Source organism: Streptomyces bungoensis (assembly GCF_001514215.1).
In the GTDB taxonomy this organism is placed as follows: domain Bacteria; phylum Actinomycetota; class Actinomycetes; order Streptomycetales; family Streptomycetaceae; genus Streptomyces; species Streptomyces bungoensis.
Window position 1 is genome coordinate 829,279 of the sequence record NZ_KQ948851.1, and the last position, 56,329, is coordinate 885,607.

At 73.1% G+C, this 56,329-nt stretch carries 50 protein-coding genes and 2 pseudogenes (1 of these 52 cut by a window edge); 26 read left to right on the top strand and 26 right to left on the bottom strand.

Translation table 11 applies throughout. The features are described 5' to 3' along the window. From AQJ66_RS03405 to AQJ66_RS03440, 8 genes and pseudogenes are all read left to right on the top strand, one after another. Positions 1 to 996 (top strand): annotated as a pseudogene (locus AQJ66_RS03405) (hypothetical protein); the annotation flags it as partial. A 159-nt stretch (positions 997 to 1,155) separates the two neighbouring features. Next, on the top strand, positions 1,156 to 1,998 hold the full coding sequence (locus AQJ66_RS03410; protein ID WP_061916068.1) for a nitrilase-related carbon-nitrogen hydrolase: 843 nt from the start codon (positions 1,156 to 1,158) through the stop codon (positions 1,996 to 1,998). After that, on the top strand, positions 1,995 to 3,278 hold the full coding sequence (locus AQJ66_RS03415; RefSeq protein WP_061916070.1) for an aspartate aminotransferase family protein: 1,284 nt from the start codon (positions 1,995 to 1,997) through the stop codon (positions 3,276 to 3,278). The genes AQJ66_RS03410 and AQJ66_RS03415 overlap by 4 nt, the downstream gene beginning before the upstream one ends. Before the next feature lie 17 nt (positions 3,279 to 3,295). Next, positions 3,296 to 4,909, top strand: coding sequence for a PucR family transcriptional regulator (locus tag AQJ66_RS03420; protein ID WP_061916073.1), 1,614 nt, complete (start codon positions 3,296 to 3,298; stop codon positions 4,907 to 4,909). 155 nt (positions 4,910 to 5,064) lie between these two features. Next, positions 5,065 to 5,907, top strand: coding sequence for a nitrilase-related carbon-nitrogen hydrolase (locus AQJ66_RS03425; RefSeq protein ID WP_061916077.1), 843 nt, complete (start codon positions 5,065 to 5,067; stop codon positions 5,905 to 5,907). A gap of 43 nt (positions 5,908 to 5,950) precedes the next feature. After that, positions 5,951 to 7,354 carry a dihydropyrimidinase gene (gene hydA / locus AQJ66_RS03430; RefSeq protein ID WP_061916080.1) on the top strand — a complete coding sequence of 468 codons (1,404 nt, stop codon included), beginning with the start codon at positions 5,951 to 5,953 and terminating at the stop codon, positions 7,352 to 7,354. A 12-nt stretch (positions 7,355 to 7,366) separates the two neighbouring features. Continuing rightward, entirely contained in the window at positions 7,367 to 8,386 is a 1,020-nt protein-coding gene (locus AQJ66_RS03435) for a TIGR03842 family LLM class F420-dependent oxidoreductase (protein ID WP_061916082.1), read from the top strand. Between the two features lie 125 nt (positions 8,387 to 8,511). Further along, positions 8,512 to 10,041: an NCS1 family nucleobase:cation symporter-1 gene (locus AQJ66_RS03440; protein WP_061916086.1), complete on the top strand. Its 1,530-nt coding sequence runs from the start codon at positions 8,512 to 8,514 to the stop codon at positions 10,039 to 10,041. 25 nt (positions 10,042 to 10,066) lie between these two features. Here the strand turns inward: AQJ66_RS03440 and AQJ66_RS03445 are convergent, their stop codons facing one another. The 6 genes from AQJ66_RS03445 to lplAB form a co-directional block, all read right to left on the bottom strand. Next, positions 10,067 to 10,729 carry a hypothetical protein gene (locus AQJ66_RS03445; protein WP_061916089.1) on the bottom strand — a complete coding sequence of 221 codons (663 nt, stop codon included), beginning with the start codon at positions 10,727 to 10,729 and terminating at the stop codon, positions 10,067 to 10,069. A gap of 129 nt (positions 10,730 to 10,858) precedes the next feature. Then, positions 10,859 to 11,404, bottom strand: a complete 546-nt coding sequence (locus tag AQJ66_RS03450) for a hypothetical protein (protein ID WP_061916092.1) — start codon at positions 11,402 to 11,404, stop codon at positions 10,859 to 10,861. Continuing rightward, positions 11,382 to 12,680 carry a WXG100 family type VII secretion target gene (locus AQJ66_RS03455; RefSeq protein ID WP_061916095.1) on the bottom strand — a complete coding sequence of 433 codons (1,299 nt, stop codon included), beginning with the start codon at positions 12,678 to 12,680 and terminating at the stop codon, positions 11,382 to 11,384. The genes AQJ66_RS03450 and AQJ66_RS03455 overlap by 23 nt, the downstream gene beginning before the upstream one ends. Next, entirely contained in the window at positions 12,680 to 12,979 is a 300-nt protein-coding gene (locus AQJ66_RS03460; protein ID WP_244162729.1) for a DUF6317 family protein, read from the bottom strand. Before AQJ66_RS03460 ends, AQJ66_RS03455 begins: the two co-directional genes overlap by 1 nt. After that, on the bottom strand, positions 12,976 to 13,497 hold the full coding sequence (locus AQJ66_RS39905; protein WP_244162730.1) for an SAV_915 family protein: 522 nt from the start codon (positions 13,495 to 13,497) through the stop codon (positions 12,976 to 12,978). The genes AQJ66_RS03460 and AQJ66_RS39905 overlap by 4 nt, the downstream gene beginning before the upstream one ends. Positions 13,498 to 13,686: 189 nt before the next feature. Next, the gene (gene lplAB, locus AQJ66_RS03470; protein ID WP_061916097.1) at positions 13,687 to 14,751 is read right to left on the bottom strand and encodes a lipoate-protein ligase LplAB; all 1,065 of its coding nucleotides are present in this window, start codon (positions 14,749 to 14,751) and stop codon (positions 13,687 to 13,689) included. A gap of 158 nt (positions 14,752 to 14,909) precedes the next feature. Between lplAB and AQJ66_RS03475 the strand changes: the two genes are divergently transcribed. The 6 genes from AQJ66_RS03475 to AQJ66_RS03505 all read left to right on the top strand — a co-directional run bounded on the left by AQJ66_RS03475 (position 14,910) and on the right by AQJ66_RS03505 (position 21,314). After that, entirely contained in the window at positions 14,910 to 15,776 is an 867-nt protein-coding gene (locus AQJ66_RS03475; RefSeq protein WP_061916100.1) for a hypothetical protein, read from the top strand. A 101-nt stretch (positions 15,777 to 15,877) separates the two neighbouring features. Beyond that, entirely contained in the window at positions 15,878 to 17,713 is a 1,836-nt protein-coding gene (locus AQJ66_RS03480; protein ID WP_061916102.1) for a gamma-glutamyltransferase family protein, read from the top strand. A 115-nt stretch (positions 17,714 to 17,828) separates the two neighbouring features. Continuing rightward, on the top strand, positions 17,829 to 18,674 hold the full coding sequence (locus AQJ66_RS03485) for an inositol monophosphatase family protein (protein ID WP_061916105.1): 846 nt from the start codon (positions 17,829 to 17,831) through the stop codon (positions 18,672 to 18,674). Positions 18,675 to 18,755: 81 nt separating this feature from the next. Continuing rightward, the gene (locus AQJ66_RS03490) at positions 18,756 to 20,174 is read left to right on the top strand and encodes a phytoene desaturase family protein (protein ID WP_208611266.1); all 1,419 of its coding nucleotides are present in this window, start codon (positions 18,756 to 18,758) and stop codon (positions 20,172 to 20,174) included. After that, complete coding sequence (locus tag AQJ66_RS03495; RefSeq protein WP_061916110.1) at positions 20,171 to 20,680, top strand: O-acetyl-ADP-ribose deacetylase; 510 nt, start codon at positions 20,171 to 20,173, stop codon at positions 20,678 to 20,680. Before AQJ66_RS03490 ends, AQJ66_RS03495 begins: the two co-directional genes overlap by 4 nt. A gap of 103 nt (positions 20,681 to 20,783) precedes the next feature. Then, complete coding sequence (locus tag AQJ66_RS03505) at positions 20,784 to 21,314, top strand: DUF4232 domain-containing protein (RefSeq protein WP_159052528.1); 531 nt, start codon at positions 20,784 to 20,786, stop codon at positions 21,312 to 21,314. Between the two features lie 28 nt (positions 21,315 to 21,342). Here AQJ66_RS03505 and narI read toward each other — a convergent pair whose 3' ends face one another. The 3 genes and pseudogenes from narI to AQJ66_RS03515 all read right to left on the bottom strand — a co-directional run bounded on the left by narI (position 21,343) and on the right by AQJ66_RS03515 (position 22,907). Continuing rightward, a complete protein-coding gene (narI, locus tag AQJ66_RS03510; RefSeq protein WP_079060069.1) occupies positions 21,343 to 22,008 on the bottom strand; it encodes a respiratory nitrate reductase subunit gamma in 666 nt (221 codons plus the stop codon). Then, positions 21,945 to 22,448 (bottom strand): annotated as a pseudogene (locus AQJ66_RS36910) (nitrate reductase subunit alpha); the annotation flags it as partial. The gene narI and the pseudogene AQJ66_RS36910, both read right to left, overlap by 64 nt. A 129-nt stretch (positions 22,449 to 22,577) precedes the next feature. Beyond that, positions 22,578 to 22,907: a CBS domain-containing protein gene (locus AQJ66_RS03515; protein ID WP_061916117.1), complete on the bottom strand. Its 330-nt coding sequence runs from the start codon at positions 22,905 to 22,907 to the stop codon at positions 22,578 to 22,580. A 104-nt stretch (positions 22,908 to 23,011) separates the two neighbouring features. Here AQJ66_RS03515 and AQJ66_RS03520 point away from each other — a divergent pair, with 104 nt between their 5' ends. From AQJ66_RS03520 to AQJ66_RS03535, 4 genes are all read left to right on the top strand, one after another. Next, entirely contained in the window at positions 23,012 to 23,581 is a 570-nt protein-coding gene (locus AQJ66_RS03520) for a MarR family winged helix-turn-helix transcriptional regulator (RefSeq protein WP_061916120.1), read from the top strand. An 81-nt stretch (positions 23,582 to 23,662) separates the two neighbouring features. After that, entirely contained in the window at positions 23,663 to 25,144 is a 1,482-nt protein-coding gene (locus AQJ66_RS03525; protein ID WP_061916122.1) for an AlkA N-terminal domain-containing protein, read from the top strand. 19 nt (positions 25,145 to 25,163) lie between these two features. Continuing rightward, a complete protein-coding gene (locus AQJ66_RS03530; protein ID WP_061916124.1) occupies positions 25,164 to 25,655 on the top strand; it encodes a methylated-DNA--[protein]-cysteine S-methyltransferase in 492 nt (163 codons plus the stop codon). A gap of 63 nt (positions 25,656 to 25,718) precedes the next feature. Further along, positions 25,719 to 26,573, top strand: coding sequence for a DMT family transporter (locus AQJ66_RS03535; RefSeq protein WP_061916127.1), 855 nt, complete (start codon positions 25,719 to 25,721; stop codon positions 26,571 to 26,573). A 335-nt stretch (positions 26,574 to 26,908) separates the two neighbouring features. Here the strand turns inward: AQJ66_RS03535 and AQJ66_RS03540 are convergent, their stop codons facing one another. The 3 genes from AQJ66_RS03540 to AQJ66_RS03550 form a co-directional block, all read right to left on the bottom strand. Beyond that, entirely contained in the window at positions 26,909 to 27,631 is a 723-nt protein-coding gene (locus AQJ66_RS03540) for an SIR2 family NAD-dependent protein deacylase (RefSeq protein WP_061916129.1), read from the bottom strand. 95 nt (positions 27,632 to 27,726) lie between these two features. Then, positions 27,727 to 28,221: an NUDIX domain-containing protein gene (locus AQJ66_RS03545; protein WP_061916132.1), complete on the bottom strand. Its 495-nt coding sequence runs from the start codon at positions 28,219 to 28,221 to the stop codon at positions 27,727 to 27,729. Positions 28,222 to 28,249: 28 nt separating this feature from the next. Beyond that, positions 28,250 to 29,338 (bottom strand): ADP-ribosylglycohydrolase family protein, encoded by a 1,089-nt coding sequence (locus AQJ66_RS03550; RefSeq protein ID WP_061916135.1) that lies wholly within the window; start codon positions 29,336 to 29,338, stop codon positions 28,250 to 28,252. A 161-nt stretch (positions 29,339 to 29,499) separates the two neighbouring features. On the opposite strand from AQJ66_RS03550, the gene AQJ66_RS03555 reads away from it, so the two are divergent. Next, entirely contained in the window at positions 29,500 to 30,618 is a 1,119-nt protein-coding gene (locus AQJ66_RS03555; protein WP_061916139.1) for a glycerate kinase, read from the top strand. 84 nt (positions 30,619 to 30,702) lie between these two features. Here AQJ66_RS03555 and pssA read toward each other — a convergent pair whose 3' ends face one another. From pssA to AQJ66_RS03600, 9 genes are all read right to left on the bottom strand, one after another. After that, entirely contained in the window at positions 30,703 to 31,521 is an 819-nt protein-coding gene (pssA, locus tag AQJ66_RS03560) for a CDP-diacylglycerol--serine O-phosphatidyltransferase (protein WP_061916143.1), read from the bottom strand. A 22-nt stretch (positions 31,522 to 31,543) separates the two neighbouring features. Beyond that, positions 31,544 to 32,200, bottom strand: coding sequence for a phosphatidylserine decarboxylase (locus tag AQJ66_RS03565; RefSeq protein ID WP_061916146.1), 657 nt, complete (start codon positions 32,198 to 32,200; stop codon positions 31,544 to 31,546). Positions 32,201 to 32,370: 170 nt separating this feature from the next. Further along, positions 32,371 to 33,576: an acyl-CoA dehydrogenase family protein gene (locus AQJ66_RS03570; protein WP_061916149.1), complete on the bottom strand. Its 1,206-nt coding sequence runs from the start codon at positions 33,574 to 33,576 to the stop codon at positions 32,371 to 32,373. Positions 33,577 to 33,579: 3 nt separating this feature from the next. Beyond that, positions 33,580 to 34,092 (bottom strand): MaoC family dehydratase, encoded by a 513-nt coding sequence (locus tag AQJ66_RS03575; protein ID WP_061916152.1) that lies wholly within the window; start codon positions 34,090 to 34,092, stop codon positions 33,580 to 33,582. 5 nt (positions 34,093 to 34,097) lie between these two features. Beyond that, positions 34,098 to 35,063: an HpcH/HpaI aldolase/citrate lyase family protein gene (locus tag AQJ66_RS03580; RefSeq protein ID WP_061916155.1), complete on the bottom strand. Its 966-nt coding sequence runs from the start codon at positions 35,061 to 35,063 to the stop codon at positions 34,098 to 34,100. After that, positions 35,060 to 37,087, bottom strand: coding sequence for a protein meaA (locus AQJ66_RS03585; protein ID WP_061916158.1), 2,028 nt, complete (start codon positions 37,085 to 37,087; stop codon positions 35,060 to 35,062). The genes AQJ66_RS03580 and AQJ66_RS03585 overlap by 4 nt, the downstream gene beginning before the upstream one ends. A 9-nt stretch (positions 37,088 to 37,096) precedes the next feature. Further along, positions 37,097 to 38,434, bottom strand: coding sequence for a crotonyl-CoA carboxylase/reductase (gene ccrA, locus AQJ66_RS03590; RefSeq protein WP_061916741.1), 1,338 nt, complete (start codon positions 38,432 to 38,434; stop codon positions 37,097 to 37,099). Positions 38,435 to 38,849: 415 nt separating this feature from the next. Further along, positions 38,850 to 39,683, bottom strand: a complete 834-nt coding sequence (locus AQJ66_RS03595; protein WP_208611267.1) for a TetR family transcriptional regulator — start codon at positions 39,681 to 39,683, stop codon at positions 38,850 to 38,852. A 157-nt stretch (positions 39,684 to 39,840) separates the two neighbouring features. After that, entirely contained in the window at positions 39,841 to 41,646 is a 1,806-nt protein-coding gene (locus tag AQJ66_RS03600) for a 3-hydroxyacyl-CoA dehydrogenase family protein (RefSeq protein ID WP_061916164.1), read from the bottom strand. Between the two features lie 367 nt (positions 41,647 to 42,013). On the opposite strand from AQJ66_RS03600, the gene AQJ66_RS03605 reads away from it, so the two are divergent. Next, entirely contained in the window at positions 42,014 to 42,592 is a 579-nt protein-coding gene (locus tag AQJ66_RS03605) for an adenylosuccinate lyase (RefSeq protein ID WP_061916168.1), read from the top strand. A gap of 7 nt (positions 42,593 to 42,599) precedes the next feature. On the opposite strand, the gene AQJ66_RS03610 is transcribed toward AQJ66_RS03605, so the two are convergent. The 4 genes from AQJ66_RS03610 to AQJ66_RS03625 form a co-directional block, all read right to left on the bottom strand. Further along, the gene (locus tag AQJ66_RS03610; RefSeq protein WP_061916171.1) at positions 42,600 to 43,118 is read right to left on the bottom strand and encodes a GNAT family N-acetyltransferase; all 519 of its coding nucleotides are present in this window, start codon (positions 43,116 to 43,118) and stop codon (positions 42,600 to 42,602) included. A 39-nt stretch (positions 43,119 to 43,157) separates the two neighbouring features. After that, positions 43,158 to 43,556 (bottom strand): RidA family protein, encoded by a 399-nt coding sequence (locus AQJ66_RS03615; protein WP_061916174.1) that lies wholly within the window; start codon positions 43,554 to 43,556, stop codon positions 43,158 to 43,160. Positions 43,557 to 43,613: 57 nt separating this feature from the next. After that, on the bottom strand, positions 43,614 to 45,182 hold the full coding sequence (locus AQJ66_RS03620; protein WP_061916178.1) for an alpha/beta hydrolase: 1,569 nt from the start codon (positions 45,180 to 45,182) through the stop codon (positions 43,614 to 43,616). A gap of 207 nt (positions 45,183 to 45,389) precedes the next feature. Continuing rightward, complete coding sequence (locus AQJ66_RS03625; RefSeq protein WP_061916180.1) at positions 45,390 to 46,100, bottom strand: alpha/beta fold hydrolase; 711 nt, start codon at positions 46,098 to 46,100, stop codon at positions 45,390 to 45,392. Positions 46,101 to 46,327: 227 nt separating this feature from the next. Here AQJ66_RS03625 and AQJ66_RS03630 point away from each other — a divergent pair, with 227 nt between their 5' ends. Then, the gene (locus tag AQJ66_RS03630; RefSeq protein ID WP_425264262.1) at positions 46,328 to 46,999 is read left to right on the top strand and encodes a helix-turn-helix transcriptional regulator; all 672 of its coding nucleotides are present in this window, start codon (positions 46,328 to 46,330) and stop codon (positions 46,997 to 46,999) included. Between the two features lie 39 nt (positions 47,000 to 47,038). On the opposite strand, the gene AQJ66_RS03635 is transcribed toward AQJ66_RS03630, so the two are convergent. Then, positions 47,039 to 48,076, bottom strand: a complete 1,038-nt coding sequence (locus AQJ66_RS03635; protein ID WP_061916183.1) for an Rv2578c family radical SAM protein — start codon at positions 48,074 to 48,076, stop codon at positions 47,039 to 47,041. A 135-nt stretch (positions 48,077 to 48,211) separates the two neighbouring features. Between AQJ66_RS03635 and AQJ66_RS03640 the strand changes: the two genes are divergently transcribed. The 5 genes from AQJ66_RS03640 to AQJ66_RS03660 form a co-directional block, all read left to right on the top strand. Continuing rightward, positions 48,212 to 48,655 carry an SRPBCC family protein gene (locus AQJ66_RS03640; RefSeq protein WP_061916186.1) on the top strand — a complete coding sequence of 148 codons (444 nt, stop codon included), beginning with the start codon at positions 48,212 to 48,214 and terminating at the stop codon, positions 48,653 to 48,655. Positions 48,656 to 48,809: 154 nt separating this feature from the next. Continuing rightward, positions 48,810 to 51,233: an MFS transporter gene (locus tag AQJ66_RS03645; protein ID WP_061916189.1), complete on the top strand. Its 2,424-nt coding sequence runs from the start codon at positions 48,810 to 48,812 to the stop codon at positions 51,231 to 51,233. Between the two features lie 155 nt (positions 51,234 to 51,388). Then, a complete protein-coding gene (locus AQJ66_RS03650) occupies positions 51,389 to 53,854 on the top strand; it encodes an ATP-binding SpoIIE family protein phosphatase (protein ID WP_061916192.1) in 2,466 nt (821 codons plus the stop codon). 138 nt (positions 53,855 to 53,992) lie between these two features. After that, a complete protein-coding gene (locus AQJ66_RS03655) occupies positions 53,993 to 54,712 on the top strand; it encodes a class I SAM-dependent methyltransferase (protein WP_061916195.1) in 720 nt (239 codons plus the stop codon). A gap of 188 nt (positions 54,713 to 54,900) precedes the next feature. Next, positions 54,901 to 56,329, top strand: partial view of a glycosyltransferase family 2 protein gene (locus AQJ66_RS03660; RefSeq protein ID WP_208611268.1) — the 5' portion only. It continues 197 nt past the right edge of the window; the window shows 1,429 of its 1,626 coding nt (coding positions 1–1,429); its start codon is at positions 54,901 to 54,903; its stop codon lies off the right edge, out of view.

A 56,329-nucleotide genomic window follows, 5' to 3' on the forward strand; every position in this document is an offset into this window, starting at 1 on the left:
GCGGCCGGGACGGGCCCGGACGGGGTTCCTCCTGCCGCCGGTTCGGACACGGGTGCGGTGCGGCGCCCGGTCGGGGGACCGGTCGGCTTTCCCCGGCAATCCGCCGCGCCCCACGTCGGCCCTGCGCCCCACGCGGCCGCACAGCCCCCCGAGCCGGACATCGTCCCCACCCGAACCGTCACCCGTCCCGGCTCGTCCCCGAACCCCGACGCCGTCCCCGTCCCCGAGCCGGACACCGACTCCACCCCCACCCCCGAGCCGCCCCCCGGCAAAGTGCGCAGGCGCCGCCGCGGCAGTGCGCGGTTCGCCGGGATGGTCGAGGACGCGGAGGCACCCGTCGTCCTGCCGCAGGCGCCTGCCGCGGCGCCGGACGGCGGGGCGCGGCGGCGGGTTCCGCGGGGGGCGCGGTTCGCCGGGGCCGGGGAGGGGACCGGGGCCGCCGAGCAGCCCGTCGAGGTGGTGGACGCCGGGGCCGAGGCGGCCGTCGCCGGGGCCGTGGAGCGGCTGGCGCGGCTCCGGGCGGAGGGGCGCAGCGGTGAGGCCCATGTACTGCTGGCCGAGATCACTTGGTGGCCCGCCGCCCGGTTCCCGCCGCTCGCGGACGCGCTGCTGCGCGCCGGGCTCGGTGCCGACTGGGCCACGCTGCTGTGGGAGGCCGCCGCGCTGCCCGCCGAGCGGCTGGTGGCCGCCGCGGGGGCGCTGGAGGCCGCCGGGATGGTCGTGGAGGGGCAGCGGATGCTGCGGCAGGGCGTGGCCCGGCCGCCCGGCGAGATCGGTGCGGCCGTCCTGGCGCTGGACGCCGCGGGGCGGGACCATGAGGTGCGGGCCCTGTTGGACGCCTACGTCGGCGTGCGCACCCCGGAGGAGGCCGCCCGCGGCGCGGCCGCCGATCCGGGGCGCCTGGTCCCGCTGCTGCTGGAGGCCGCCCTGCGGGTCTCCGACGAACGGCACTGGGACCTGGTGCACGCCCTGCGGGTCGCCGGGTTCACCGCGTGAGCCGCCCGCACGGCTCACCCACAGGAGTGTGAAACGTGATCGACTCCGCGGGTTGACGACGATGGTCTTGGCAAGCCCGTCCGAGAGGCTTACTTTCGTCCCTCTACGGGCCGTTTCTACGGGCGTAGAGGCTCGGACGTCGCGTCGAAGGAGCAGCTCATGGCCAACGTCGTACGTGCCGCACTGGTCCAGGCCACCTGGACCGGCGACACCGAGTCCATGGTGGCGAAGCACGAGGAGCACGCGCGCGAGGCCGCCCGCCAGGGCGCGCGGATCATCGGCTTCCAGGAGGTCTTCAACGCCCCGTACTTCTGCCAGGTCCAGGAGCCGGAGCACTACCGCTGGGCCGAGCCGGTGCCCGACGGCCCGACCGTCCGCCGGATGCGGGACCTCGCCCGCGAGACCGGCATGGTGATCGTCGTACCGGTCTTCGAGATCGAGCAGTCCGGCTTCTACTACAACACCGCCGCCGTGATCGACGCCGACGGCACCTATCTCGGCAAGTACCGCAAGCACCACATCCCGCAGGTCAAGGGCTTCTGGGAGAAGTACTACTTCAAACCCGGCAACCTGGGCTGGCCCGTCTTCGACACGGCCGCCGGCAAGGTCGGCGTCTACATCTGCTACGACCGGCACTTCCCCGAGGGCTGGCGCCAACTGGGACTCAACGGCGCCCAGTTGGTCTACAACCCCTCCGCCACCCACCGCGGCCTGTCCGCCCACCTGTGGCAGCTGGAGCAGCCCGCCGCGGCCGTCGCCAACGAGTACTTCGTCGCCGCCATCAACCGCGTCGGCCAGGAGGAGTACGGCGACAACGACTTCTACGGCACGAGCTACTTCGTCGACCCGCGCGGCCGGTTCGTCGGCGAGCCGGCCGGCGACAAGGCCGAGGAACTCCTCGTCCGCGACCTCGACCTCGGCCTCATCGAACAGGTCCGGCAGCAGTGGGCCTTCTACCGCGACCGCCGCCCCGACGCCTACGAAGGACTGGTGCAGCCGTGAACGACCTCTACGCCCGCCACCGCGGCGTCCTGCCCGACTGGCTCGCCCTCTACTACGACGACCCGCTGGAGATCACCCACGGCGAGGGCCGCCACGTCTGGGACGCGGCCGGCAACAAGTACCTCGACTTCTTCGGCGGCATCCTCACCACGATGACCGCGCACGCCCTGCCCGAGGTGACCAAGGCGGTCACCGAGCAGGCCGGCCGGATCATCCACTCCTCCACCCTCTACCTCAACCGGCCGATGGTGGAACTCGCCGAGCGCATCGCCCAGGTGAGCGGCATCCCGGACGCCCGGGTGTTCTTCACCACCTCCGGCACCGAGGCCAACGACACCGCGCTGCTGCTCGCCACCACCTACCGGCGCAGCAACACCGTCCTGGCCATGCGCAACAGCTACCACGGCCGCTCCTTCAGCACGGTCGGCATCACCGGCAACCGCGGCTGGTCCCCGACCTCCCTGTCCCCGCTGCAGACCCTGTACGTGCACGGCGGGGTGCGCACCCGCGGCCCGTTCGCCGAACTGGACGACCGCGCGTTCGTCGACGCCTGCGTGGCGGACCTGAAGGACGTCCTCGGCCACACCCGGCCGCCCGCCGCGCTGATCGCCGAACCCGTCCAGGGCGTCGGCGGCTTCACCTCCCCGCCGGACGGCCTGTACGCGGCCTTCCGCGAAGTGCTCGACCAGCACGGGATCCTGTGGATCGCCGACGAGGTGCAGACCGGCTGGGGCCGCACCGGCGACCACTTCTGGGGCTGGCAGGCGCATGCCCAGAGCGGCCCGCCGGACATCGTCACCTTCGCCAAGGGCATCGGCAACGGCACCTCCATCGGCGGGGTGATCGCCCGTGCCGAGGTCATGAACTGCCTCGACGCCAACAGCATCTCCACCTTCGGCGGCACCCAGCTCACCATGGCCGCCGGCCTCGCCAACCTCACCTACCTCATCGAGCACGATCTCCAGGGCAACGCCCGGCGCGTCGGCGGGCTGCTCATCGAGCGGCTGCGGTCGGCCGCCGCCCGGCTGCCCGGGGTGCGGGAGGTGCGCGGGCGCGGCCTGATGATCGGCGTCGAGCTGGTCAGGCCCGGCACCGACGAGGCCGATCCGCAGGCGGCCGCGGCCGTCCTGGAGGCGGCCCGCGAGGGCGGACTGCTCATCGGCAAGGGCGGTGGCCACAACACCAGCGCCCTGCGCATCGCGCCGCCGCTGTCGCTGACCGTCGCCGAGGCCGAGGAGGGCGCGGAGATCCTCGAACGCGCGCTGCGGAGCACGTACTAGAGAGCGGGTGTACGGCCATGACCACCACCTCAGAGCCCCGGTCCAGCGCCCCGCCGCACCCGCCGCAGCCCGCCCTGTCCGTGCGGCAGGTGCTGGCCCTGGAGCGCGTGCTCGCCGGGGAACCCGAGGTGGTGGCCGGTGCCGCGCAGCTCGACCGGCCGGTGCGCTGGGTGCACGTCGCCGAGGCGCCCGACGTCGGCGTGATGCTCACCGGCGGCGAGATGGTGCTCACCACCGGGGTGCTGCTCGCAGGCGACGAGGCCAAGCAGACCGAGTACGTCCGGTCCCTGCACCGCGCCGAGGCCGCGGCCGTCGTCCTGGGGCTCGGCCGGGCCTTCCCCACGCCGCCCGAGGTGATGCGCCGGGCCGCCGAGCGGTGCGGGCTGCCGCTGGTCGTCCTGCACCGGCCGTTCCCCTTCGCCGAGCTGACGGAGGAGGTGCAGTCCCGGCTGGTGCGGCGCAAGTTCGCCGCCGTGAGCCTGTCGGAGACCGTGCGGACCGCGCTCACCCGGCTGATCACCACCGGCGCCCCGCTGGGCCGGCTGCTCGACGAGGTCGCCCGGCACAGCGGCTGCCCGGTCGTCGTCACCAACCTCGCCCACCGCGTCCTCGCCACCGCGGGGGAGCGGCCGGCCGTCGACGACGTCCTGCGCGACTGGGAGCGCATCGCCCGGCAGGCATGGGGGCACCACCCAGGCCGTTCAGGCACTGGGGGAGGCAGCGAGGGCGACGGCTGGATCCGCGCCGACCTCGACGGCCGCGGGGAGCGCTGGGGCCGGCTGCTGCTGTGCGGCTACCGGGGCGACGCGGCCACCGGCCGGCTGCTCGCCGACCGAGCCGCCGAGGCCCTCGTCCTGCACCGCATGCTCGGCGGCGGCTCCGCGCACACCTGGGAGGAGCAGTCCGCGCAGAGCCTGCTGACCGACCTGGTCTCCGGCGTCGTCCCGGCCGGCCGGCTGCTGCCGCGGGCCCGCGCGGCCGGACTGCCGGTCAACCGGCGCACCTTCGTGCCGCTCGTCGTGCTCGACCGCACGCCCGGCCAGCTCGACCGGTTGCTGCGCCTGCTGGGGATGTCCGGGATCGCCGCCGAACTCGCCGAGGGCGCCGCCGCCGTGCTGCTCAGCCTCGCCCGCGACCAGGACGCCGAGACCCTCACCGCCCACTTCGCGGCCCGGCTGCGCGCCGGGTCCCCGGCCGTCGTGGCGGCCGCCGACGCCCGCACCGCCTGGGAGGACGTACCCGCCGGGCTGCGCGAGGCCCAGCACGTCGCGGACGCGGTCGCCGGCTCCTCGGCCGCCCTCGACCTGCCGGCCGTGGTCCGGCTCCGGGACGTCCACCTGCGCGGCCTCGTCCGGCTGCTGCGCGACGACCCGCAGGTGCAGTCCTTCGCCGAGCGGGAACTGGACGGGCTGCTGCGCGGCGCGGACCAGGAGCTGCTGGGCGTCCTGCGCACCTACCTGGCCACCGGCCGCAACAAGTCCCGCACCGCCCAGCTCCACCACGTCTCGCGACCCGCCCTCTACCGGCGCCTGGAGGCGATACAGACCCGGCTGGGCGTCGACCTCGACGACTTCGAGCAGGCGGCCTCGGTGCACATCGCGCTCCTCGCGCACGACGCGCAACAACGCTGAAACATGCCATGACCTGGGAAAACGGCGGTGAAACATGGGTCTGCGAACACGTGACACGGTGGCACGCCGACCGCCCGCGGACGTGACACGCTGCACCTCAAACCGGCCGTCCGGGCTTCCTAGTCTCGCCGTACACCGAGCGACCGGAGGTCCCGATGAGCCGAGTGATCCGTGCCGCCCTCTTCCAGACCGCCTGGACCGGCGACAAGGAGTCCATGATCCAGGTCCACGAGCAGGCGGCCCGCGACGCGGCCGCGCAGGGCGCCCAAGTCCTCTGCTTCCAGGAGCTGTTCTACGGCCCCTACTTCTGCCAGGTCCAGGACAAGGCGTTCTACGAGTACGCCGAGCGGATCCCGGACGGCCCGACCGTCCGGCGCTTCCAGTCCCTCGCCCGCGAACTGGGCATCGTGCTCGTCCTGCCGATGTACGAGGAGGAGCAGCCGGGCGTCCTCTACAACACCGCCGCGGTGATCGACGCGGACGGCTCCTACCTCGGCAAGTACCGCAAGACCCACATCCCCCAAGTCCAGGGGTTCTGGGAGAAGTTCTACTTCCGCCCGGGCAACAGCGGCTGGCCCGTCTTCGACACCGCCGCCGGGCGGATCGGCGTCTACATCTGCTACGACCGCCACTTCCCGGAGGGCTGGCGGGCCCTGGGCCTGGCCGGCGCCGAGATCGTCTTCAACCCGTCGGCCACCTCGCGCGGCCTGTCCCGCTACCTGTGGCAGCTGGAGCAGCCGGCGGCGGCCGTCGCCAACGAGTACTTCGTCGGGGCGATCAACCGGGTCGGCGTGGAGGACCTGGGCGACAACGACTTCTACGGCACCACCTACTTCGTGGACCCGGAGGCCCGGTTCGTCGGCGAGGTGGCGAGCGACAAGGAGACCGAACTCGTCGTCCGCGACCTCGACCTGGCGAAACTCCGCGAGGTCCGCGACCGCTGGCAGTTCTACCGCGACCGGGCGCCGGGGGCCTACGAGCCGCTGACCGCGCCCTGACCGCCGCACCGTTCACCCTGGCCACCCTGGGAGGAGAGGGACCATGAGCAGCCGTACCGTCGTCCGCGGGGGGCTCGTCATCACCGCGTCCGACGAGCTCCACGCCGACGTCCTGATCGAGGACGGCCGCATCGCCGCCCTCGCCGCCTCCGGCACCCCGGCCGCGGGGGCGTTCACCGCCGACCGGGTGATCGACGCGACCGGGAAGTACGTCATCCCCGGCGGCGTCGACGGCCACACCCACATGGAGATGCCCTTCGGCGGCACCACGGCCGCCGACACCTTCGAGACCGGCACCCGCGCCGCCGCCTGGGGCGGTACGACGACGATCGTCGACTTCGCCATCCAGAACGTCGGCGGCTCCCTGCGCGACGGCCTGGACGCCTGGCACGCCAAGGCCGAGGGCAACTGCGCGATCGACTACGCCTTCCACATGATCGTCTCCGACGTGAACCCGGAGACGCTCAAGGAGATGGACCTGCTGGTCGAGGAGGGCGTGACGTCCTTCAAGCAGTTCATGGCGTACCCGGGGGTGTTCTACTCCGACGACGGCCAGATCCTGCGGGCCATGCAGCGCGCCGCCGAGAACGGCGGCCTGATCATGATGCACGCCGAGAACGGCATCGCCATCGACGTCCTGGTCGAGCAGGCGCTGGCCCGCGGCGAGACCGATCCCCGCTACCACGGCGAGGTCCGCAAGGCCCTGCTGGAGGCCGAGGCCACCCACCGCGCCATCCGGCTCGCCCAGGTCGCGGGCGCGCCCCTGTACGTGGTGCACGTCTCCGCCATGGAGGCCGTGGCCGAACTGGCGCGGGCGCGCGACGAGGGGCTGAACGTCTTCGGCGAGACCTGCCCGCAGTACCTGTTCCTGTCCACCGACAACCTCGCCGAGCCGGACTTCGAGGGCGCGAAGTACGTGTGCAGCACGCCGCTTCGGCCGCGCGAACACCAGGCCAAGCTGTGGCAGGGCCTCCGGACGAACGACCTGCAGGTCGTCTCCACCGACCACTGCCCGTTCTGCTTCACCGGGCAGAAGGAACTGGGCCGCGGCGACTTCTCGAAGATCCCCAACGGCCTGCCGGGGGTGGAGAACCGCATGGACCTGCTCCACCAGGCCGTCGTCGACGGGCGCATCTCCCGGCGCCGCTGGATCGAGATCGCCTGCGCCACCCCGGCCCGCATGTTCGGCCTGTACCCGAAGAAGGGCACCATCGCCCCGGGCGCCGACGCCGACGTCGTCGTCTACGACCCGCACGCCGAGCAGGTGATGTCCGCCGAGACCCACCACATGAACGTCGACTACTCGGCGTACGAGGGCCGGCGCACCACCGGCCGGGTCGAGACCGTCCTCTCGCGCGGCGAACTCGTCATCGACCGGCGGGAGTACACCGGACACGCCGGCCACGGCGTCTTCACCCCGCGCTCCACCTGCCAGTACCTCAGCTAGGAGTGGCGCCCCATGGACTTCGGACTCGTCCTGCAGACCGACCCCCCGGCCTCCCGCGTCGTCAGCCTGATGAAACGCGCCGAGCGCAACGGCTTCCGCTACGGCTGGACCTTCGACTCCGCCGTGCTGTGGCAGGAGCCGTTCGTGATCTACAGCCAGATCCTGGCCAACACCACGAAGCTCAAGGTCGGCCCGATGGTCACCAACCCGGGCACCCGCACCTGGGAGGTGACCGCCTCCACCTTCGCCACCCTCAACGACATGTTCGGCAACCGCACGGTGTGCGGCATCGGCCGCGGTGACTCCGCGATGCGGGTGGCGGGCCGCAAACCCAACACCCTCGCCCGGATCAGCGAGGCCATGAAGGTCATCCGCGCCCTCGGCCGGGGCGACGAGGCCGACCTCGGCGGCACGAAGATCCGGTTCCCCTGGGTCCGGCCCGGTGCCGAACTTCCCGTCTGGATGGCCGCGTACGGGCCGAAGGCGCTGAAGATGGCCGGTGAGGAGGCCGACGGCTTCATCCTCCAGCTCGCCGACCTCTACCTGACCGAGTACATGGTGAAGGCCGTCAAGGACGCGGCCGCGGCCGCCGGACGCGACCCGTCCGAGGTCACGGTCTGCGTGGCGGCCCCCGCCTACGTCACCGAGGACGACTCGCCCGAGGCGCTCGCCCACGCCCGCGAGCAGTGCCGCTGGTTCGGCGGCATGGTCGGCAACCACGTCGCCGACCTCGTCGCCAAGTACGGCGAGCACTCCGCCCAGGTCCCCGACGAACTCACCGACTACATCAAGTCCCGCCAGGGCTACGACTACGCCCACCACGGCCGCAGCGGCAACCCCGACACCCGGTTCGTGCCCGACGAGATCGTGGACCGGTTCTGCCTGATCGGCCCGGCCGAGAAACACGTCGAGAAGCTGACCGCGCTGCGCGAGCTGGGCGTGGACCAGTTCGCGGTGTACGACATGCACGACGCGCAGGAGGCCACCATCGACGCCTACGGCACGAAGGTGATCCCCGCCCTCGAGGCCTGACCCCGCAGCACCTTTCTCGCCCCTCCCACCCCCCACACACCCTGGTCACCCCTCCCCGCTCCCCCGGGGAGGGGCGTGTGCCCGCACGGCCTCTCCCCGCCCGCCTCACCCGATTGGCCTGCCCCATGACCGACACCGCCCCCACCGCCATACCACCGACCTCCCAAGTCACCCTCGCCGACGGCCGGGTGGAGATCGCCCCCGGTGCGCCGCAGCCCAGCGGCCCCTACGCCAACGCCGACCTGCTCCCGGTCCCCGTGGCGGGGCGCACCTGGACGACGTACAACTTCTCCGCGCTGTGGGTCGGCATGGCCCACAACACGGCCTCCTGGACGCTGGCCTCCGGCCTCATCGCCGTCGGGATGGACTGGAAGCAGGCGGTGTTCACCATTGCCCTCGCCAACCTCGTCGTGCTGGTCCCGATGCTGCTCACCGGGCACGCGGGACCGAAGTACGGCATCCCGTTCCCGGTCTTCGCCCGCGCCTCCTTCGGGGTGCGCGGCGCCAACCTGCCCGCCGTCGTAAGGGCGCTGGTGGCGTGCGGCTGGTTCGGCATCCAGACCTGGATCGGCGGCGAGGCCATCTACTTCCTCGCCGGGAAGCTGATCGGGAGCGGCTGGTCGAACGCCTCGCCCGTCGGCGGCCACGCCTGGACCATGTGGCTGTCGTTCGCCATCTTCTGGGTCATCCAGGTCGCCATCATCCACCGGGGCATGGAGACCATCCGCCGCTTCGAGAACTGGGCGGCGCCGTTCGTGCTCGTCGGCGCGTTCGTGATGCTGTGGTGGATGAGCAGCAAGGCGGGCGGGGTCGGCCCGCTGTTCGACCAGCCGTCCCGGCTGGGCTGGGGCGGCGACTTCTGGAAGCTGTTCTGGCCCTCCCTCATGGGTATGATCGGCTTCTGGTCCACGCTGTCGCTGAACATCCCCGACTTCACCCGCTACGGCAGGAGCCAGCGGGCGCAGACCTGGGGCCAGGCACTCGGCCTGCCGACCACCATGACCCTGTTCGCGTTCCTGTCGGTGCTGGTCACCTCCGGCTCCCAGGCGGTGTACGGCAAGCCGGTCTGGGACCCGGTGCAACTGGCGGCGAAGACGGACAACGTGGTCGGCCTGCTCTACGCGCTCGTCACCGTACTGGTCGCGACCCTGTCCGTGAACATCGCGGCCAACCTGGTCTCCCCGGCCTTCGACTTCTCCAACGTCGCGCCGCGCAAGGTGAGTTTCCGCACCGGCGCCCTGATCACCGCCGTGCTCGCCGTGCTGATCTTCCCGTGGAAGCTGTACTCCGACCCGCAGGGCTACATCTTCACCTGGCTCGGCCTGGTCGGCGGCCTGCTCGGCACGGTCGCGGGCATCCTCGTCGCCGACTACTGGGTGGTGCGCCGCACCCGCCTGCACCTGGCCGACCTGTACCGCACGGGCGGCCGCTACTGGTACACGGGCGGCTGGAACTGGCGGGCGGTGGCCGCGTTCCTGGTGGGCGGCATCCTCGCGATCGGCGGCGCGGACTTCCACCCCCTGATCGACGGCCGCCCCGTCCCGGCCCTCGAGCCCCTCGCCGACTACGGCTGGGCCGTGGGCCTCGGGACCTCGCTGGCGCTGTACCTGGCGCTGACGCTGCTGACCGGGCGGAGGGAGCCGGAGCCGGCCTGAGCGAGCCGCGCGCCGTCGCCGCCTCTCACCCGGCGGAAGCCAGGGCGGCGACGGCGCCCTTGGCCGCCTTGATGGCGCCCTTGTTGATCTCGTCCGTGCTCGGGGCCTTCTTCGTCTCGAAGTCGCTGCCGTTGTAGGTGACGACGACGAGCGCGTTGGAGACCCGGGCCAGCACCACGCCCTCGCGGGTCTGCTGCTTGTCCTCCGTGGTCAGGTTCACCACCGAGTAGCCGGCGTCCCCGAGCCCGGGCACGGTCCCGCCGCCGCTCTTCTCGGTGACGCGCTGGTCGTACTCCTTCTTCGCCTCCTGGTCCGACGCCGCGACCTCGAAGGACACGTCGAGCCAGCGGTAGTCGTAGCCCTGCAGGGCGTTCCAGGAGCAGGTGCGGCGCAGCTTGGCGTCGGTCGACGGGATCTCCTTGCCCGCCGTCTTCGCCCCGGGCACCAGCGACTTGACGGTGGCCACGGGCACGCTGGTGCACGGGGCGGGCGCGGCGGTGTACGACTTCGGCGCCGCGGTGGAGGACGGGGCGGAGGGCGCCTGGGTCGGCGTCTGCTGCCGGTCCGGCCGGTGGTCGGCGGCGGATGGTGCGGCGGGTCCCGAAGACAGCGCCCAGCCCGCGCAGGCGAGCACGGCGACCGGCGTCAGGCGCGCGGTGAGGGCGAGCGGCAGAGGAAGAGAACGCACGGCGCACTTCTCGTGGGGGAGGGGGTGCGGAAGGGGTCCGCATGGTGGACGGGAACGGCAGTGTCGCACGAGACCCTGTGGGGCGGAAGGGTCAACTCGCTGCGTGCCCGGGCGATCACGGCACCGCGTTCACGACGTACCGCTCTGCCCGGTATGTGCCTCGAGCCAGCGCCGGGCGCCGACCTCGCTGGGGTACTCGCGGACGGTGAGCGCGGCGGCGAACCAGCCGACGCACCAGGCGGCGAACGCGGGCAGCACGGGTGCGGCGAGGACGAGCAGCCCGCGGCCGGCGTAGGCGAACCGGCCGGAGCGTCGCACCTCCGCCCGCCTGGCGCGGCGGAACTCCGCCGGAGTGGGCGGGTCCAGCAGTTTCCGGCGATGGTCCCGGCGCTGCACCACCCATCCCCAGGCCACGGTCACACAGGACCCCGCGACCTGGGCCGCGTCGCACACGGTGCGCACGGCGGGCGGCATCTCGCTGCGGAACCCGGAGTAGAAGGCGAGCGCCATGAAGCACAGCATGCCGACGGCGAGGAGCATGACGACCGTCGTCCAGGCGCGACGCAGCCAGTAGCGGGTGCCGCGCCGGTACCAGGTGGTGCCCAGGCCCGGCAGCGAGGGGACGGGTACCGGGGTCCCGGCCGACGGCGCCTCAGAAGATGCTCGTGACGCCATGCCAGACATCCTTCCCCAGCCGTTCGAAGTCGCCCCCGGTCTCTGACAGGACGTGACCCGTCCCGTGCAGCACTCCGCCGACCACACCGTGGTCGTGGATGTCCTCGCTCCAGTGCTCGTGCAGCGAGTGGTCGATGATGCCGGTCGTGGCGATGGTCGCCCCGACACCGACGACCGCGACGGCGCCCGCGGTCAGCTCGAAGGGCGCGGCGGCCACGACACCTGCCGTGACGGCCACTCCCGCGGCCAGCCCAGCGAGGTTCGCACCGCCGTCGACGGCGACCGAGTGCTGCCAGGACCAGCCCTTGTCGTGGTCCTCGGAGGCCTCCAGGAGGCCGCAGGCACCGGCCGCGGCGACGTCCAGGACCGGCACCTCCTTCAGGAAGTCCGGGAGTGCATCGAGGCCCTTGCCCAGCCGCAGCGCGTCCGCCGCGTCGGCCAGCTTGACGTTCAGGGCGCGGTCGTAGGGCAGGCTGGTGCTGCCGTGGTCGGCGCGGGCGATGTCGCTCTCCAGGGAGTCCACCCGGGCGACCGCGTCCCGGTAGGCGCTCTTGGCGGGCCAGTCCTTGGGCAGTGCCCGGCCGGCCTTCTGGAACGCCTTGCGCTCGGCGCGCAGTTCCTTCTTGGCGGTCTGCGCCTCGCGCCTGGCGTCGTCGATCAGCCCGCGGGCCTTGTCGCCGGAGGCCCGCGCGTCCTCGGCGTCGTAGGCGTACAGGCAGCGCAGCGCGTCGGCCAGGGTGACCTTGTCCCCCTTGGACACCGCGTCGTCCTCGGCCGTCACCTGGGCGTACAGGCTCTGCAACCGCTGCGCCGCCACCAGCCGCGCGTGCTGGGCGGTGTGCAGGATCTCCGTGCGCGCGGTGGCGTACTCGTTCATCGCCGAGAGGGTCTTCCGGTCGTCCGCGCTCGGCGGGCTCGCCGTCATGACGGGCAGCGGCGCGCCCTGGGCGTCCGTGGCCACTCCCTTGCGGGCCGCGACGTGCTCCGCGTTCTGCAGGGACGTCTCGCAGGTGGACAGCGCGCCGGCGAGCTTCTCGATGACCTCGCCCACCGCGTGCACCAGTTCGGCCAGGCCGCCGGCCGCCAGCGCGTCCTCGATCCACCGTGCCCGGAAGGCCTCGGCCGCCTCGCCCTTCCAGCCCGCGTCGCCGACCAGCTTCTCCACGGCGCCGCCGAGCGGCTCGACCACGTCGTCCAGCTTGCCCTTGGCGTTCTTGTACGTCTCGGCCATCGTGCGCAGCCCGCCGATGTCGCCGCCGACCCAGCTGTCGCCCATCAGCCCTCACCCGCCATCAGGTCCTCGAAGACGCCGTGCACGTCCACGTCGTGCCGGTGGAAGGAGTCCCGCGCGTAGGCGACCTTGTCCCCGTGGTCGTCCATCCGGTCGGCCATGCCGAGGTGCAGGGCGACGATGAGGTCCGCGACCTCCTTGATCGCCGCGTCGAGCCCGGGGTCGCCGCCGCTCACGACGGGCGGGGCCACGTCCGCGTGCAGCTTGCGGTAGTCGCCGGCCTGCTCGTGGAACGTCTTCGCCATCGCGGTCAGGTCGTCGTAGACCGCCTTGAAGTCGCTCACCGGCCGGCCTCCCGGGCGTAGGCGGCCACGTCGGCCGGCCGCCAGTTGGACGCGCCGGGCGCGACCCGCGGATCGAGCAGCACACCGGCGCCCTGTTCGGCGAGGCTCTCCGCCAGCGGGCCGATCGAGGCGGCGACCCAGGGCTGCGCCCCGCCCAGCGCCGCCGCCAGCTTCGCGGGCGTGCTGAAGGCGAAGGCCACGGTGCCGTGCCCGGGGTGGGCGAACAGTTCGACGACGACGAACGGCACGCGCGCCGGCCGGCCGTCCGGACCCGTCGCCGCGACGGACCGCGGGTGCGCCGGTACGCACACCGGCGTGTGGTAGGCGGGCACCCCCGGCCTGGGGCGGGCCCGGCCGTCCGCGGCCGGCGGCGGGGGAGGCGCGGCCTCCGCGAGGTCCAGGAGCGTCGAACGGCGGGGCCCCGGCACCTGCCGGGGCACCGGGCCGTCCGGCAGCTCCCGCCCCGGTGGATCCGGCTCGTCCAGTTCGAGCAGGCGTGAACGTATCGGCGCCCCCACCGCCGTCACCTCTTCCCCGTGGTTCGCGTGGCCGGAAATCGGGCTCGACCACGGTAGCCGGGGGGCGCCGGGGCGAATCCGGCTATGTCGGGACGGCGGGCCGGACGTACACGGAACTCGTACGACCGTTTGGCCGGCGCCTGGGCAGCCCTTGACCCGTTGCTGAACCGGGGCCCGGCCGTGCCCGGGTCACGGCACGCGCGCGGTCCACTCCGGGGACGTGAACTTGCCCCGCGCCAGCTCCTGCGCGCGGGCCAGCTCCTCGCCGGTGACCTCGCCGTGGCTGAGTCCGTACCGGGCGCGGAACGACTCGATCATCCGGTCGATGACCGCCTCGCGCGCCAGCCCGGTCTGCCGCCGCAGCGGGTCGACCCGCTTCTTCGCGCTGCTCGTGCCCTTGTCGGACAGCTTCTCCCGCCCGATCCGCAGCACCTCGACCATCTTGTCGGCGTCGATGTCGTACGACATGGTCACGTGGTGCAGCACGGCGCCGGGGCCGCCGCCCGGCCCGACGATCCGCTTCTGCGCCGCGCCCGCGATCTTGCCCTGGTCGGTGGCGATGTCGTTCAGCGGCTGGTACCAGGCGCGGATGCCCATGTCGCCGAGGGCGCCGAGCACCCAGTCGTCCAGGTAGGCGTAGCTGTCCTGGAAGGACAGGCCCTGCACGAGCGACTCCGGCACCGACAGCGAGTAGGTGATCGTGTTGCCGGGCTCGACGAACATGGCGCCGCCGCCGGAGATCCGGCGCACGACCTCGATGCCGTGCCGCGCGGCGCCCTCGGGGTCCACCTCGTTGCGCAGGGACTGGAAGCTGCCGATGATCACCGCCGGGGAACCCCACTCCCACACGCGCAGCGTGGGCGGCCGCCGGCCCGCCGCGACCTCGGCGGTCAGCACCTCGTCCAGGGCCATGTGCAGGGCGGGGGACTGCGGGCCCTCGTGGATCAGCTGCCAGTCGTAGTCGGTCCAGTCCGTGGCGTGCGCCAGCGCGCGGCGCACCGCGATCCCGACGCCCTCGGCCGTCAGGCCGTACATCACCGTCCCCGCGGGCAGCGCCGCCTCGATCCGCGCGGCCAGCCCCGTCGCGTCCAGGTCCGCCGGGGCGCCTTCCAGCGCACGGTTCACCGCGTCGAGCGCCTCGTCCGGCTCCAGGAAGAAGTCGCCCGCCACGCGCACGTGGCGCAGCACGCCGTCCTCGGCCTCGACGTCCACGACGACCAGCTTGCCGCCGGGCACCTTGTACTCACCGTGCACGCCCGTGCCTCCCTTTCTGCCGCACGAGATCAACGCCGCGGCCGGCCGTGGTGTTCCCACCTCGACGCACCTCGTTTCACGGCGATTTCACCGGCCGCTCCTAACCTCGTCCCGCTCCTGATCCGCGAGCTTTCGACCTCCGAAAAAGGGACGTACACATGCGCAGACGAAAAAGCCTGGGCGCGCTCGCCGGTGTGCTGGGTGTCCTCCTGGCCCTCACCGGCGTCACGGGGGCGGCCGGTGCGCAGGCCGCCTCGGGCAAGCGTGTCTTCAACGGGATGCAGATCACCTTCGCCCCGGACACTCCCGACGAGTTCTGCACCCTCGGCGCGGTCGGCGACGACGAGTACGGCCGGAAGATCGCCATCTCGGCGGGGCACTGCCTCAGCGACCCCACCCACACGTACGCGGACCGGGAGATCCCCGAGGACGTCGCACCGGTCTACGACCGCGCCGACGTGGGATTCGGGCCCATCGGGCACGTGCGGTACTTCAAGGATCCGGAAGGCTCGACGGTGGGACACCCCACCAAGGACTACATGATCATCGAGCTGGTGCCGGCGGTGACGCTCTCCTCGCAGGGCCCGTACCTGAAGGAAACGGACGAGCTGAAGGTGCCCGGCGGGCAACCGAGCCCCAACGCCCTGAATCCGCCCCTGGACAGCGAACGCCTCCTCGGCGCCGCCCTGAACAACGACAACGAGCTGGTGGTGTCCGGTCAGCTCGGCGTCCTCTACGGACGCATCACCGACAACGACAAGGGCGTCTACCAGTCCTGGGCGGGACACCAGGCCGGCGACTCGGGCGGCCCGGCGATCTGGCACGTGCCCGGCAGCGCCTACCCGTCGTCCGCGAACGGGTTCCAGGCGGCGGGCCCCTGGGCCGGCATCACCAAGGCCAGGGTCCTGGGCCTTCCCCCCTTCGTCTACACCAGCTCGGCGAACATCCTCGCCGACCTGCGGGCGCGCGACACCGCACACCCCGGTGTCTTCGGCGCCGGCTTCCACGTCACCGGCAACCCCTGAACGGCCCGCGGTCGCGGGCACGCTGCCGCCCGCGACCGCGCCTCGGTACCCTGCTGCCTGATCGTGCCGACCGGAGCGGCATGCGAACAGCGAGGTGAGAGATGCGGTTCACCACCCGCCCCACCCTGCAAGGCACCTTCGGCATGGTGTCCTCCACGCACTGGCTCGCCTCCCAGTCGGCGATGGCGGTGCTGGAGGCCGGCGGCAACGCCTTCGACGCGGCCGTGGCCGGCGCGTTCGTGCTGCACGTGGTGGAGCCGCACCTCAACGGCCCCGCCGGCGAGGTGCCGATGCTGCTCGCCCCGGCCGCCGGCCCGGTGCGCGTGCTGTGCGGGCAGGGCGTGGCCCCGGCCGGCGCCACCGTCGCGCACTACCGGGGACTCGGCCTGGACCTCGTCCCCGGCACCGGACCGCTCGCCGCCGCCGTCCCCGGCGCCTTCGACGCATGGCTGCTGCTCCTGCGCGACCACGGCACCAAGTCCCTCGAGGACGTCCTGACGTACGCCATCGGGTACGCCGAGCACGGGCACGCGCCCGTGGAGAACGTCGGCGCGACCGTGGAGAGCGTGCGGAAGCTGTTCGAGACCGAGTGGACCTCGTCGGCCGAGCTGTACCTGCCCGGCGGGAAGGCACCCCGCCCCGGTCAGCTGCTGCGCAACCCCGCCCTCGCCGCCACCTGGAAGCGGCTGCTGGCCGAGACCGCCCGGGCCGGCGACCGGGAGGCGCGGATCGACGCCGCGCGCGAGGTGTGGCGCTCGGGCTTCATCGCCGAGGCCCTGGTACGGCAGTCCCGCCGGCCCACCCTCGACACCAGCGGGGAACGGCACACCGGCACGCTCACCGAGGCCGACCTCGCGGGCTGGTCGGCGACCTACGAGACGCCGGCGACGTACGACTGGAACGGCTGGACCGTGTGCAAGGCCGGCCCGTGGAGCCAGGGACCCGTCCTCCTCCAGCAGCTGGCCCTGCTCCCGCCCGAGCTGCCCGCGTACGGCTCGGCCGACTACGTCCACCTGCTCGTCGAGGGCTGCAAGCTCGCCATCGCCGACCGGGAGGCCTGGTACGGCGACGCCGCCGAGGTGCCCCTCGCCGAGCTGCTGTCGGACGGCTACAACGCCGGCCGGCGCGCCCTCGTCGGCGCCGAGGCCTCCTGCGAACTGCGCCCCGGCAGCCCCGGCGGACGCGTCCCGCGCCTGGCCGCACAGGCACGCGCGCGCGTGGACATCGGCGCCGACCGCCGCTTCGACCCCATGGGCGCGGGCGAGCCCACGGTCGCCGAGCCGGTGGCCGCCCAGACCGCGAACGAGCCCCGGGTGGCCGCCGACGGCGGCACCCGCGGCGACACCTGCCACCTGGACGTCGTCGACCGCTGGGGCAACATGGTCGCGGCCACGCCCAGCGGCGGCTGGCTGCAGTCCAACCCGGTGGTGCCCGAGCTGGGCTTCCCGCTCGGCACCCGGCTGCAGATGACCTGGCTGGAGGAGGGCCTGCCGAACTCCCTCACCCCCGGCCGCCGCCCCCGCACCACCCTCACCCCGTCCCTGGCCCTGCGCGACGGGATCCCCGTCCTCGCCTTCGGCACGCCCGGCGGTGACCAGCAGGACCAGTGGCAGCTGCACTTCTTCCTCGCCGCCGCGCTGCGCGCCCCGGTCCGCGGCGGCCTCGACCTGCAGGGCGCCGTCGACGCGCCCAACTGGCACAACGACAGCTTCCCCAGCTCCTTCTACCCGCGCGGCCGCCGCCCCGGCAGCGTGACCGTGGAGTCCCGCACCGACCCGGAGGTGGTCGAGGAGCTGCGCCGGCGCGGCCACGACGTCACGGTCGGCCCCGCCTGGTCGGAGGGCCGGCTGTGCGCGGTCGCCCGCGACCCGGAGACCGGCGTCCTGTCGGCCGCGGCCAACCCGCGCGGCATGCAGGGGTACGCGGTGGGCCGCTGAGGCCGCTGAGGCCGCTGGGGCGCGGCGGTTCGGCGGCACCCGCTCTTCATCCCGATTCCACCCGGCATCCACCACCCCGGCGTGGATTGTCAGTGGCGCGTGATCTCATGGAGGCATGATCGAAGAGACGGAAACCATCGACGAGTTTCTCGCCCGCCGCTCGGCCGACGTGGAAGAGGCGGTCCGCCAGGCGGCCGCGGCCGAGATCCTGCCCCGCTTCCGGCGCCTGGCCGCACACGAGGTGGACCGCAAGAGCGGACCGCACGACCTGGTGACGGACGCCGACCGGCTCGCGGAGCGGCGGCTCACCGAGGACCTCGGCGCCCTGCTGCCCGGCTCGCTGGTGGTCGGCGAGGAGGCGGTGCACGCCGACCCGGCGACGTACGAGGCGATCCAGGGCGACACGCCCGTGTGGATCGTCGACCCGGTCGACGGCACCCGCCAGTTCGTGCACGGCGACGACGGCTTCTGCACCCTCGTCGCGCTCGCCCACCGGGGCGTCCTCCTGGCCTCCTGGACGTACGCCCCCGCCCGGAACGAGTTCGCCACGGCCCTGCGCGGCCGGGGCGCCTTCCTCGACGGGCGGCGGCTGTTCGCGGGGCCGCCCGCGCCCGGCCGGGACCTGGCCGTCGCCACCTCCCACCCGGACTTCACGACCGACGACCAGAAGCGGGCGCTGCGGGCCCTGTGGACCGACGGCCTGGCCCCGCGCCCCTGCGGCTCGGCCGGCCTGGAATACCTCGCCGTCGCCCGGGGCGAGCTGGACGCGGTCGCGTTCTCCTGGGAGGCCGCCTGGGACCACGCGGCGGGCCTGCTGCTGGTCGAGGAGGCGGGCGGCGCCCACCTGACCCTGACGGGCGAGCCGTTCCGGGTGACCGGCTCCAACGCGCTGCCGTTCACCGCGGCCCGCGACGCCGGCACGGCCCGCCGCGTCGCGGAACTCCTGCGCACGGCCGGCTGAGCCGCCACCCCGCCCGGGAGACGAGCGTCCCCCGGCATATCCTGACCCCGAGTGGCCATCGGCTGACGAAGGGGTCCGAAGGTGCCGTCGATGCTCGATGCGGTCGTGGTGGGTGCGGGGCCGAACGGACTGACCGCTGCGGTGGAGCTGGCCCGGCGGGGCTTCTCCGTCGCCCTGTTCGAGGCGCGGCCCACGGTCGGCGGCGGCGCCCGCACCGAGGAGCTGACCCTCCCGGGCTTCCGGCACGACCCCTGCTCGGCCGCCCACCCCCTCGGCATCAACTCGCCCGCGTTCCGCGCCCTGCCCCTGGAGCGGTACGGACTGGAGTGGCTGCACGCCGAGCTGCCCATGGCGCACCCCTTCCTGGACGGCACCGCGGCCGTGCTGGCCCGGTCCGTCGCCGAGACGGCCGCGTCCTTCGGGCCGCGCGACGCGGGCGCCTACCGCCGGCTGGTCGAGCCGTTCCTGCCGAAGTGGGACACCCTGGCCCGGGACTTCATGTCCCTGCCGCTGACCGCGCTCCCGCGCGACCCGGTCACCCTGGCCCGCTTCGGCCTGGCCGGACTCCCGCCGTCCACCCTGCTGATGCGCCGGTTCCGCGACGAGCGGGTCAAGGCCCTCTTCTCCGGCCTGGTCGCCCACGTGATGGCCCCGCTGAACGGCTTCGCCACGGGCGCCGTCGGCCTGGTCTTCGCGCTGTCCGCGCACGCCCGCGGCTGGCCCGTGGCCCGCGGCGGCTCCCAGGCGATCTCCGACGCCCTCGCCGGCTACCTGAAGGACCTCGGCGGCGCGGTGCACACCGACTACGAGGTCAAGCGGCTGGACGACCTGCCGCCCGCGCGCGCGTACGTCTTCGACACCTCGCCGGCCGCCCTCGCCCGGATCGCCGGCTTCGGCGGCTACTACGACGGCTACCGCTACGGCCCCGGCGTCTTCAAGGTCGACTACGCGCTGGACGGCCCGGTGCCCTGGACCGCCCCCGAGGCCCGCGTCGCCGGCACGGTCCAGATCGGCGCGAGCCGGGCCGAGATCGGCACCGCCCTGCGCGCCGCCTCCCGCGAGGGCCGCGCCCCCGACCGGCCGTTCATGATCACCGTGCAGCCCAGCGTCGCCGACCCCTCCCGGGCCCCCGAGGGCAAGCACGTCTTCTGGGCGTACGGCCACGTCCCGAACGGCTGGCAGGGCGACCTCACCGACGCCATCGAACGCCAGCTGGAGCGCTTCGCCCCCGGCTTCCGCGACCGTGTCCTGGCCCGCGCCACCGCGGGTCCCGCCGAGATGGCCGCGCACAACGCCAACTACGTCGGTGGCGACATCGCCTGCGGCGCCGTGTCCGGACTCCAGCTCCTGCTGCGCCCCCGGCTGACCGCGTTCCCCTACCACACGCCGCATCCCGCCGTCTTCATCTGCTCCTCGGCCACCCCGCCGGGACCCGGCGTGCACGGCATGTCGGGGCACAACGCGGCGAAGGCCGTGTGGAGGAGGCTGAGGCAGGCATGACGGCCATCACCCTCGTCCAGGGCGACATCACCCGGCAGAGCGCCGACGCGATCGTCAACGCGGCCAACTCCTCCCTGCTCGGCGGCGGAGGCGTGGACGGCGCCATCCACCGCCGCGGCGGCCCCGCGATCCTGGCGGAGTGCCGCGAGCTGCGCGCCTCGCGGTACGGCAAGGGCCTGCCCACGGGCCAGGCCGTCGCGACCACGGCGGGCGACCTGGACGCCCGCTGGGTCGTCCACACCGTCGGCCCCGTCTGGTCCGCCACCGAGGACCGCTCCGGCCTCCTCGCCTCCTGCCACCGCGAGGCCCTCCGCGTGGCCGACGAACTGGGCGCGCGCACGGTCGCCTTCCCGGCGATCTCCACCGGCGTGTACCGGTGGCCCGTGGAGGACGCGGCCCGTATCGCGGTGGACACCGTGCGCGCCACCCCGACGGCGGTCGAAGAGGTGCGCTTCGTGCTCTTCGACGACCGGGCATACCAGGCGTTCGCGCGGCAACTCGGCTGAGGGCCGGGCCGCCGGGTTTCTCCGGCACAACTTTTCCGGCCCGGTGTGCATCCAAAAGAGTGACAGACTTTCGCCCATTCACCTGATGGGGGCGGTTTTCGCCATGTCTCTCCCTGTTCGGAAAGTCTCCCGACGAGCCACGATCGCCGCGCTGACCGCCGCAGTCCTGGGCGGTACGGCCGCGACCACCGCATGGGCCGCCACGGCGTCGGCGCACGGCGCGAGCAGCCCGCGCACCTGCGCCGCGAGCGACCTGTACCTGTCCATGGGGCGCAAGGAGGGCGCGGCCGGTTCGCTGTACTGGCCGATCGCCTTCACCAACACGAGCACCACCAGCTGTGCGCTGCGCGGCTACCCGGGGGTGAGCGTCCTCGACACCGCGCACCGCCAGATCGGCCCGGCGGCCGTTCACTCCGGGCGGTCGTACGCGACCGTCACCCTGGCCCCCGCGCACTCCGCCACCGCGGTCATCCGCACCACCAACGGCCCCGTCGGCGGCCCCTGCCGGGCCACCGGCAGCTACCTGCGCGTCTATCCGCCGGCGTCGCGCACCGCGGTCCTCGTCCCGGCCGCCTGGAAGGTCTGCTCCGGCATCTTTCAGGTCGGCCCCGTCAACACGGACGGCACCCTCTGAGTCCGGGCGCCGGCCGTGCGGCCGGCGTCTACTCCTCGGCCCTCACCGCCACGCCCCGGGCGACCGGGACCGGCGAGGCACGGCGGTGCCGCACGGCCCCGCCCCGGGAGCGGTAGACGACGTAGGGGCGGGCCGCGTAGCCCAGCGGTACGGCGAAGGCGTGCACCAGGCGGCTGAACGGCCACAGGGCGAACAACGCGAGGGCCAGCAGGGCGTGGCACTGGTAGACGAGCGGCGCGTGCGCCATGGCCGCCACGTCGGGGCCGAGGGTGAACAGGCTGCGGAACCACACGGCGACCCCGAGCCGGTAGTCGTAGGGGTCGGTCACGGAGGAGGCGGTCGCGGTCAGCCCGGCGAGCAGGACGAGCGCGAGCAGCGGCAGCACCGCCCGGTCGCTGCGGCCGCTCGCCCGGCGCACGGCGGGCACGCGCAGCCTGCGGTACAGCAGCAGGGTGAGTTCGGTGGCCGCCGCGACGCCGGCCGCCCCGCCCATGGTCAGGGCGACGGCGTGGTGCTGCGCCTCGCCGATCCCGAGCCGCGCGGTCAGCCACTCGGGGACCAGCAGCCCCATGACGTGGCCGCCGGCGACGAGGAACAGCGCGTAGTGGAACAGCGGGGCGCCGACCCGCAGGGCCCGTGCGCGGCGATGGTGTGCACATGGGCGGCGGCCGCGATCTCCAGGGCCTCCTCCCAGCCGACGCGAACCAGGCCGCCCCGGCCCCGCGCCGCCTGGTAGCGGCGCCGTCTGTCCGGGTCCCCGGTGACCTCGGCCCACGCCGCCACGGGATCGCCGAGGCGGGCGCGGGCCTCGCGGTACATCTCCATCAGCACACCGCGCACATGGGGGTGGCGCACGCGGGTGGGGGAGTAGGTGTACCAGGAGAACGAGGCCCCGCGCGGGCAGCCGCGGGGCTCGTACTCCGGCCGGTCCGGGCCGGTCGAGGGATAGTCCGTCTCCTGGGTCTCCCAGGTGATCAGACCGTCCTTGACGTACACCTTCCACGAGCACGAGCCGGTGCAGTTCACGCCGTGCGTGGACCGCACCACCTTGCCGTGCGCCCAACGCTCCTGGTACGGCGCGTCGTTGACGTCCTGGTCGGTCCGCAGCAACTGGTCGGCGGCCAGCGCTGCCATCCGCTCCGCTTCCCGTCGGGCACCGCGCCGTCCCACTGGTCACTCCTTCCGAAGCCGGCTGTTCCGCCTCGGCCAGCTTCGATGGAGATCGCGTTGCGTGTCTGCACGGCTACGCTCTGTTGATAGTGCTTAGGGGGAGCCTTTCCTTACCCTTTGCAATGGTTGTGTACGGCATGGGGTGTTCGGCTCAGCCCGCCGCGCGCGGGCGCCCAGGGTAAGGACGCGCTCGGCGTGGTGCTCCTCGTGCAGGTCGATGCGCCGGGCGGTGAGCAGGTGGCGCGGGCTGATGACGTCCTCGACCCGCGGCCGCGCGTCCCGGGTGACGACCAGCAGCCGGGTCACCTCGTGCCGCGCCATCCGGTTGGCGAGGGCCCGCAGGGTCTCGTCGGGGTGCGCGGTGACCGCGGGCGCCGCGAGCGCGGCGAGCGCAGTGGTGTCGCCGGGCCGTCGCGCCCGCACGGCCCGCGGTATGCCCGGCAGCTTATCATTGCAGACTGCAATGGTCACCTTCGGTGACAGGCGGTGTCCGAACCGTGAGACGGCAGCGGCGGAGTGAGGAGTCCATGGCCCAGCAGGACGAGGGCCGGCGCGAGGCGCCGGTGCAGGGGGGTCCCGACGAGGCCCTGGACCGGGAGGCGGAGGAGGTCACCCTCGCGGTGATGGCGGCCTCCCGGCTGGTCGTCGCCCTGTCCGCGCGCGCCCTGGCCGCCGTCGACGTCCCGCTCACCCTGCCCCAGCTGCGCTCCCTGGTCGCGCTGCGCACCTGCGGCCCGATCAAGCTCGCCGCCATGGCCGCCACCCTCGGCGTCAGCTCCTCCACCGCGCTGCGCATGGTCGAGCGCCTGGAGACCCTCGGCCTCACCGACCGGCGGGTCAACCCGGACAACCGTCGCGAGGTCGTGCTCCGCCTCACCCCGGCGGGCGAGGAACTGGTCGACCGCGTCCTCGGCCACCGGCGCGCGGAGATCCGCGCCCTGGTCGCCCGGCTGCCCGCCCCGGAGCGCGCCGGGCTCGTCCCCGCCCTGACCGCGCTGACGGCCGCGGCCGGAGACCTCGACCCCGGGCTCGACCCCGCCGGGGAGGCGGGCCGCCTCGCCGGCGTCGTCGACGACCCGCTGAACCCGGCACCCTGACCGCTCCCGCCGCCGGTCACCGCGGGGTACATGTCGCATTCTCGCCAGCGCCCGGCGCCCGCGGTGGCCGATCCTGGAGACATGCAGACAGCGACGCCCCTCGACCGGGAGCACTGCGTGCGCGCCGTGCAGTCCAAGGACGCGCGGTTCGACGGGTGGTTCTACACCGCCGTCCTGACCACCCGCATCTACTGCCGGCCCAGCTGCCCGGCCGTCCCGCCCAAGCCGGAGAACATGACCTTCCACCGGAGCGCCGCCGCCTGCCAGCAGGCCGGGTTCCGGGCCTGCAAGCGCTGCCGCCCCGACACCAGCCCAGGCTCCCCGGAGTGGAACCGGCGGGCCGACCTGGTGGCCCGCGCCATGCGGCTCATCGCCGACGGCGTCGTGGACCGCGACGGCGTACCCGGCCTCGCCGCCCGGCTCGGCTACAGCACCCGGCAGGTCGAGCGGCAGCTCCTCGCCGAACTCGGCGCCGGACCCCTCGCGCTCGCCCGTGCCCAGCGCGCCCAGACCGCCCGGCTGCTGATCGAGACCACCCCGCTGCCCATGGCGGAGATCGCCTTCGCGGCCGGCTTCTCCTCCATCCGGACGTTCAACGACACCGTCCGCGAGGTCTTCGCCGTCCCCCCGAGCGAGCTGCGCGCCCGGCTGCCCCGGCGACACGCGGCGACCGCACCGGGGACGCTCACGCTGCGGCTGCCGTTCCGCGCCCCGCTGCACCCCGACAACCTCTTCGGGCACCTGGCCGCCACCGCCGTACCCGGCGTCGAGGAATGGCGCGACGGCTCCTACCGGCGCACCCTGCGCCTGCCCTACGGCCACGGCATCGCCGCCCTCGCCCCACGCCCCGACCACATCGCCTGCCGCCTCACCCTCAGCGACCTGCGCGACCTCACCGTGGCCATCAGCCGCTGCCGCCGGCTGCTCGACCTCGACGCCGATCCGGTCGCCGTCGACGACCGGCTGCGCACCGACCCGCTGCTCGCGCCGCTGGTCGACCGGGCACCGGGCCGCCGGGTGCCGCGCACGGTCGACGAGGCCGAGTTCGCCGTCCGCGCCGTGCTCGGGCAGCAGGTCTCCACGGCCGCCGCCCGCACCCACGCGGCCCGCCTGGTCACCGCCCACGGCAAGCCGCTGGACGACCCCGAGGGCGGGCTCACCCACCTCTTCCCCACCCCGGAGGCGCTGGCGGCCACTGACCCCGGGACGCTCGCGATGCCGCGGACCCGGCGCACCACCTTCACCACCCTCGTCCGGCACCTGGCCGACGGCACCCTGCGCCTGGGCGTCGACTCCGACTGGGCCGAGGCCCGCGCCCGGCTGCTGGACCTGCCCGGCTTCGGCCCCTGGACCACCGACGTCATCGCCATGCGCGCCCTCGGCGACCCCGACGCCTTCCTCCCCACCGACCTCGGCATCCGGCGCGCGGCACAGGACCTGGGCCTGCCCGCCACCCCGGCCGCGCTCACCGCCCGCGCCGAGGCCTGGCGGCCCTGGCGGGCGTACGCGGTGCAGCACCTGTGGGCGACCGGCGACCACCCCGTCAACGTCCTTCCCGAGTAAGGAAACCCGAGGGAACCCGATGCCCCGCCACACCATCACCGACAGCCCGTACGGGCCGCTCACCCTGGTCGCCGACGAGGACGGCGCGCTGTGCGGCCTGTACATGGCCGCACAGCGCCACCGCCCCGCCGAGGAGACCTTCGGACCGCGCGACGACACCCTGCCCGTCTTCGCCGAGGCCGCCGAGCAGCTCTCGGCCTACTTCACGGGCGAGTCGAAGGAGTTCACCGTGCGACTCGCCCTGCGCGGAACACCGTTCCAGCGCCGCGTCTGGGAGCAGCTGACGAGGATCCCCTACGGCGAGACCCGCACCTACGGCCGGCTCGCCGAGGCCCTCGGCAGCCCCGGCGCCTCCCGCGCGGTCGGCCTCGCCAACGGCCGCAACCCGATCGGCATCATCGTCCCCTGCCACCGCGTGATCGGCTCCGACGGCAGCCTCACCGGGTACGGCGGCGGCCTGGACCGCAAGCAGCGCCTGCTGGACTTCGAGCGGGGCACGGCCCTCTTCTGACCGGTGCCCACCCGCGCCGTGTCGTCCTCACCGGCGCACGGCCGATCCGCGAAGAATGTCGGCATGGGCATCGTTCTGCCGACTCTCTTCGCGCTCCTGGCGGCGCTCAGCAACGCGCTCGCGACCGTCCTGCAGCGCCGGGCCGCGCAGAGCGTGCCGCAGTCCCGGGGATTCCGCCCCGGACTGATCCTCGACCTCCTGCGGCGGCCCGTCTGGGTGGCCGGGATGGCCACGGTGATCGTGGCCGGCCTCTGCCAGGCGGTCGCGCTGGCGACGGGACCGATCTCCCTCGTCCAGCCGCTGTTCATCCTCGAACTCCCGCTGGCCCTGATGCTCGCCCCGGTCCTGCGCCGCCGCCGGCCGTCCGGCGCGCTGCTGCTGAAGCTGCTCGTCGTCGTCGCGGGGCTGGGGCTGGCCCTGCTGTCCGCCGCGCCCGCCGGCAACCGCACGCATGTCTCCATCGACCGCTGGCTCCCCGTCCTGGCCGCCTCCGCCGGGGCGGTCGCCGTCCTGACCGCCACGGGCTTCAGACGGTCACCGGGCCGGTTCCGCGCCGCCTGCCTCGGCGCCGCCACCGCGATCCTCTTCGCCCTCACGGCCGGACTCATGAAGACGTCCGTCCACATCCTCGGCGACGCCGGCCTCACCGGCTTCCTCACCTCCTGGCAGACCTACGCCTTCGGCGCGAGCGGCGTCTGCGCCATGCTGCTCCTGGAACACGCCCTGCAGGGCGGCCCCCTGATCGCCTCCCAGCCCGCCCTCACCCTCGGCGACGCCACCATGAGCTTCCTGCTCGGCGTCCTGGTGTACGAGGAACACGTACGGACCGGCTGGTGGCTGCTGCCACTGACGCTCGGGATCGGCCTCGTCGTCGCCGGGGTCTTCGCCCTGGCCGGAACCGAGACGGCACCGCCGTAGGCACCCGGACGGCGTGGCCGGCGCTCGGCCGCCCGTCGCCCATCGGACCCCGGCGGCCACCCCCGGCAGCACAGCCGGTCCCACCCACCGCCGGTGCGGGACCCGGCGCACCGGCGGAAACACCCACACGGCGGCCGCGGCACCGCCCGCCCCGATGGCCAGGACACACGACAGGACGACGCCCGCACACGCGTCGTCATCCCAGGGCCCGGACGGGCGGATGGTCAGTGCCGTCCGGCAGAAGTACGCCGCGACGAGGGTGAGCAGGACCGGTGGTACGGCGAGAACCAGGCGGAGGCAGCCGCGGTCGTCGTCGACGGGGTCGGGTCCGGTCGTCAGACGAGGCGGCGCAGCAGCTCGGGCAGGGCCGTGCCGATGGGTTCGCGTACGACCTCGTCGGCGAGGTCGTCGTACGGGGTCGGCTCGGCGTTGACGATGATCAGGCGGGCGCCGTGGTCGGCGGCGACGCCGACCAGGCCGGCGGCGGGCTGCACCTGGAGGCTGCTGCCGACGGCGAGGAACACGGTGCAGGCCTTGGCGATCCCGAGGGCCTCGCCGAGCACCACGGGGTCGAGCCGTTCGCCGAACATCACCGTCGCCGACTTCAGGATGCCCCCGCACTCCCGGCACGGCGGATCGGCCTCCCCGGCGTCGACGCGGGCGAGCACGTCCTCCATCGGGCCGCGCGCACGGCAGCTCGTGCACACCACGCTGCGCGCGGTGCCGTGCAGCTCCAGCACCTTGCGGTGGGGCATCCCGGCGCGCTGGTGCAGCCCGTCCACGTTCTGCGTGATCACCCGCACGGGGACGCCGGACTTCTCCAGCTCGGCGACGGCCCGGTGGGCCGCGTTGGGCCGCGGTCCCAGGGCGTGGGTCTCGCGGCGCATCAGCCAGGAGCGCCGCCGGATCTCCGGGTCGCCCATGTAGTACTCGTACGTCACGAGCTTCTCGGCCTCCGGGTCCCGCCGCCACAGGCCGGCCGGGCCGCGGTAGTCGGGGATGCCGGAGTCGGTGGAGATGCCGGCCCCGCTGAGGACGGCGACGAGGGGCTTGCTCATGCGGTCGAGCTTAGGTTCGGGCGGACGGGCACCGCGAACGGATATCGGCGCACGGCGGGAACGGTCGGACAGGCCCTGGCGACCCGGCCGGGCGGTCAGGCCACCCGGTGGCCGTTCTCCAGTTCCGCCGTGCCCGCGCCGGACTCCAGGACGTCCAGGGCGGCCAGCACGCGGCGGCCCAGGGCGCCGGGAAGGTGGGCGGGCAGGTCCTCGCGCGGGACCAGGCGCCAGGACAGCAGCTCCTCCTCCTGCAGGCGGATCGCCTCGCACTCGGCCTCGGTGAGCACTCCGCCGTCGTACAGGTACGCCACCAGCGGCGGCCGTCCCGTGCCGTGCACCCAGTCCACCGCCAGCAGCCGGCCGAGCTCCCGGTCCAGACCGATCTCCTCCAGCGTCTCGCGGCGGGCGCCCTGGCGCGGGGTCTCCCCGTCGTCGGACTCGACGGTTCCACCCGGCAGGGCCCACCCGTCCCGGTAGTTCGGCTCGACGAGCAGCACCCGGCCCTCGGCGTCCCGGAAGAGCGCGGCGGCACCGGCCAGGATGCGGGGGAGGCTCGCGATGTAGGCGGCGAAGCTGTCAGTCGTGGTCATCCAGGAAGGGTAACCAGGTGCCGCGATGCTATGGCGCGGCCGTCGCCAGGCGCAGGGTGCGTTCGGCCAGCGCACTGATCCGCACCCCGTCGAACCCGAACACCGCGCTGCGCACCGTGTCCTCGAGCGGGTCCTTCCACCGGGCCGGGACTGCCGCAGCGCCGGTGAACACCCCGGCCACCGAACCGGCCGTCGCGCCGTTGGAGTCGGTGTCCAGGCCGCCGCGCACGGTGAGGGTGACGGTGCGGGTGAAGTCGCCGTCGCCGTAGAGGAGGCCCGCGGTCAGGACGGCCGCGTTCGGGACGGTGTGGATCCAGCCGAGGCCCGCGGTCTCCGCGGACACCGTGCCGAGCGTCTCCTCCCAGCTCAGCCGGGCCTCGTACAAGGAGATCACCCGGCGCACGGTGCGGGCCAGCCGGCTGCTCGCCGGGATCACCGCCAGCGCGCTCTCCAGGGCGTCGCGCACGGTCGGCGCGGTGAAGGCGGCCGAGATCAGCGCGGCCGCCCACATCGCGCCGTACACGCCGTTGCCGGTGTGCGACAGCACCGCGTCCCGGCGGGCCAGCGCGGCGGCGGTGCGCGGGTCGCCGGGGCGGGTCCAGCCGTGGACGTCGGCGCGGATCAGGGCGCCGATCCACTCCTGGTAGGGGTTGTCGTACGTCGCCGTCAGCGGCGGCTTCAGCCCGTTCGCGAGGTTCCGGTACGCCGCGCGCTCCGCCGTGAACGTCTGCAGGTACGGCAGCCTGAGCAGCCACAGGTCGCCGACCTGCTCGGTGGTGAAGCCGAAGCCGTGGGTCTCCAGCAGGTGCAGGCCGAGGATCGCGTAGTCGACGTCGTCGTCGCGGCAGCTGCCGTGGATGCGGCCGCGCACGCACTGGCGCCACTCGGGACGCAGGCCGAGGGCGTCGGTCTCGTCGGCGGGCTCGGGCAGGTAGTCGGTGAGGGGCAGCGCGCCCGCCCTGCGCAGATAGCCGTCGATGCGCTCGCGGGTCCACACCTCGCCCTGTTCCACGGGCTTGCCGAGCATGTTGCCGGCGACGCGGCCGAGCCAGCCGCCGTGCACACGGTCGGCGAGGTCGGGACCGGCGGGTCCGGGTCCGGTGGGGTGGGTGCTCATGCCCTCGGGCCTACCCGTTTTCCCCGGCCCGCTCCCAGCGGCTGCCCAGGGTTCGGTCGGGGCATGACGGCGGGGGCGCGCCGAGGTTAAGGTCGCAGCGGCGCGACTGGCCCCGACGTGCGCGGGGCCCGGAGAGCAAGGGGAAACAGGTGACACAGCGCGTGCTCATCGCCGCGGACAAGTTCAAGGGCTCGCTGACGGCCGTGCAGGTCGCCGAGCGGGTCACGGCCGGGCTGCGCCGGGTCGTGCCGTCCCTCGAGGTCGAGGCGCTGCCGGTGGCCGACGGCGGCGACGGCACCGTGGCCGCGGCGGTCGCGGCCGGTTTCGAGCGCCGGGAGGTGCGGGTCGCCGGGCCGCTCGGTGAGGAGGTCACGGCCGCGTTCGCGCTGCGCGACGGGACCGCGGTCGTGGAGATGGCCGAGGCGAGCGGGCTGCAGCGGCTGCCGGCCGGTGTCTTCGCGCCGCTGACGGCGTCGACGTACGGCTCCGGCGAGCTGCTGCGGGCGGCGCTGGACGCGGGAGCGCGCGGCATCGTCTTCGGCGTCGGAGGCAGCGCCACGACGGACGGCGGCGCCGGGATGCTGGCCGCCCTGGGCGCGCGGTTCCTGGACGAGGACGGTGAGCCGGTGCCGCCGGGCGGGGGCGGGCTGGCCCGGGTGGCACGCGCCGACCTGTCGGGGCTGGATCCGCGGCTGTCCTCGGTGGACCTGGTCCTGGCCAGCGACGTCGACAATCCGCTGACCGGGCCGAAGGGCGCGCCCGCGGTCTACGGGCCGCAGAAGGGCGCCTCGCCGGACGACGTCGGCACCCTGGACGCCGCCCTCGCCCGCTTCGCGAAGGTGCTGGAGGCCGAGGTCGGGCCGCGGGCCGCGGAGTACGCGATGGCGCCGGGCGCGGGGGCGGCGGGCGGCGTCGGGTACGGCGCCCTGCTGCTGGGCGCCCGGTTCCGGCCCGGCATCGAGGTCATGCTGGACGTCCTCGGCTTCGCGCCCGCGCTGGAGCGGGCGTCGCTGGTCATCACCGGCGAGGGGTCGCTGGACGAGCAGACGCTGCACGGGAAGGCGCCGGCGGGGGTGGCGGCCGCGGCCCGCGCCGCGGGGAAGGTGGTCGTCGCGGTGTGCGGGCGGTTGGCCCTGCCGGGGCAGGCGCTGCCGGCGGCCGGCATCGAGCGGGCCTATCCGCTGACCTCGGTCGAGCCCGACGTCGCCCGGTGCATCGCGGATGCCGGGCCGATCCTGGAGCGGGTCGCCGAGCGTCTCGCCGAGGACTACCTGGGCTGAGGCCGGCCCCTGGGGGCTCGCCCCCAGGGACAGCGGAGGGCCCCGTATCCGTCTCCGGATCCGGGGCCCTCCGTACGAGCGCCGCTACGGCAGCTGCGCCGCCCGCGCCTCACGGCGGTTGTCGCGGAAGTTGTTCACCCGGCGGGCCGTGGCGAACAGCGGGATCACCGCGCCCATGACCAGCTGCAGGGCGCAGCCCGTCTGGAGGAGGAGCTGGCCGCTCGGGGCGTCGAACGCCCAGGCCGCCAGCAGGCCCATGGACAGGACGATCCAGGAGAGCATGGCGCCGGCGAGGCGCCCCCGGGGCTTCGGGTACTCCACTCGGCTCACCATCAGCCACGCCGTGCCCAGGATCGCCAGCAGCGTCGCCACGAAGGGCAGCTCCAGCAGCACGATGGAGACGACCGTCAGCGCGCCGAAGGGCGAGGGCATGCCCTGGAACGTGCCGTCCTTCACCGTCACGCAGCTGAACCGCGCGAGTCTCAGCACCACGGCCAGGAGCACCACGATCGCCCCCAGCGCGGCCACTCTCTGGTGCGCGTCGTCGGCGACCATGCCGTAGACCAGCACGAAGTACGCCGGCGCCAGACCGAAGCTGATCAGGTCGGACAGGTTGTCCAGCTCGGCGCCCATCGGGGACGAGCGCAGCTTGCGCGCCACCAGCCCGTCGAACAGGTCGAAGACGGCCGCGCACAGCATCAGGATGACGGCGGTGGCCGCGCTGTGGCGGGCCATGCCCGTCTCCTGGTCGCCGGTGAGGTGCGGGATCAGGATCCCGGTGGTGGTGAAGTACACCGCCATGAAACCGCACGTGGCGTTGCCCAGCGTGAGGGTGTCCGCTATCGACAGGCGCAGAGAGAGGGGCATCTCCTCCTCGTCGTCCACGTCGTCGGCCTCGGGCACCCAGCCCGCCTGGGTCTCCGGATCAATCACGGTCAATGCGAGTCACCCCAGCCACGGTCTTCTGTCCGACCTCGACCGCGACCTCCACGCCCTCGGGCAGGTAGAGGTCGACACGCGAGCCGAAGCGGATCAGACCGATACGGTCGCCCTGCTCGACCTTCGTGCCCTCCGGGATGTAGGGCACGATGCGGCGGGCCACCGCGCCGGCGATCTGGATCATCTCGATGTCGCCGAGTTCGGTGTCGAAGTGCCAGACTACGCGCTCGTTGTTCTCGCTCTCCTTGTTGAACGCGGGAACGAAGCCGCCGGGGATGTGCTCGACCGACGTCACCGTGCCCGCGAGCGGGGCGCGGTTGACGTGGACGTTGAGCGGGCTCATGAAGATCGCGACGCGTGTACGGCCGTCCTTCCAGGGCATGATGCTCTGCACCACACCGTCGGCGGGGGAGATGACCCGGCCCGGGGCGATCTCCCGCTCGGGGTCGCGGAAGAACCACAGCATGCCCGCCGCGAGCGCGGTGGCGGGCACGGCGACGGCCTTGGCGGCGCCCGAGCGGCGGGCGCGGGCCAGGCTGAGGGCTGCGGTGGCGACGGTCGGGAGAAGCCACGGCGATGCTCCGCGCGCGAGGCGTGTGCCTACCAGGCTGTCGCGGTGTGCAGAGGTTTGGCTGTGGGGCATGGATGACCTTCGTAGCGGATGATGCCGCGCTTTGACGGGGGACGGCGGCTTTCCCGGGATCGTACCGGTCGGGGCCCGCAACTGGGCAAGCGAGTCAGCCGAGTCGGCGGCCGAACACCGCCTACGGGGTGTGATCTTCTTCTCGAAGAAAACACCCCGTAACCGGACAATCAGCCCTGGAACCGATACTCTTCGAGCAGCCTGCGGCCGATGATCATTTTCTGGATCTCGGCGGTACCTTCACCGATGAGCAGCATCGGGGCCTCCCGGTAGAGGCGCTCGATCTCGTACTCCTTGGAGAAGCCGTAGCCGCCGTGGATCCGGAAGGCGTCCTCCACGACCTCCTTGCAGTACTCGGAGGCCAGGTACTTCGCCATGCCGGCCTCCAGGTCGTTGCGCTCCCCGGAGTCCTTCTTGCGTGCCGCGTTGACCATCATGGCATGCGCGGCCTCCACCTTGGTGGCCATCTCCGCCAGCTTGAACTGAATGGCCTGGTGGTGGGCGATCGGCTTGCCGAAGGTGTGCCGCTGCTGGGCGTACTGGACGCCCAGCTCGAAGGCGCGCTGGGCGACGCCGCAGCCGCGCGCCGCCACGTTGACCCGGCCGACCTCCACGCCGTCCATCATTTGGTAAAAACCTCGGCCGGTGACGCCGCCGAGCACCCGGTCGGCCGGAATCCGCAGGCCGTCCATGATGAGCTCGGTGGTGTCGACCCCCTTGTACCCCATCTTCTCGATCTTGCCGGGGATGGTCAGGCCCGGGCGGACCTCGCCGAAGCCCGGCTCCTTCTCGACCAGGAAGGTGGTCATCGACTTGTGGGGCGCCGTGCCCTCGGGGTGTCCTTCGTCACTCCGGACGAGAACGGCCACCAGGGAGGACGTGCCGCCGTTCGTCAGCCACATCTTCTGGCCGTTCAGGACGTACTCGTCGCCGTCCCGGACCGCCTTGGACGTGATCGCCGACACGTCGGAGCCCAGGCCCGGCTCCGACATCGAGAAGGCGCCGCGGATGTCGCCGGCCGCCATCCGCGGGAGGAAGTGGTCCTTCTGCTCCTGCGTGCCGTGCTGCTTGAGCATGTACGCGACGATGAAGTGGGTGTTGATGATGCCGGACACCGACATCCAGCCGCGGGCGATCTCCTCCACGCACAGCGCGTAGGTGAGCAGCGACTCGCCCAGGCCCCCGTACTCCTCGGGGATCATCAGGCCGAACAGGCCGAGTTCCTTCAGGCCGTCCACGATCGCCTGCGGGTACTCGTCGCGGTGCTCCAGCTCCGTCGCGACAGGAATGATCTCCTTGTCGACGAAGTCCCGGACGGTGGAGAGGATCTCCTGCTGGACGTCGGTCAGACCGGCGGTCTGGGCGAGACGGGCCATGGCCTACTTCTCCTGCTGCTTCGGTTCCGGGCGGCCGGGCTGCTCGCCGCCGCGCTCCTTGATGTACGTCTCGGTGGGCACCATGACCTTGCGGCGGAAGACGCACACCAGGGTGCCGTCCTGCTTGTAGCCCTTCGTCTCCACGTGGACGATCCCGCGGTCGTTCTTCGACTTCGACGGCCACTTGTCCAGGACGGTCGTCTCGCCGTAGATCGTGTCGCCGTGGAAGGTCGGCGCCACGTGCTTGAGGGACTCGATCTCCAGGTTGGCGATCGCCTTGCCGGAGACGTCCGGGACGGACATGCCGAGCAGGAGGGAGTAGATGTAGTTCCCGACCACCACGTTCTTGCCGAAGTCCGTCGTCTTCTCGGCGTAGTTCGTGTCCATGTGGAGCGGGTGGTGGTTCATGGTGAGGAGGCAGAACAGGTGGTCGTCGTACTCCGTGACCGTCTTGCCCGGCCAGTGCTTGTACGTCGCCCCGACCTCGAACTCCTCGTAGGTGCGTCCGAACTGCATCGCGCTCAGGCCTCCGGGATCTCGAACTTCGACGTGCGCTGCATGCCGGCGGCCCGTCCCTTGCCGGAGATGACCAGGGCCATCTTGCGGCTGGCCTCGTCGATCATCTCGTCGCCCAGCATCGCCGAGCCCTTCTTGCCGCCCGCCTCGGACGTGTAGTAGTCGTACGCGTCCAGGATCAGCTCGGCGTGGTCGTAGTCCTCCTGGGACGGCGAGAAGATCTCGTTGGACGCCTCGACCTGGCCCGGGTGCAGCACCCACTTGCCGTCGAAGCCGAGCGCGGCGGCGCGCTGCGCGACCTCGCGGTAGCCCTCGACGTTGCGGATCTGCAGGTAGGGGCCGTCGATCGCCTGGAGGTTGTTGGCCCGGGCGGCCATCAGGATCTTCATCAGGATGTAGTGGTAGGCGTCCGCCGGGTAGCCGGGCGGCTGCTCGCCCACGACCAGCGACTTCATGTTGATGGAGGCCATGAAGTCGGCCGGGCCGAAGATGATCGTCTCGACGCGCGGCGAGGCCTGCGCGATCTCGTTGACGTTGTTCAGGCCCTGCGCGTTCTCGATCTGCGCCTCGATGCCGATGCGGCCGACCTCGAAGCCCATCGTCTTCTCGATCTGGGTCAGCAGCAGGTCCAGCGCGACGACCTGCTGGGCGTCCTGCACCTTCGGCAGCATGATGCAGTCGAGGTTCTGGCCGGCGCCCTCGACCACCGTCACGACGTCCCGGTACGTCCATTCGGTCGTCCAGTCGTTCACCCGGACGACGCGGGTCTTGCCGGTCCAGTCGCCCTCGTTGAGGAACTTGACGATGGTGTGCCGCGCCTCGGGCTTGGCGAGCGGCGCGCACGCGTCCTCCAGGTCCAGGAACACCTGGTCCGCCGGGAGGCCCTGCGCCTTCTCCAGGAACCGGGGGTTGGACCCCGGTACCGCCAGGCAGGAGCGCCGGGGGCGAAGGCGGTTGACAGGCGTGGTCATGCGGGGACCTCCAGAGGGTCGAGCTTGTTCGCTTTCCGGATCTCGTCGACGATGCGGCCGATGATGCCGGTGATGTCGAAGTCCTTCGGGGTGAAGACGGCGGCCACTCCGGCTTCCTTCAGCTGCTCGGCGTCACCATTCGGGATGATGCCACCGGCGATCACCGGTATATCTGTGGCACCGGCCACACGGAGGCGTTCGAGCACGTCCGGCACCAGCCGCGCGTGCGAGCCGGACAGGATCGACAGGCCCACCGCGTGGACGTCCTCGGCCAGGGCCGCGTCCACGATCTGCTCCGGCGTCAGCCGGATGCCCTGGTAGACCACCTCGAAGCCGGCGTCGCGGGCGCGCACGGCGATCTGCTCGGCGCCGTTGGAGTGCCCGTCCAGGCCGGGCTTGCCGACCAGGAAGCGCAGCTTGCCCACGCCCAGTTCGCGGGCGGTGGCGTCCACCCGGGCGCGGACGTCGGCGAGCGCCGAGCCGGCCTCGGCGGCGACGGCCACCGGCGCGGAGGAGACCCCGGTGGGCGCCCGGTACTCGCCGAACACCTCGCGCAGCGCCCCGGCCCACTCGCCGGTCGTGACGCCGGCCCGGGCGCACTCCAGGGTGGCCTCCATCAGGTTGCCGGTGCCCTTGGCGGCCTCCTTCAGCCGCTCCAGCGCCTTGCAGGGGCGCGGGTGGTTGAAGGGCGGCTGGTAGCGGGTGTCGCGCCACCGCTGGAGGGACTCCACGACCCGCGCCTCGACGGCCGGGTCGACCGTCTGGATCGCGGTGTCCAGGTCGGCCGTCAGCGGGTTCGGCTCGGTGCCCTCGAAGATGTTGACGCCGACGATCTTCTCCTGGCCGGACTCGATCCGGGCCCGGCGCTCGGCGTGCGAGGCGACCAGCTGCGACTTCAGGTAGCCGGACTCCACGGCGGCCATCGCGCCGCCCATCTCCTGGATGCGGTCGATCTCCGCGAGGACGTCCTCGACCAGCCGGCCGACCTTCTCCTCGACCACCTTCGAGCCCTCGAAGATGTCCTCGTACTCCAGCAGGTCGCTCTCGTAGGCGAGCACCTGCTGGATGCGCAGGCTCCACTGCTGGTCCCAGGGCCGGGGCAGGCCCAGGGCCTCGTTCCAGGCGGGCAGCTGCACGGCGCGCGCGCGGGCGTCCTTGGAGAGGGTGACCGCGAGCATCTCCAGCACGATCCGCTGGACGTTGTTCTCCGGCTGCGCCTCCGTCAGGCCCAGGGAGTTGACCTGGACGCCGTAGCGGAAGCGGCGCTGCTTGGGGTCCTCGATGCCGTACCGCTCGCGGGTGATCCTGTCCCAGATACGGCCGAAGGCGCGCATCTTGCACATCTCCTCGACGAAGCGGACGCCCGCGTTCACGAAGAAGGAGATGCGGGCGACCACGTCGCCCATGCGCTCCTGCGGCACCTGGCCGGAGTCGCGCACGGCGTCGAGGACGGCGATCGCGGTGGACATCGCGTACGCGATCTCCTGCACCGGCGTGGCCCCGGCCTCCTGCAGGTGGTAGCTGCAGATGTTGATCGGGTTCCACTTCGGGATGTGGGAGACCGTGTACGCGATCATGTCCGTCGTCAGGCGGAGGCTCGGCCCCGGCGGGAAGACGTGCGTCCCCCGGGACAGGTACTCCTTGACGATGTCGTTCTGGGTCGTGCCCTGGAGCTTGGTGACGTCCGCGCCCTGCTCCTCGGCGACGACCTGGTAGAGCGCCAGCAGCCACATGGCGGTGGCGTTGATCGTCATCGAGGTGTTCATCTGCTCCAGGGGGATGTCCTGGAACAGCCGGCGCATGTCACCGAGATGCGAGACGGGCACGCCGACCCGGCCGACCTCGCCGCGGGCGAGGATGTGGTCGGGGTCGTAGCCGGTCTGCGTCGGCAGGTCGAACGCCACCGACAGACCGGTCTGGCCCTTGGCGAGGTTGCGCCGGTACAGCTCGTTGGACGCCTCCGCGGTCGAGTGGCCCGCGTACGTCCGCATGAGCCACGGACGGTCCTTCTGACGCTCTGTCATCTGCGGCTCTCAGACGTTCCGGAAGCGGTTGATGGCGTCGATGTGCTGGGCGCGCATCTCCTCGTTGCGCACGCCCAGGCCCTCCTCGGGGGCCAGGCACAGCACGCCGACCTTGCCCTGGTGGAGGTTCCGGTGGACGTCGTAGGCGGCCTGGCCGGTGTCCTCGAGGGAGTACGTCTTCGACAGGGTGGGGTGGATCTTGCCCTTGGCGATGAGGCGGTTGGCCTCCCAGGCCTCGCGGTAGTTCGCGAAGTGCGAGCCGATGATCCGCTTCAGCGACATCCACAGGTACCGGTTGTCGTACTCGTGCATGTAGCCCGAGGTCGAGGCGCAGGTGGTGATGGTGCCGCCCTTGCGCGTGACGTAGACGGAGGCGCCGAAGGTCTCGCGGCCGGGGTGCTCGAAGACGATGTCGATGTCCTCGCCGCCGGTGAGCTCGCGGATGCGCTTGCCGAAGCGCTTCCACTCCTTCGGGTCCTGGGTCTGCTCGTCCTTCCAGAACTTGTAGCCCTCGGCGTTGCGGTCGATGATCGCCTCGGCGCCCATGGACCGGCAGATCTCCGCCTTCTGCGGCGAGGAGACGACGCAGATGGGGTTGGCGCCGCCGGCCAGCGCGAACTGCGTGGCGTAGGAGCCGAGGCCGCCGCTCGCGCCCCAGATGAGCACGTTGTCGCCCTGCTTCATGCCGGCGCCGTTGCGGGAGACCAGCTGGCGGTAGGCGGTGGAGTTCACCAGGCCGGGGGCCGCGGCCTCCTCCCAGCTGAGGTGGTCCGGCTTCGGCATGAGCTGGTTGGACTTCACCAGCGCGATCTCCGCCAGGCCGCCGAAGTTGGTCTCGAAGCCCCAGATGCGCTGCTCGGGGTCGAGCATCGTGTCGTTGTGGCCGTCGGAGGACTCCAGCTCGACGGACAGGCAGTGGGCGACGACCTCGTCGCCGGGCTTCCAGGCGTTGACGCCCGGGCCGGTGCGCAGGACGACGCCGGCGAGGTCGGAGCCGATGATGTGGTACGGCAGGTCGTGGCGCTTGGCCAGCTCGTTGGTGCGGCCGTAGCGCTCCAGGAACCCGAAGGTGGACAGCGGCTCGAAGATCGAGGTCCACACCGAGTTGTAGTTGACCGAGGAGGCCATCACGGCCACCAGGGCCTCGCCCGGGCCCAGCTCGGGCAGGGGCACGTCGTCCAGGTGGATCGACTTGCGCGGGTCCTTGTCGCGGGTCTCCAGGCCCGCGAACATCTCCGTCTCGTCCTTGTGGACGGTGATCGCGCGGTACGACTCGGGGAGCGGCATGGCGGCGAAGTCGGCGGACGTGGCGTCCTTCGACTGGATCGCGTCCAGGATGTCCTTCACGGTCACGGTGTTGCCTCCGGCGGTGAGCGCCCTGAGGGAGGGGCGCCTGGGGGTTCGTCGGTGCTGCGGTGAGTGCTGCTGAGGGTTTTCGGGTGGAGCGGGTGTGCCGTCGGTTCGGCGGGTGGTGCTTCGGCAGCGCGTTGTGGCGCGGGAGGTTGCCTGTGACGCAGGCGTTCGGGCGCGCAGGTGATGGTCTGCGGGGACAGCCCGGACACCTTCAACGTATGACACCGCGTGTCACCTTGCAAGGCACTGAGTGCCAGATATTGCTCTCAGATGAAATCTTTACTTGACAGATGAGCGATGATCGATCACGCGGGGGCTCCGAGGGCGGGTAAAAGGGGCGCTGACATGCAAAAACGGCCACCCGGAGGGTGGCCGTCGTCACAGCGGGAAAGGCGCTTCGGAGGCGGGGTCAGCGCTCCTTGAGTGCCTGCTCGATGGTCCGCATGACCTCGTGCAGGGGCGCGTCGGTGCGGGCGACCGTCACCAGCACCTCGCCCTCCACCGAGGAGAGCGCGGAGGCGCCGGCGGAGGCGCCCGCGGAGGCCGGGTGCGGGGCCGTGCCCCGCCCGGCGCCGATGCCGGTGCCGAAGGTCTTGCGCACGATCGCGAAGGCGTGGTCGAGCTGGGCCTCCACGTCGCCCTGTCCGCCGGCCCGCAGCCAGCGCCGCAGGACGTGGTTGTGGGCGGTGACGACGGCGGAGGCGGCGACCTCGGCGAGCAGCGGGTCGTCGTTGGCGTCGTCGGCGTGCGCGTGCTCGTCGAAGTGGCCGAGCAGGTAGCGCGTGAACAGGCGCTCGTAGCGGGCCACCGAGGCGATCTCGGCCTCCCGCAGGGTGGGCACCTCGCGCGTCAGCTTGTACCGGGCGACCGAGATCTCCGGCCGGGCCGCGTACATCTTCATCACTTCCTTGATCCCGCGGCACACCGTGTCGAGCGGGTGCTCGTGCGCGGGGGCGGCGTTGAGCACCGCCTCGGCGCGGATCAGGGTGTCGTCGTGGTCCGGGAAGATCGCCTCTTCCTTGGAGCGGAAGTGGCGGAAGAAGGTGCGGCGCGCGACCCCGGCCGCGGCCGCGATCTCGTCGACGGTGGTCGCCTCGTACCCCTTGGTCGCGAACAGCTCCATCGCTGCGGCCGCCAGCTCTCGGCGCATTTTCAGCCGCTGGGCGGCGGCACGGCTGCCTGCGGCACTCTCCGGCGCGTCGGGCGTGACTGGTGTACGGGCGGACTTGGCGGGCTGGGACATGTCCCGAACGTACTGCATGTGCGCAGCTCGGTGCGCGGGTCCCCGGTTTCCCCCGGCCACGCGGGACGGACCGCCGGGCCCGGCGGGTGCGGGATGCCCCGCCGGGTCGAGCAGTCCGCCCCAGTCCGGCTGCGTCCGGAACCAGTCGCCGGCGCCGTCAGCGGCGGGCATACTCGCGGAAGCCGCGGCCGGTCTTGCGGCCGAGGCAGCCCGCCGCCACGAGGTGCTCCAGCAGCGGCGCCGGGGCCAGGCCCGGGTCGCGGAACTCGCGGTGCAGCACCTTCTCGATGGCCAGCGAGACGTCGAGGCCGACCACGTCCAGCAGCTCGAAGGGGCCCATCGGGTAGCCGCCGCCGAGCTTCATCGCCGCGTCGATGTCGTCCAGGGAGGCGTAGTGCTCCTCGATCATCTTGATCGCGTTGTTGAGGTAGGGGAACAGCAGGGCGTTGACGATGAAGCCGGCGCGGTCCCCGCAGTCCACGGCGTGCTTCCTGATCCTGGCGCACACCTCCCGGACCGTCGCGTGGACGTCGTCGGCCGTCAGCACCGTGCGGACGACCTCGACCAGCTTCATGGCCGGCGCCGGGTTGAAGAAGTGCATGCCGATCACGTCCTGCGGACGCGAGGTGGCCCGGGCGCAGGCGACCACCGGCAGCGAGGAGGTGGTGGTCGCCAGGACCGCGCCCGGCTTGCACACCTTGTCCAGCGCCTGGAACAACTGCCGCTTGACCTCCAGGTCCTCGGCGATCGCCTCGACCGCCAGGTCGACGTCGGCGAACGCGTCGTAGGAGCCGACCGGGGTGATCCGCTCCAGGGTCTGCGCGGCCGCCTCGGCGGTCATCCGGCCCTTGTCGACGGAGCGGGCCAGGGACTTGCCGATGCGGGCCCTGGCGGCCTGGGCCTTCTCCTCGCCGCGCGCGGCGAGGACGACCTCGTACCCGGCCTTGGCGAACACCTCGGCGATGCCGGAGGCCATGGTGCCGGAGCCCGCGACGCCGACGGAGCGCACCGGGCGGCCGGCGGTCCCCGTGCCGGCGGAGGCCGGGGTCAGGGCGTCCGGGACGACGGTCGCGCTGCCCGGGGCCTCGTAGGTGTAGAAGCCGCGCCCCGACTTGCGGCCGGTCAGGCCCGCCTCGCTGAGCTGCTTCAGGATCGGGGCGGGGGCGTGCAGCCGGTCGCGGGACTCGGCGTACATGGCCTCCAGGACCGTCCGCGCGGTGTCGATGCCGATGAGGTCCAGCAGGGCTAGGGGCCCCATGGGCAGGCCGCAGCCGAGCCGCATCGCCGCGTCGATGTCCTCGCGGGAGGCGTACCGGGCCTCGTACATCGCGGCGGCCTGGTTGAGGTAGCCGAACAGCAGCCCGTCGGCCACGAACCCGGGGCGGTCGCCGACCGCGACCGGCTCCTTGCCCAGCTCGATCGCCAGGTCGGTGACGGTGGCCACGGCCTGCGGCGCGGTCAGCACCGAGGAGACCACCTCGACCAGCCTCATCGCCGGCGCCGGGTTGAAGAAGTGCAGGCCGAGCACGCGCTCGGGGCGGGCGGAGTCGGCGGCGAGCCGGGTGACCGACAGGGCGTTGGTGCCGGTCGCGAGGATCGTCTCCGGGCGGACGATGCCGTCCAGTTCGCGGAAGATCTGGTGCTTGATCTCGTACGACTCCGGCGCCACCTCGATGACCAGGTCGGCGTCGGCCGCCGCGGCGAGGTCGGTGGAGGTGCGGACCCGGGCCAGGACGCCGGCGCGCTCCTGCTCGGTGAGCCGGCCGCGCTCGACGGCGCGGGCCGTGGCGGACTCCAGGGCGGCGAGCGACTTCGCCGCCTGGGCCTCGCTGACGTCGATGCCGATCACCTCGCGGCCCGCCTTCGCGAGCACCTCGGTGATGCCGGTGCCCATGGTGCCGAGGCCGACGACGGCGATCGTCTTGAGCGGGGACAGGGAGGGGTCGGACAGGGGAGTGGCCATCGCGGGACTCCAGGAATGAGGGTGACGACGAGGAGCGCGCCGGGTGCGCCGGGAGGCGCACCACGGGGCGTGAGAGTGCGGGTGTTGCCGGGCTGCATGCGCACACGCCCGGTGCCGTGGACCGCGGGCGTGCACACGCCCGGGGAGCGGCTGATCCGACCGGCCCTGTCCCGGAGCCGGGTCGTTGCTGCGGTACCGAGGTACCGAACCGACCGCGCTCACGACGGCTGCGTCACCAAACCGTCGTCAGCGAAAGCGAGAGGGTTGCTCGCTCGTATGAGCTTAACCGGCTGGTAACGAGCGCGCTAGCCCCCGGACTTTGTGATGTAGCTCCCTCCGCGCGCACAACCCGCCTACGCTGGGGTTCGTGGACGAAGAGTTGCGAGCGCTCACGGAGCGTTTACGGCAGGAGTCGCACGGCTCGGCGGCGTACGACCGGCTGCTGGCGACCGGGGACCACGACGAACTGGCCGAGGTGCTCACCGCGCCCGGGCAGCCGCTGTGGGCCAGGGAACTGGCGGCGTTCCGGCTGGGCCTGGCCGGCGACCGGCGCGCCTTCGAGTCCCTGGTGCTGCTGCTCAACCACCGCGACCCGCCCCGCTGCGCCTCCGCCGCGTACGCCCTGGCCCGGCTGGACGACCCCCGCACGGCGCGCGCCGCGGCCGCCCTCGCCACCAACGAACTGCGCGTCGCCTACGCCCTGCACCCGGTGCGGCTCCTGGTCGAGCTGCGCGCCCCCGAGGCCGTGCCCGCGCTGATCACCACGCTGGAGCGCCGGCTGGGCCCGCACGACCCGTACCGGCGGGTGGCCCTCGCCTGCGTGGAGGGCCTCGGCACGCTCGGCGACCCGCGCGCGCGCCGCGTCCTGACCGAGGCGCTCGCCCACCCGGCGCTCGCCGAGGCCGCGGTGCACGCCCTGGCCCGCATACCGGAGCGGCAGCGGTGACGGTGCGTCAGAGCACCCTGACGTAGCGCACCTCGGGCACGGGCACGCCGTCCACGTCGAAGGGCTCCTCGGCGCCGTCGGGCCGGAACCCGGCCCGCTCGTAGAACCGTCGGGCGTTCGCGTTCTCCTTGAGCACCCACAGGAACATGCGCCCGGCTCCGGAGCGCTGTCCGGTCACCTCGGCCAGCAGCGCCCGCCCGACACCGGTGCCGACGCGGGCCGGGTCGACGTAGAGGGCGTACAACTCGGCTTCCGCGGTGCGCACTTCACCGTCCCGGTACGGCCCGTGCGCCGCCCAGCCGACGACCTCGCCGCCCCGCTCGGCGACCAGGTTCACCACCGTGCCGTCCCCCTGCGCGTACCAGGCCCGGCGCCGCCCGGCGTCCGTCTCGACGCTGAGCGCGTCCAGGTACGGCTGCGGCATGAGTCCCCGGTAGGCGTGCTGCCAGCCGCGCACGCGGATCTCCGAGACGCGCTCGCAGTCGGCGAGGTCCATCGGGCGGATGCGGATGAGCCGGTCGTCCATGCCCGCACCCTAGGCAACCGCGCGCCGCGGCGCCCGCGATTATGCGGGCACCACCGCGAGCGCCTCGATCTCCACGAGGAACTCGGGCGCCACCAGCGCCGCCACCTGCACCGCGGAGGCCGCCGGAAGGCGGTCGTCGGGTATGTGGGCGGCGCGGGCCGCGCGGACGGCCGGCAGGTACGCCACGTCCGTGACGAAGTACGTCAGCTTCACGACGTCCTCGAAGCCGGCCCCCGCGGCGGCCAGACAGCGCCTCAGGTTCTCGAACACCTGCCGGGCCTGGGCCGCCGGATCGCCCGCGCCGACCAGCGTGCCGTGCTCGTCCAGGGCCAGCTGGCCGGAGACGGCGACGAGGCGGCCGGTGGCCGTGACCACGTGGCTGTACTGCGTCGCGGGCGCGACGCCCTCGGGAGCGGGGATGCGGCTCGGTGCGGTCATGGCTCCATGGTGGACCACGCCACCGACAACGCCCCGGGCGGTCCGTCCGCACGCCGCTCAGCGGCGAAAGCCCAGCAGGCCGTGCAGGGTCGAGCCGCGCGAGGTGGTCGCGGCCGCCTTCGCCGTCAGGGGCTCGGGGCCGGGCGACTTCTCGCAGACCGCGTCCGCCTCGCCGGTGCCGTGCGGCAGCGTGCCGTCGGCCAGATAGGCGGCCAGGTAGCCGTCGAGGCAGGCGTTGCCGCTCAGCGTGATGCCGTGGTTGCCGCCGCCGCGCTCCACCACCAGGCTCGAGCGGGCCAGCAGACGGTGGACCCGCACGCCACCGGGGTACGGCGTCGCGGCGTCGTCGGTCGCCTGGAACAGCAGCGCCGGCGGCAGCTCGGCGTTGGCGACGTCCACCCGCCGCAGCGGGCCCGTCGGCCAGAACGCGCAGGGTGCGTTGTACCAGGCGTTGTTCCAGGCCATGAAGGGCGCCTTCCCGTACACCGACCGGGTGTCCGCCCGCCACCGGTTCCACGAGCGCGGCCAGAGCGCGTCACGGCACTGCACCGCCGTGTAGACGCTGTACCCGTTGTCGCCCGAGGCGCCCACCGCGGCGAGGTTCCGGTACGCCTCCACCAGCGGCTCGGGATCGTGGTCGTTGGCGTAGGCCGCGAAGGCCTCGGCCAGGTACGGCCAGTAGCCGTCGTAGTAGCCGCCCGGGATGAAGGTGTCCTCCAGTTCGGCGGCGCCCACCTCGCCGCCGGCCGGCCGCTTCGCCAGGGCCGCCCGCATCGCGTACCACCTCGCCTCGACCCGCGCGGGGTCCGTGCCGAGCCGGTACCGGGCGTCGTGGCGGGCGATCCACGCCATCAGCGCGCGGTGGCGGTCGTCGAAGGCGTGGTCCTGGGCGAGGTTGTCCTCGTACCAGACCCCCGACGGGTCCACGATCGAGTCCAGCACCAGGCGGCGCACCCGCTCCGGGAACAGCTTCGCGTAGACCGCGCCGAGGTAGGTGCCGTAGGAGTAGCCGAAGTAGGTGAGCTGCCGCGCGCCCAGGGCCTGCCGTACCGCGTCCATGTCGCGGGCCGCGTCGGCCGTGTTCAGGTACGGCAGCACGCGCGCGTACCGGCGGCCGCAGGCGGCGGCGAAGGACTCGGCGCGCGCCAGGTTCCGCCGCTCCAGCTCGGGCGTGGCGGGGACGGTGTCCGGGCGCACGGGCCGGAAGTGGCCGGGCGCGCAGTCCAGGGCCGGGGTGCTGCGCCCCACGCCGCGCGGGTCGAAGCCGATCACGTCGTACCGGGCCGCCACCTTCTCGGGCAGCGCGGAGGCGACGAACCCGGCGAGGGTCAGACCGCTGCCGCCGGGGCCGCCCGGGTTGACCAGCAGCGGGCCCTGGGAGGTGGGCGCGGTGTGCGGCACGCGCGACAGGGCCAGGGTGATCTGCGTGCCCGACGGGTTCGCGTGGTCCAGCGGCACCTTCAGGGACGCGCACTGCAACCTCGGGTAGTCGCTGGTGCCGCACGCCTTCCAGGTGAGCCCCGGCGCGGGAGCGGCGCCGGACGCCCGGGCGGGCAGGACCGTGACCGAGCCCGCCAGCACGACGCCGGCGGCGGCTGCGCACAGCACCGCTGCGCGTCTTCTCATGGGGCCTCCCGGGACGGCGGGTGACGCGAGCCGCGCGGCTCACGGCTCTCGCCGCATCGTCCCGGCGTCGGCGCCCGGAAGAACGCGTTCTGGCCATAGTTGACCCAATTGGGCCGAGGGATGCCCTCCAACGCCGAGGCCGGGCGCGCCGAACCGGCCCGGCCGTGCGCTCGCGGCGACGCGGGACGAACCGGGACCGAGTGGCCGTCAAGGGCGAGCCGGCCCCCGGTGCGCCGACGCGTCCTCGGCGCGTTCGCCGAGCAGGAGTGCGGCGACCGCCTCCGGTGCCTCGTGCATGGCGTCGTGACCGGTCGGCAGGTCGTGGACCCGCCATTCGGGATCGGCTCGGAGCCGGGTGCGCAGTTCGGTGAACGGCGTCCGGTCCGCCCATCCCGAGCAGTAGACGAACTCCCGGCGGGGGATCCGGGCGAGCGCTCCCGTGAGCCGGACGCCCTGCAGGAAGGAGGCGAAGGGGTGGGGGCGGCGGCGGGGATCGCCGCCGTCGGGCGGCCGGACGGCGTAGCCGTTGGCCGCGGCGCCGGCAGCGAACACCTCCCGGTAGCGCTCGGTCGTCGACGACCAGCACGACTCGCCGTCGCGGGGTACGTAGGCGTCGAGATGCACCAGCCGGGAGATCCGGCCGCCGGCCCGATCGGCGGCGGCGGCGATCACCATCCCGCCGTAGCTGTGACCGACCAGTGTGGCATCGGCGACGCGGGTGCGATCGAGGAGCCGCAGCACGTCGTCGGCGTGCGTGTCGAGATTGGCGGCCGCGACCGTCGCGCCGTCGTCGTCCGGCCTCAGACCGGTCAGGGTCATGGCGTGCACGGCGTGACCGGCACGCTCCAGCAGCGGAACCACCGCCTCGAACGACCAGGCGCCGTGCCAGCCACCGGGCACGAGGACGAACGTCGCCATGCGTCTCCCCTTCTCTCGGGCCCTTCGCGCGACCGAAGGCCACTTCGCATGGAGGCAGTGTCACGAGATCGACGTCCGGCCGGCCACCGGTATGCTGCCAACTCGTGCCTGTTCGCCGCCAACCTTCCCCGATCGCCGGGGCGACGTCGCACATATGGCCGTCCGGCGGGCGCCACCTCTGGCCGTCCGGCGAAACGAGCCCGCCGCAGACGCACGCTCGGGGACACCTGGTGTACGCGGCCGGCGGCGTCCTGGCGGTCCACACCGAGCGCGGCACGTCGATCGTTCCCGCCAACCGCGTCGCCTGGACCCCCGGCGGGTTCGGGCACTACCACCGCGCCCACGGCGACACCGACATGCGGATCGTCTTCCTCACGCCGTCCGTCGCCCGGCTCCTGCCGGACCGCCCCGCCGTGTTCCTGGCCTCCGGCCTCGCCCGCGAGGTCCTGCTCGCCCTGACCGGCCCCCGCGACCACGACGACGCCGCGCCGCACTACAGCCGCTCCGCGCGCGCCCGCCTCCTGCGGGTCCTCGTCGACGAACTCCGCGAAGCACGCGAGCAGCCGCTGCAGCTGCCGGAGCCGCGGGACGACCGGCTGCGAGCCGTCGCCCGGATGCTGTCGGAGAGGCCGGCGGACAACGCCACGCTCGCCGAACTCGGGAAGGCGATCGGAGCCGGCACCCGCACCCTGAGCCGGCTGCTGCGCACCGAACTCGGCATGACGTTCTACGAGTGGCGCACGCACCTGCGCGTCTACCACGCGCTCGTCCTCCTCGCCGACGGCCACGACACCACCCGAACCGCCCACGCCTGCGGATGGGCCAACCCCAGCAGCTTCATCGCGGCGTTCACCGACATCGTCGGCACGACCCCGGGCCGCTACCGGACCAGGTCCTAGCGGAGTCCGGCAGCGGACACCGGCTCGCGCACCGCCCTCTCAGATCAGGGTGAGCTGGGTCGGCTCGGACCCGGCCCGCGGTTCCGGCTCCGCCGGCCGGACGCGCCGGGACAGGCTCGCGCGCGTGGGGCCGATGCCGTACTCCCGGGCCAGGTCGTGCACCTGACGGGTGATCCGGCGCTGGTACCACCGCGGCGCGTAGGCGCCCTCCGCGTACAGCCGCTCGTAGCGGCGCACCAGGTGCGGGTGGTGCTGCCCGAGCCACGCCATGAACCACTCCCGGGCACCCGGCCGCAGATGCAGCACCAGCGGCGTCACCGAGGTGGCCCCGGCCGCCGCGATCGCCCGCACCGTCGCGCGCAGTTGCCCCGGGTCGTCGCTCAGGAAGGGAATGACCGGCGCCATCAGCACCCCGCAGCCGATCCCGTGCTCGCCGAGGACCCGCACGACGTCCAGGCGGCGCTCGGGCGCGGGCGTGCCCGGCTCGACCGTGCGCCACAGCGCGGGGTCGGTGAAGCCCACCGACACCGAGATGCCCACGTCGGTCACCTCGGCCGCGCGCACCAGCAGGTCCAGGTCGCGCAGGATCAGCGTGCCCTTGGTCAGGATCGAGAACGGGTTCGCGTGCTCGGTGAGGGCGGAGATGATGCCCGGCATCAGCCGGTAGCGGCCCTCGGCGCGCTGGTAGCAGTCGACGTTCGTGCCCATCGCCACGTGGTCGCCCTGCCAGCGGCGCGAGGCCAGCTGGCGGCGCAGCAGCTCGGGGGCGTTGACCTTCACCACGATCTGGCTGTCGAAGCCGAGGCCCGTGTCCAGGTCCAGGTAGCTGTGCGTCTTGCGCGCGAAGCAGTAGACGCACGCGTGCGAGCAGCCCCGGTAGGGGTTCACCGTCCACTCGAACGGCATGCGCGAGGCGCCCGGCACCCGGTTGAGGATCGAGCGGGCCCGCACCTCGTGGAAGGTCATCCCGCGGAACTCGGGCGTGTCGAAGGTGCGGGTGGTGACGGCGTCCGCGCCGAACAGCGCGGCGTCGGCCCGGCCGTGTTCGGCCTCGCCCGTGAGGTTCTCCCAGCGCATGACGCCTCCTCGGTAGCACTGCCGCCCACAATAGAACATCTGTTCCCATGATCGTGCGCACCCCGATTTGGGCGGCCGGGCGCCGGGGTGGTTGGCTTGCCCCAAGCTCGTGCGAACAGGTCCTGGAGGAATGCAATGGCGCAGGTCGAGGCCACTACGGAGCGGGTCGTCGCGGCGGACGCGGAGAAGGTGTTCGACGCCCTCGCCGACTACCGCGACACGCGGCGCAAGCTGCTGCCCGAGCACTTCAGCGAGTACGAGGTGCGCGAGGGCGGCGACGGCGAGGGCACCCTCGTCCACTGGAAGCTCCAGGCCACCAGCAAGCGGGTGCGCGACTGCCTCCTGGAGGTCACCGAGCCCACCGACGGCGAGCTGGTCGAGAAGGACCGCAACTCCTCCATGGTCACCACCTGGCGCGTCACCCCGGCGGGCGAGGGGAAGTCCCGGGTCGTCGCCACCACGACCTGGAAGGGCGCCGGCGGCATCGGCGGCTTCTTCGAGAAGACCTTCGCGCCCAAGGGCCTCGGCCGCATCTACGACGCGATCCTCGCCAACCTCGCCGCCGAGGTCGAGAAGTAGCCCGCGCCCCCCGGTGACGGGGCGCCGCGTGCGCCCCGTCACCGGTTCGGGTGGATCCCGGTTCGGACCGGGATGATGCCGTAACCACCCGTACTTGTTCGCAGTTGCCGCCGTACGCGGGACAGTGCGACAGGTACGACGAGGGGAGCGGTACGTGGGCGGGACGACTCTGGTGCGGGACGAACCGGTCACGGCGCCGGCCGGCGCACCCGCGCCACCGCACCCCCAACCCGCCGAGCTCCCGCCGCGCCGCGTCCGGCTGGTCTTCGTCGGGCTGATGCTCGCCCTGCTGCTGGCCGCCCTGGACCAGATGATCGTCGCCACCGCGCTGCCGAAGATCGTCGGCGAGCTGCACGGCCTGGACAGGATGTCCTGGGCGATCACCGCCTACCTGCTCACCTCCACCATCGGCCTGCCCCTGTACGGCAAGGCCGGCGACCTCCTCGGCCGCAAGGGCGTCTTCCAGTTCGCGATCCTGGCCTTCGTCGCCGGCTCCGCCCTCGCCGGCCGGGCGCAGACCATGGACCAGCTCATCGCCTTCCGGGCCGTCCAGGGCGTCGGCGCGGGCGGGCTCATGATCGGGGTGCAGGCGATCATCGCCGACATCGTGCCGCCCCGGCAGCGCGGCCGCTACATGGGCCTCATCGGCGCCGCCTTCGGCCTCGCCTCCGTCGCCGGACCGCTGCTCGGCGGCTACTTCACCGACCACCTCTCCTGGCGCTGGTGCTTCTACGTCAACGTGCCCTTCGGCCTGGTCACCCTGGCCGTCGTCACCGTCGTGCTGAAGCTCCCCAGGCCGCGGGCGAAGGCCCGCCTCGACGTCCTCGGCGCCCTGCTGCTCGCCACCGCCTCCACCTGCCTGGTGCTGCTGACCAGCTGGGGCGGCACCGAGTACGCCTGGGACTCCCGGCGGATCGTCGCACTCGGCGCGGGCGCCCTCGCCGCCACCGCGCTCTTCCTCGTCGCCGAGCACTTCGCGGCCGAACCCGTCATCCCGCTCCGGCTGTTCCGGGACCCGGTCTTCGTCGTCACCGCCCTGGTCGGCCTCGTCATCGGCGTCGCCCTGTTCGGCGCGGCCAGCTACCTGCCGACCTTCCTGCAGATGGTGGACGGGGCCAGCGCCACCGGGTCCGGGCTGCTGATGCTGCCCATGATGGCCGGCATCGTCGGCGCCTCGGTCATCGGCGGACAGCTCATCAGCCACACCGGCCGCTACAAGCTCTACCCCGTCCTCGGAGCGGCCGTCTCCACCCTCGGCATGTGGCTGCTGTCCCGCCTCGCGGCCGACACGCCCCGGCTGCACTACAGCATCTGGATGGCCGTCCTCGGCGCCGGCATCGGCCTGGTCATGCCCGTGCTCGTCCTCGCCGTGCAGAACTCCGTGCGCCCCGCCGACCTCGGCACCGCCACCAGCGCCAACAACTACTTCCGGCAGATCGGCGGCAGCGTCGGCGCCGCCGTCTTCGGCACCCTCTTCGCGGGCCGGCTCACCGACGCGCTGCGCCGCGAGCTGCCCCCGCGCGCGGGCGCCCGGCTGCCCGACCCCGAGTCCCTCACCCCGCAGCTCGTGCGCGCCCTGCCACCGGCCCTGCGCGACGCCTACGTCCGTGCCTACGCCGACGCGATGCCCCGGATCTTCCTCTACCTCGTCCCGGTGCTCGCGCTCGGCCTGCTCATCGCCTTCTTCCTCAAGGAGAAACCGCTGGTGTCCCACCACGCCGCCGAAACGGAGCCCGCGTCCGTGACCGCCGCCGTCCCGCAGGCCCGCCCCCAGCCCCAGGCCGGAGGCACCCCCCACTCACCCCGCCCGCCGCACGCCGCCGGCCTGCCGCTCTGCGGCACGGTGCAGCACCCCGACGGCACCGTCGTGCCCCGCGCGGCGCTCACCCTCATCGACGTCGCCGGACAGCAGATCGGGCGCGGTGCCAGCGGCGAGGACGGGCGCTACGCCCTCGCCACGCCCGGCACCGGCTCGTACGTGCTGATCGCCGCCGCGGGCGGCCACCAGCCGCAGGCCGTCTCCGTGACCGTCGGCGAGCGGCCCGTCGAGCTCGACGTCGTCCTCGGCGGCGCCGGACGCCTCGCCGGCAGTGTGCTCACCGCCGACGGCAGCCCCGTGCGGGACGCCACCGTCACCCTCACCAACGTGCACGGCGAGGTCGTCGCCACCACCCGCAGCGGCCGGGAGGGCGGCTACGTCATCACCGAACTGGTCGCCGGCGAGTACACCCTGGCCTCCAGCGCGCCCGCCTTCCGCCCCGCCGCGCTCCCGGTCACCGTGCAGGCCGCCCGGGAGACCCGGCAGGACATCGAACTCGCGGGCGGGGCCGTCCTCAGGGGCACCGTCCGGGCGAGCGGCGGCCGGCCCGTGGAGGACGCGCGCGTGACGCTCCTCGACGCCGCCGGCAACGTCGTGGACACCCTCACCACGGGAGGCGACGGATCGTTCCGGTTCGTGGACCTCTCCTCCGGCGAGTACACCGTGATCGCCGCAGGTTACCCGCCGGTCGCCACGGTCCTGCAGGTCGCGGGCGGTGGCCGCACCGAACGCGACCTGCAACTGGGGCACGAGGACTGACGGGGGGCGCCCGCGGAGCGCGGGGCCGCGCGCCGGTGCGCCGCGGTGAAACCAATTCCAGGAATGCCACACATCGCAACCGGCCGCCGCCGTACCGTGGGTGACGGGGGAACAGATCGTTTGCGTGCAGCCTGCGGGGAGAGAGGGCCTGGGCCATGGACCGTGGCAGCGAGCGGGACGCACCTCCCGGCCGCGGCGCCGACGACGTCACGGCGGGCCGGATCCCGCTCGCCGTGGTGGTCGTCGACCGCGACGGCCTGGTGTCCCACTGGAGCAGCGGCGCCCGCCGTCTGTTCGGTGTCGGCCGGGAGGACGCGGTCGGCCGGCCCGCCGCGGACCTGCTGCCGGTCTCCGGCGCCCTCCCCGACGACCTCCACGGCGACACGATGCCGGACGCCCGCGATCCCTACGAGGCGTACGACGGGCTGGGCCCCGACCTCGAGACCTCCCTGGGCGGCCGGACCAGCTACGCGACGGCGGGCCGGGCCCGGGTGGCCCCGCCGGACCGGGCGAAGGACGGCGAACGGATCGACGTGCTGTGGTGGGCCTACCCGCTGGTCGGCCCCGGCCCGTTCCGGCTGCTGGTGCTGGCCGCCGACGCCACCCGGCTGCGCGACGAGCGCGGCCACGAGGACGAGAGCGCCGAACGCATCTCACCCGGCTTCACCCGCCACACCGAACTGCCCGCCCCCGAGGAGCTGGAGCGCCGGCTGCCGGAGATCCTGCCCAACATGGGCCCGGGACTCAGCGGCCGCATCGTCTCCCAGATCCTCGAACTGGGCTACCCCATCCTGGAGTTCAGCCAGTACGACCGGGTGCCCGTGACCCCGTACTGGGGCGTGCCGCGCCGGCCCGGGCGCCTGCGCACCGAGACCGCCGCCGTCGTACCGCAGCAGCGCACCGCGCCCGTGGTGCCCGCCGGGGCCGAGCAGGACCTCGAGTACGCGGCCGTGCGCGAGCGGCTGGAGTTCCTCAACGAGGTCAGCTCCGGCATCGGCACCTCCCTCGACCTCCACGAGACGATCCGCGAGGTCACCAGCGCCGCCGTGCCCCGCTTCGCCGACTTCGCCGGCACCCACCTGCGGGCGGCCGTCCTGGCCGGCGAGGGCTTCCCGGACGGCCCGCCGGACGCGAGCACCGTGATGCACCGCGTCTGGGTCGAGCACAACGACGAGCCGGGCCGCTGGGACGACACCGTGCCCGTCGGCGAGGCCTTCGCCTTCCCCGAGCACACGCCCTTCTACCGGTGCATGGTCACGGGCGAGCCCGTCCTCGTGCCGAGGGTCACCGACGAGCTGTCGGACCGCATCGCCGGCGAGTTCGAGAAGCGCGACCTCCGGCCGCTGATCGGCCGGCGCTCCCTGCTGATCGTGCCGCTCAAGGCACGCAACGTCGTCCTCGGCTTCATGGTCCTCATGCGCCGCCCGGACCGGCCGCAGTTCGACGACATGGACCGCACCACCGGCGCCGAACTCGCCGCCCGCGCCGGACTCGTGCTCGACAACGCCCGCATGTACACGTACCAGGAGAACGTCGCCGACACCCTCCAGGACAGCATGCTGCCGCAGGTCAGCCCGCGCATGGCGGGCTGCGACGTGGCGACCCGGTACCTGCCCGGCACCCGGCTCGGCAGGATCGGCGGCGACTGGTTCGACACCATCAAGCTGCCCGGCTCCCGCACCGCCCTCGTGGTCGGCGACGTCATGGGACACGGTCTCAACTCGGCCGCGATGATGGGCCAGTTGCGCACCGCCGTGCAGACCATGGCAGCCCTGGAGACCCCGCCCGCCCAGCTCCTGCGCAACCTGGACGACCTGGCCCGGAGGCTCGGCGAGAACTACCTCGCCACCTGCCTGTACGCCGTCTACGACCCGATCCGCGGCGAACTGCACCTCGCCAACGCCGGACACATCCCGCCCGTGCTGGTGCGCGCCGCGGACGGCCGCAGCGAACTGCTCGACCTGCCCACGGGCGCGCCCATAGGCGTGGGCGGGGTCGCGTTCGAGTCCTCCGTCGTCCGGGTCGCACCCGGTGACCGGCTGGTGCTGTGCACCGACGGCCTGGTCGAGGTGCGCGGCTCCGACATCGGCGAGGGACTCGCCGCGCTGTGCGAGTCCGCCGCCCACCCCGCGGCCTCCATGGACGACGCCTGCGACACCATCATCCGCGCCCTGAACACCCACGGCGGCCGCAAGGACGACGTCGCGCTGCTCATGGCCCGGCTCAACGGCATCCCCGACGACCACGTCGCCGAATGGCGGCTCGACGCCGAGCCGCGTGAGGTGGGCCGGGCCCGACGCCTGGTCCGCGACCGGCTCCTGGAGTGGGGCCTGCCCCAGGCGGTGGAGACGGCGCGGCTGCTGGTCAGCGAGGTCGTCACCAACGCCGTCCAGCACGGCACGGGCGGCCGGATCGGGCTGCGGCTGGTGCGCACCGACGCGCTGCTGTTCGAGGTCACCGACGACGAGCCGGCCCTGCCCGCCATGCTGAGCACGGGACCCTACGACGAGTCGGGCCGCGGTCTGCGCCTGGTCAGCCGGCTGGCTCGCGAGTGGGGCGCCAGCGCCAGCGGACACCGCAAGACCGTCTGGTTCGAACAGGCCGTCAACGGCAGGCAGTGAACCGGAGCGCGCGGACCCGCCGCGCGCTCCACGGGAGAAGCGAGCTCCGCGCATCCCGTAAAGGTGGCCACCGGACCCTTGCCCCACCCACGGCCCTCGCGATATCCCGATCACGCAACCGACCGTGGGGAGATCGCCATGAACGTCTCGGACAACTACCGCAACTCCTGGGAGAGTTACTGGCGCGACACTTCCGACGCCAGGGGTGAGGCCATCTGGGACGCCGATCCCTCGCTGAGCGCCGAGCCGCACAGCGCGCTGCTCCTGCGTCACGCGGACAGCGCGCGCACCATCGTGGACCTCGGCTGCGGCAACGGCACCCAGACCCGCTACCTCGCCACCCGGTTCGCGCGGGCCGTGGGCGTCGACCTCTCGCACGCCGCCATAGAGCACGCCCGTCGCGCGGCGGACGGCGAGTCCGTCGAGTTCCAGCAGCTCGACCTCACCGACACCGACGCCGTACGGGCCCTGCACGACCGGCTCGGCGACAGCAACGTCTACATGCGGGCCGTCATCCACCAGAGCGAACCGGGCGCACGCGCCGCGGTGGCCGCCGCCGTCGCCGAGCTCATCGGCAGCGAGGGGCGCGCGTTCGTCGTCGAGCTCACCTCCGAGTCCCGGGAGGTCCTCAAGAGCGCCGCGTCCGACCCGGGCGGCCCGGGGCCCAAGCTGCGCCGCGTGTTCGACTACGGCCTCAAGCCCGCCGACGCCGACGACGAGGAGATCCCGCTGCTGCTCGCGAAGAGCGGCATGGAGATACTGGCCACCGGCGAGACGGCCCTGCCGCAGACGGAACACCGCGCGGACGGCACCCGGATCGACCTCCCGGCGCGCTGGTTCGTGCTGGCCGTGAAGTGACCGCACGGCGGCCGGGACCCTGAGTCCGCGGCGTGGGACGCACGGCCGCGCCGGCCGTGCGTCCCGCGCTCCCGGGGGGCTGCGAATCAGCCGGTCACCACGGCGAATTTGGAACCGGGTCATCCGGCCGTGATGAAGCCGTGTCCCTCCGGTGAAGACCGGTCGGATAGCATTCCCCTCGCTTGTTCATGCGAAGGTGTAGAGGGGGGCCCTCAGCCGTGACGGTCCGTACGGCCGAAGTGCGCAGCCGGGGGCGGCGGCGTGCCCCGCGCTCAGGGCGTCTGCCCAGTCCGGCGGGGCTGCTGCCCACGCCGCCCGACGAACGGGAGAAGTACAGCTACGTCAAGCGCTACACCTGGGTGCTGACGTCCAGCTCCTTCATCGGGTTCGTCTGCGTGCTGCTCAGCCAGGCCGACACGGCCCGGCAGAGCTCGTGGATCTGGGTGTTCGCCCCCACGCTGCTGCTGGCGGTCCTGGGCTTCCTGATATCCCTGCGGCTGGAGGCGTTCGCCCCCAGCTTCGACCTCAAGGCGCACCGCCGCCTGGTCCGCGGCTGGCGCCCGCCGTACTACCCGAGCGTCGACGTCTTCCTGCCGGTGTGCGGAGAGCCCCTGGAGGTGCTGCACAACACCTGGCGCCACGTCCGCGTCCTCGCCGACACCTACCCCGGCCGCGTCGAGGTCCTGGTGCTCGACGACGGGGCCAGCGCCGAGGCGGCCGCCATGGCCGCCGACTTCGGCTTCCGCCACCTCGTGCGCCCCAACCGCGGCTGGATGAAGAAGGCCGGCAACCTCCGCCACGGCTTCGAGAACTCCTCCGGCGACGCCATCCTCATCCTGGACGCCGACTTCGTCCCGCGCGCCGACCTGCTGCACGAGCTGATGCCCTACCTGGACGACGACCCGCGCTGCGCCATCGTCCAGTCCCCGCAGTTCTTCCGGGTGCTCGACCAGCAGAACTGGATCGAGCGCGGCGCCGGCGCCGTCCAGGAGCTGTTCTACCGCTCGGTGCAGGTCTCCCGGCAGCGCAGCGACGGCTCGATCTGCGTCGGCTCCTGCGCGGTCTACCGCCGCGCGGCCCTGGACGAGATCGGCGGCACCAGCCTCATCGAGCACTCCGAGGACATGCACACCGGCTTCGACCTGCGGGCCCGCGGCTGGGACCTGCGCTACGTCCCGCTCGCGCTGTCCACCGGCATCTGCCCGGACACCGTCGGCGCCTACTACAACCAGCAGTACCGCTGGTGCATGGCGTCGATGAGCATGATGGGCAGCCTGCGCGACTTCTGGCAGGTCAAGATGCGCTTCGCCAGCCGGCTCTGCTACATGTCCGGCTTCATCTACTACATCGAGACCGCGCTGCTCACCTTCACCACCCCGCTGATCGCCCTGACCCTGCTGGTGCACTACCCCGACCAGCTCCAGGCCACCAACTACTGGATGGTCCTGCCCAGCGTGCTCTACCTGACCGTGGTCTACCCCCTGTGGCACCGCAACCCCTACCGGCTGGAGGCCTGGGCGACCCGCGTCATGTACGGCTGGGCGCACGTCTTCGCCATCTGGGACGTCGCGCGCCGCCGCCCGATGGGCTGGCAGCCCACCGGGTCCAGCGGGGCGA

What these genes read in the sequence shown, in the direction of transcription:
- AQJ66_RS03410 (WP_061916068.1), top strand. Translation starts at nt 1,156, where the DNA reads ATGGCCAACGTCGTACGTGCCGCACTGGTCCAGGCCACCTGGACCGGC.
- AQJ66_RS03420 (WP_061916073.1), top strand. Translation starts at nt 3,296, where the DNA reads ATGACCACCACCTCAGAGCCCCGGTCCAGCGCCCCGCCGCACCCGCCG.
- AQJ66_RS03425 (WP_061916077.1), top strand. Translation starts at nt 5,065, where the DNA reads ATGAGCCGAGTGATCCGTGCCGCCCTCTTCCAGACCGCCTGGACCGGC.
- hydA (WP_061916080.1), top strand. Translation starts at nt 5,951, where the DNA reads ATGAGCAGCCGTACCGTCGTCCGCGGGGGGCTCGTCATCACCGCGTCC.
- AQJ66_RS03435 (WP_061916082.1), top strand. Translation starts at nt 7,367, where the DNA reads ATGGACTTCGGACTCGTCCTGCAGACCGACCCCCCGGCCTCCCGCGTC.
- AQJ66_RS03440 (WP_061916086.1), top strand. Translation starts at nt 8,512, where the DNA reads ATGACCGACACCGCCCCCACCGCCATACCACCGACCTCCCAAGTCACC.
- AQJ66_RS03450 (WP_061916092.1), bottom strand. Translation starts at nt 11,404, where the DNA reads ATGGCGTCACGAGCATCTTCTGAGGCGCCGTCGGCCGGGACCCCGGTA.
- AQJ66_RS03455 (WP_061916095.1), bottom strand. Translation starts at nt 12,680, where the DNA reads ATGGGCGACAGCTGGGTCGGCGGCGACATCGGCGGGCTGCGCACGATG.
- AQJ66_RS03475 (WP_061916100.1), top strand. Translation starts at nt 14,910, where the DNA reads ATGCGCAGACGAAAAAGCCTGGGCGCGCTCGCCGGTGTGCTGGGTGTC.
- AQJ66_RS03480 (WP_061916102.1), top strand. Translation starts at nt 15,878, where the DNA reads ATGCGGTTCACCACCCGCCCCACCCTGCAAGGCACCTTCGGCATGGTG.
- AQJ66_RS03485 (WP_061916105.1), top strand. Translation starts at nt 17,829, where the DNA reads ATGATCGAAGAGACGGAAACCATCGACGAGTTTCTCGCCCGCCGCTCG.
- AQJ66_RS03495 (WP_061916110.1), top strand. Translation starts at nt 20,171, where the DNA reads ATGACGGCCATCACCCTCGTCCAGGGCGACATCACCCGGCAGAGCGCC.
- AQJ66_RS03505 (WP_159052528.1), top strand. Translation starts at nt 20,784, where the DNA reads ATGTCTCTCCCTGTTCGGAAAGTCTCCCGACGAGCCACGATCGCCGCG.
- AQJ66_RS03520 (WP_061916120.1), top strand. Translation starts at nt 23,012, where the DNA reads ATGGCCCAGCAGGACGAGGGCCGGCGCGAGGCGCCGGTGCAGGGGGGT.
- AQJ66_RS03525 (WP_061916122.1), top strand. Translation starts at nt 23,663, where the DNA reads ATGCAGACAGCGACGCCCCTCGACCGGGAGCACTGCGTGCGCGCCGTG.
- AQJ66_RS03530 (WP_061916124.1), top strand. Translation starts at nt 25,164, where the DNA reads ATGCCCCGCCACACCATCACCGACAGCCCGTACGGGCCGCTCACCCTG.
- AQJ66_RS03535 (WP_061916127.1), top strand. Translation starts at nt 25,719, where the DNA reads ATGGGCATCGTTCTGCCGACTCTCTTCGCGCTCCTGGCGGCGCTCAGC.
- AQJ66_RS03540 (WP_061916129.1), bottom strand. Translation starts at nt 27,631, where the DNA reads ATGAGCAAGCCCCTCGTCGCCGTCCTCAGCGGGGCCGGCATCTCCACC.
- AQJ66_RS03545 (WP_061916132.1), bottom strand. Translation starts at nt 28,221, where the DNA reads ATGACCACGACTGACAGCTTCGCCGCCTACATCGCGAGCCTCCCCCGC.
- AQJ66_RS03550 (WP_061916135.1), bottom strand. Translation starts at nt 29,338, where the DNA reads ATGAGCACCCACCCCACCGGACCCGGACCCGCCGGTCCCGACCTCGCC.
- AQJ66_RS03565 (WP_061916146.1), bottom strand. Translation starts at nt 32,200, where the DNA reads ATGCCCCACAGCCAAACCTCTGCACACCGCGACAGCCTGGTAGGCACA.
- AQJ66_RS03570 (WP_061916149.1), bottom strand. Translation starts at nt 33,576, where the DNA reads ATGGCCCGTCTCGCCCAGACCGCCGGTCTGACCGACGTCCAGCAGGAG.
- AQJ66_RS03575 (WP_061916152.1), bottom strand. Translation starts at nt 34,092, where the DNA reads ATGCAGTTCGGACGCACCTACGAGGAGTTCGAGGTCGGGGCGACGTAC.
- AQJ66_RS03580 (WP_061916155.1), bottom strand. Translation starts at nt 35,063, where the DNA reads ATGACCACGCCTGTCAACCGCCTTCGCCCCCGGCGCTCCTGCCTGGCG.
- AQJ66_RS03585 (WP_061916158.1), bottom strand. Translation starts at nt 37,087, where the DNA reads ATGACAGAGCGTCAGAAGGACCGTCCGTGGCTCATGCGGACGTACGCG.
- AQJ66_RS03595 (WP_208611267.1), bottom strand. Translation starts at nt 39,683, where the DNA reads ATGTCCCAGCCCGCCAAGTCCGCCCGTACACCAGTCACGCCCGACGCG.
- AQJ66_RS03600 (WP_061916164.1), bottom strand. Translation starts at nt 41,646, where the DNA reads ATGGCCACTCCCCTGTCCGACCCCTCCCTGTCCCCGCTCAAGACGATC.
- AQJ66_RS03610 (WP_061916171.1), bottom strand. Translation starts at nt 43,118, where the DNA reads ATGGACGACCGGCTCATCCGCATCCGCCCGATGGACCTCGCCGACTGC.
- AQJ66_RS03615 (WP_061916174.1), bottom strand. Translation starts at nt 43,556, where the DNA reads ATGACCGCACCGAGCCGCATCCCCGCTCCCGAGGGCGTCGCGCCCGCG.
- AQJ66_RS03620 (WP_061916178.1), bottom strand. Translation starts at nt 45,182, where the DNA reads ATGAGAAGACGCGCAGCGGTGCTGTGCGCAGCCGCCGCCGGCGTCGTG.
- AQJ66_RS03625 (WP_061916180.1), bottom strand. Translation starts at nt 46,100, where the DNA reads ATGGCGACGTTCGTCCTCGTGCCCGGTGGCTGGCACGGCGCCTGGTCG.
- AQJ66_RS03635 (WP_061916183.1), bottom strand. Translation starts at nt 48,076, where the DNA reads ATGCGCTGGGAGAACCTCACGGGCGAGGCCGAACACGGCCGGGCCGAC.
- AQJ66_RS03640 (WP_061916186.1), top strand. Translation starts at nt 48,212, where the DNA reads ATGGCGCAGGTCGAGGCCACTACGGAGCGGGTCGTCGCGGCGGACGCG.
- AQJ66_RS03650 (WP_061916192.1), top strand. Translation starts at nt 51,389, where the DNA reads ATGGACCGTGGCAGCGAGCGGGACGCACCTCCCGGCCGCGGCGCCGAC.
- AQJ66_RS03655 (WP_061916195.1), top strand. Translation starts at nt 53,993, where the DNA reads ATGAACGTCTCGGACAACTACCGCAACTCCTGGGAGAGTTACTGGCGC.